Origin of the sequence: Inquilinus sp. YAF38, from assembly GCF_052113205.1 — a bacterium.
Lineage (GTDB): Bacteria > Pseudomonadota > Alphaproteobacteria > DSM-16000 > Inquilinaceae > Inquilinus.
The window spans coordinates 1-43,595 of the sequence record NZ_JBFRCU010000063.1; the positions used below are offsets into that span (position 1 = coordinate 1).

The following is a 43,595-nucleotide window of genomic DNA, read 5'->3' on the forward strand; positions in this document are numbered from 1 at the left end:
GCCAGCTACTACGACGGCGCGGTCGGGGTCACGGTCAGCCTGGTCACCGGCACCGGCCTCGGCGGCGACGCCCAGGGCGACACCCTGACCGAAATCGAGAACCTCTCCGGCAGCCAGGGCAATGACAGCCTCACCGGGGATGCCGGGGCCAACACGCTGCAGGGCTGGAACGGCAACGACGTGCTCCGCGGCGGGGCGGGGGCCGACGTGATGGACGGCGGCGCCGGCACCGACACGGCCAGCTACTACGACGGCGCGGTCGGGGTCACGGTCAGCCTCRCCGCCGGCACCGGYGKCGGCGGCGACGCCCAGGGTGACACCCTGATCGGGATCGAGAACGTCAACGGCAGCCAGGGCGGCGACAGCCTGGTTGGAAATGCCGGCGCCAATGCGCTGCAGGGCTGGAACGGCGACGACGTGCTCCGCGGCGGGGCAGGGGCCGACGCGCTGGACGGCGGCGCCGGCATCGACACCGCCAGCTACTACGACAGCGCAGCCGGCGTCACGGTCAGCCTCGCCGCCGGGACCGGCATCGGCGGCGAGGCACAGGGCGATACCCTGACCGGGATCGAGACCCTCTCCGGCAGCAATCTGGGCAGCGACACCCTCACCGGCAGTGCCGGCGCGAATACGCTGCAGGGCTGGGGCGGCAACGATGTCCTCACCGGGGCCGGCGGCAAGGATACGCTCGCCGGCGGCGCCGGAGCGGATCGCTTCGTCTACACCGCCCTCGGCGACAGCGCGGTCGGGGCCAATGCCGACGTCATCGGCGACTTCAGCCACGCCCAGGGCGATCGCATCGACCTGTCGGGCATCGACGCCAGCAGCGGTGTCGCGGGCGACCAGGCCTTCGGCTTCATCGGCACGGCCGCCTTCACCGGCGTGGCGGGGCAGTTGCACTACTCCGTCGCCGGCGGCGTCACCACCATCACCGGCGATGTCAACGGCGACAAGGTCGCCGATTTCCAGATCAACCTGACCGGTGCGATCGGCCTCGTCGCCGCCGATTTCGTGCTGTAGGTCGCGGGAGCATCAGGCTGCGGGGACGGGCTTCGCCATGTGCACGATGGTGTACTCGCCCCGCTGCTCCTGATGCGTCTCGCTGTAGCCGCGGGCGGCATAGAGGGCGCGGTTCTCCGACATCCGGATGTTGGTGTAGAGCCGCAGCTCGGTGATGCTGCGGCGCCGCGCCTCGCGTTCGGCGAAGTCCAGCAGCCGGCCGCCGAGGCCGCGGCCCTGATGGCCGGGATCGACCGCGACATTGACGATCAGCAGGTGGTCGGGCTCGGGCTTCAGCTCGATCAGGGCGATGCAGCCATGGATGCCGTCGATCGCCCAGATCTCATGCTCGGCCAAAGCGCGGACATAGTCGGCCCGCATCGGCTTCGGCTCGATGCCGACGCTGATGATCCATTTCGCATAGGCGCGCCGGACCAGGGTCCGGATCGCCTCCGCCTCGTCGGGCCGGGCCCGGCGGATCTCGCCCCATGTCGTGTGGAACATGGGCGCTCTCCCGTCTTTCCATGCACTGGCCGCATGCTATCGTCGGCGGCGCCGATCTCTCACTGAAATTCCCGAAGGCCAGCCCCGCCATGGATCTCGTCCTGCGCAACGCCAACCTGCCGGACGGCCGCACCGGCATCGACATCGGCGTCAAGGACGGCCGCATCGTCGCGGTCGAGCCGCGCCTGGCGGCGCAGGCGGACGACGAGATCGACGCCGGCGGCCGGCTGGTGACGCCGCCCTTCGTTGACTCCCATTTCCATCTCGACGCCACGCTGTCGCTCGGCCTGCCGCGGCTGAACCGCTCCGGCACGCTGCTCGAGGGCATCGCGCTGTGGGGCGAGCTGAAGCCGCAGCTGACGCAGGACGCGGTGATCGCCCGGGCGCTGGCCTATTGCGACCTGGCGGTGGCGCAGGGGTTGCTGGCGATCCGCAGCCATGTCGATGTCTGCGACGACCGGCTGCTGGCGGTCGAGGCTCTGTTGGAGGTCAAGCGCCGGGTCGCACCCTATCTCGACCTGCAGCTGGTCGCCTTCCCGCAGGACGGGCTGTTCCGCTCCGCCACTGCGGAGAAGAACCTGCTGCGCGCGCTCGACCTCGGCGTCGACGTGGTCGGTGGCATCCCGCATTTCGAACGGACCATGGCCGACGGCGCCGCCTCGGTGCGGCGGCTGTGCGAGATCGCGGCGGAGCGGGGGCTGCCGGTCGACCTGCATTGCGACGAGAGCGACGATCCGCAGTCCCGCCATATCGAGACGCTGGCGGCGGAGACCCATCGCCTCGGCCTCGGCGGCCGGGTAACGGGATCGCACCTGACCTCGATGCATTCGATGGACAATTACTACGTCTCGAAGCTGATCCCGCTGATGCGCGAGGCCGGGGTGGCGGCGATCGCCAACCCGCTGATCAACATCACCCTGCAGGGCCGGCACGACAGCTACCCCAAGCGCCGCGGCATGACCCGGGTGCCAGAGCTGATGGCCGCCGGCATCACCGTCGCCCTCGGCCAGGACTGCGTCATGGATCCCTGGTACTCGATGGGCTCGGCCGATATGCTGGAGGTGGCGCATATGGCGGTGCATGTCGGGCAGATGACGTCGCTCGACGCCATCAACCGCTGCTTCGCCGCGGTGACCACCGAGGCGGCGAAGATCCTGGAGCTCGATGGCTACGGCCTGGCGCCCGGCTGCCGGGCCGATCTGGTGCTGCTGCAGGCCGCCGACCCGTTCGAGGCCGTGCGGCTGAAGGCGACCCGCCTGCTGGTGCTGCGCGCAGGCCGGCTGATCGCCCGGACGCCGGAGCGGGTCACCGCCCTGGACCTGCCGGGCCGCCCGGTCACGGTGGTCCCGACCTTCGCGCCGGGGTCGATCGCCTGACGCCTGCCGTTGTCTAGATGGATATCTAAGATTATCTATCTGGATAGCAGGAGGTCTGTGATGCCCTTTCATATTCGTGACGTGGAAGCCGACGAATTGGTGCGCGAACTCGCGCGGCGCCGGCAGATCGGCCTGACCGAGGCGGTGAAGCTGGCGGTCCGCAATGAGTTGCGCCGGGAGGATGAGGCGGTTCCGTTGCAGGAACGCATCGCCAAACTGCGCGATGAGGTTTTGTCCCGTCCGGCGACTGGTCTGGTTGCAGACAAGCGCTTCTTTGATGAGCTCAGTGGCGACGTCTGATGTTCGTCGACGCCTCGGCGATGATAGCCATGCTGGTCGGCGAGGCCGGAGCTGTCCAGCTTGCCGACGATCTTGCTGCCGCCGGCAACCGGATGACTTCGGCAATCGCTGTCTATGAAACGGTCACGGCCCTGTGCCGCATCCGCTCCTACAGCGTGCCCGAAGCTCGGGATGTCATCGCACGCTTCCTGTCGGCGGGCGATATCCGGATCGTGCCGATCGGTGAAGCTGAAATGGACATTGCCCTGACCGCATTCGATCGTCTCGGGAAAGGGCGCCACCCAGCCGCGCTCAATATGGGCGACTGCTTTGCCTATGCGGCGGCGAAGTCCCATGGCGTGCCGTTGCTGTACAAGGGAGACGATTTTTCGAAGACCGATCTGGCCCGCCAGCGATAGCGGGTCGATCCCTCAGATCGGGATTGTGCCGATCGTCGCGGAAGTGTCATGCTGATCCTCCAAAAGGGCCCGCGTGATCGGGCATCGTCCCGGTCGGCATGGCGGTCCCGTGCACAAGGGAGGATGCGCATGCCGCAGGAACGCCCTGCCCCCAGATTCCGTAGCGCGGCCCTGGTCGGGCCGTATTCGAGCGGCAAGACCACGCTGATGGAGGCGCTGCTGCACAGCGCCGGCGCGATCCCGCGCAAGGGCAGCGTGGCCCAGGGCAACACCGTGGGCGATGCCTCGCCCGAATCCCGCGCCCGGCAGATGACGATCGAGCCGAACCTGGCCTCCTGCCGCTATCTCGACGAGGACTGGACCCTGATCGACTGCTCCGGCTCGGTCGAGCTGGCGCAGGACGCGATGGCCGCGCTGATGGTCACTGACATCGCCGTGGTGGTGGCCGAGGCCGACCCGGACCGCGCCGTGATCCTGGCGCCGCTGCTGCGCTTCCTGGACGAGCACGAGATCCCGCACATCCTGTTCATCAACAAGATGGACCGGTCCGGCATCCGCATGCGCGACCTGCTGGCCGCCTTGCAGCAGGTCTCGGCCCGTCCTCTGTTGCTGCGCGAAGTTCCGATCCGTGACGGCGACAGCGTCTCCGGCTATGTCGACCTGGTCAGCGGCCGTGCCTATAAATGGCGCGAGAACCAGTCCTCCGACCTGATCGAGGCGCCGGGCGACATCAAGCCGCGCCAGGACGAGGCGCGCCAGACCATGCTTGAATCCCTGGCCGATTTCGACGATGCGCTGCTGGAGCAGCTGCTCGAGGACAAGATCCCGGCGCCGAAGGAGATCTACAGCCAGCTCACCCGCGACCTGCAGCAGGACCTGATCGTGCCGGTGTTCTTCGGCTCGGCCGAGCACGGCAACGGCGTCACCCGGCTGTGGAAGGCGCTGCGCCACGAGGCCCCGTCGCATGAGGTGGCGGCCAACCGGCTCGGCTACGACGCCCATGGCGGCTTCGCCGCCACCGTGTTCAAGACCCTGCACCAGCCGCACACCGGCAAGCTCAGCCTGGCGCGGCTGTGGAGCGGCCGGCTGTCCGACAACAGCAATCTCGGCAGCCGCCGCATCTCCGGCGTGTACCGGCTGAAGGGCGGCGAGAACCAGAAGCTGGCCGAGGCCTGGGCGGGCGAGATCGTCGGCATCGCCCGGCTCGACGACCTCACCACCGGCCAGACGCTGCGCGCCGACGGCACCGCCGAGGCGACCTGGAACTGGCCGAAGCCGGCGGAGCCGGTGCACGCCGTGGCGCTGTCGCTGTCGGACCGCAAGGACGATGTCAAGCTGACCACCTCGCTGGCCAAGCTGTGCGAGGAGGACACGGCGCTGTCGGTGCATCACATCGACGCGACCGGCGAGCTGACGCTGGCCGGGCAGGGCGATATCCAGCTGCAGATCGCAGTCGAGCGGTTGAAGAGCCGGTTCAACGTTTCGGTGACCACGGTGCCGACCCGCACCGCCTATCGCGAGACGATCCGGCGGCCGACCAGGCAGCATTCCCGTTTCAAGCGCCAGACCGGCGGCCACGGCCAGTTCGCCGACATCCAGGTCGAGATCCGGCCGATGCCGCGCGGCACCGGCTTCGTGTTCGAGAACAAGGTGGTCGGCGGCGCGGTGCCGAAGAACTATATCCCGGCGGTGGAGGCGGGGTCACGCGAGGCGATGAACCGCGGCCCGCTGGGCTTCCCCGTGGTCGACGTCGCCGTGGCCCTGACCGATGGCCAGCACCATGCGGTCGACAGCTCCGACCAGGCCTTCCGCACCGTGGCGCAGATGGCGATGGCCGAGGGCCTGGCGAATTGCGACCCGGTGCTGCTGGAGCCGATCCAGGCGGTGACGATCGCGGTGCCGGCGGAATACACCGCCAAGGTGCATGCCATCGTCTCCAGCCGGCGCGGCCAGATCCTCGGCATGACCGCGCGCGAGGGCTGGACCGGCTGGGACCTGATCGACTGCCAGCTGCCGGAGTCGGAGATGCACGGGCTGGCGGTCGAGCTGCGCTCGGTCACCCTCGGCGTCGGCAGTTTCACCGCCCGCTTCGACCATCTGCAGGAGTTGATGGGCCGCATCGCCGAGCAGGTGGTGGAGGAGCGCCGGCGGGCTTTGGCGGCCTGAGCGACTGCTCGTATGCCGAACTTTCCTCCATCTCGCCATTGCGAGAAGGCGAAGCCGACGAAGCAATCCAGGGGCCGGTGCGAGCCGCCCCTGGATTGCTTCGCTGCGCTCGCAATGACGGTGTGGGAGAGCCGGTGTGGAGACAAGGCAGGGCCGGTGCTTGGCACCCATGGCTGGCCCAGCCTATCACAGCACGGAAAACGACGATCGGGGGACCACGGAGATGCTGAGCCTGAGGCGGGTGGAGCCTGGGGATTCCGACCGGCTGTTCACCTGGCGGAACCTGCCGCATGTCGCGGTTCACCAGTACAGCGACCATGAGATCACGCGGCCGGAGCATGATGCCTGGTTCGCCCGCATCCTGGCCGATCCGCGCCGGGTCTACTGGATCATCCAGGACGACAACGAGCCGATCGGCTTGGCCAACCTGGTCGACATCGATCCGCAGAACAGCAAGTGTTCCTGGGCCTTCTACCTCGGTGCCAGCGACCTGCGCGGCAAGGGCATCGGCAGCTGGGTCGAGCTCAAGGTGCTGGATCACGTCTTCCTCGAGCTGAAGCTGAACAAGCTGTGCTGCGAGGTGCTGACCAGCAATCCGGGCGTGGTGCGGATGCACAGGCGCTTCGGCTTCCGGGAGGAAGGGCTGCTGCGCCAGCATGTGCGCAAGGGCGGTCAGTTCCTCGACGCCCATCTGCTGGGGCTGCTGCGCGACGACTACCTGCCGCAGCGCGACGCCCTGGTGACGATGCTGCGCGAGCGCGGGATACAGACGGAGTAGGCCGCTACCGGGCCTGCGTCATCGCGCCGGAGCCGGTGGCGGAATCCAGGATCACCAGCATGTTGCCGGCCAGCGGCGTCGGGGTGCGGTCGGTGCGCAGCACGGCGTCGTAACGGGGATCGGACTTCGCCGCCGCCTCGTAATCGACGTCGAGGATGCCGTTGCGGTCCAGGAAGACGTTCATCGGGCCCGGGACGCGGATGCAGCCCTTCGAGGCCGGCCGGCCGAGGCGCTGCTCGAGCACGTCCGGGTCGGTGGCATGCACCAGCAGCCGGATGGTCGATTCCCGCCCCTCAGCCTCCCAGCCCCGCTCGGCGGTCTGCCAGCCGAAATCCCACACCCGCATGCCCTGGACGCCGAGGCCGCGGATGCCGTTGGCGTTGAAGGTGCCTTCGGCGCGCCAGTCTAGGATCTCGTCGGTGTGCAGGAACACGCCGGTCGGGGTGATGAAATAGCCGTTCCGGCCTTCCTGCCCGGTCGAGACCTTGACGCCGCCGATGCTCTGCCAGCCGCCGGAGGGCTGTGCCAGCAGGATCCGCATCTGCTGGACGGCGGGGTTGCGGTCCACCACCACGACCAGCTGCGGGCGGCGGATGGCGTGGCCACGGGCCTTGATCTCGGCCTGCGCCAGAGCTGCCCAGCGCCGTTCGTCCTCGGGTGTGTCCATGATCCGGCCGGGCACGTCGCGCGTCAGCGCCGCCTGCAGCCGGGCGACCTCGCTAGCCGTTCCGCTGGACGCCGCTTCGGGCATCGTGGAGCTTGGGGAGGGCGCCCGATCGCATCCCGAGATCAGGAGCAGGGCGGCGGCAAGCAGGAGACGCGCGGACATCGGATCTGCACAATCGCAATGGCAGAGAACAAGAAACGCCCAATTATTTTATTCCGCTCATGTATTTATAACAGGGATCGCGTGGAATTTCATCGGGATATTGAGGATGGTAAGGTCGGATGAATGTCTAGCCGGACGGGGGATCATGCTGCGCCGGATTTCGTTCCGATCGTTCCTCGCCGGGCTGGTCGTCCTGCTGCTAGTCGCGCCGACCGCGGCACAGCAGCCCGGCGATCCCGGCAGGGCCGCCCCGTCCGGCGGACCTCTCGCGCTGCTGCCGGCCGATGCTGTCACCCACCACATGCTCACGCTCGGCGGCCAGACACTGGCCTACACGGCCACCGCCGGAACCATGCCCCTGTTCGATCGCGACGGAGACCAGTCGGCCGCGATCTTCTATACCGCCTATGTCCTCGACGATCCCGCGGCGGAGACCCGGCCGCTCACCTTCGCGTTCAATGGCGGGCCCGGCGCGGCCTCGGCCTATCTGCAACTCGGCCTGGCAGGGCCGCGGGCGGTCTCGTCCGACTTCATGCGGGACCCATCCCGGGCGCGGTTGCAGGACAATCCCGACACTTGGCTGGCCTTCACCGATCTGATCTTCATCGATCCAGTCGGCGCCGGCTGGAGCCGGGCCGCCAAGCCCGACAAGGCGGATGATTTCTGGGGCGAGGGCGCCGACGCCCAGAGCCTGGCGAAGGTCGTCGCGCTCTATCTGGCGCAGAATCGCCGCAGCGGTTCGCCGAAATTCCTCCTGGGGGAAAGCTATGGCGGCTACCGCAGCGCGAAGGTGGCGCGAGCCCTGCAGCGCGAGCAGGGCGTCCTGGTCAACGGCATCGTCATGGTCTCGCCGTTCACGGACGGCCGTCTGATGTTCGGGACCGATCGTCTCGCGCTAGCGGCCGCGTTGGAACTGCCCTCGCTCGCCGCCGCTGAGCTCGACCGCCGCAGCGCCTTCACCCTGGACGCTCTCGCCGCGGCCGAGCGCTTCGCCCTGACCGACTACCTGACGACCTTGGCCGGCCGTCCGCCCCAGGGAGAGGCGGCCGCCGCCTTTTACGCCCGCGTGGCCGGCCTCACCGGGCTGCCACGCGATGTGGTGGCCCGCCAGCATGGCTTCATCGGCGACGCCTATCTCAGCCATGGCGGCGGGGATGGGGAGACAACCAGCCCCTACGATGCCGCCTTTCTTGCGCCCAACCCTTCTCCGGCGAACCTGTCGAGCAACAGGCCGGACCCGGTACTCGACGGATTCACCCAGGCTCTTGGTGGCCTGTTTGTCGGCTTCGCCGCGGACGAGCTCGGCTTCCGGACCACGCTGACCTTCACCCTGCTCAACCGCGACATCGCGCCGAAATGGCGGTGGGACGCCCGCAGCATCGGCCAGGCCAGCATCGAGCGCGACCTGCGGGAGGTGCTGGCGCTCAACCGCGATCTCGACGTGCTGGTGGCCCACGGCCGCAGCGACTTGGTCACGCCCTATTCCGTGACCCGGTATCTGATCGACCATCTGCCGTGGCTCGGGCCGGAGCCGCGTGTTGCGCTGAACCTCTACAAGGGTGGGCACATGTTCTATTTCGATGCTTCCGCGCGCACGGCCTTCACCGCCGACGCGGCCGTCTTCTACCGCCGGCAGGCAGCGCCCTAAGGCTGTGCCACCGCCGGCAGGACAAAGCGGTCCAGCACGGTCCGACCGAGCTGATCCTGCAGGTCGGGTTGGTCGTAGAGCCCGGCGGTGACCACCACCAGCAGGTCCCGGTCCGGCACCAGGAACAGCCGTTGCCCGCCCCAGCCGACGCCCGCGCTCCAGCGGATCTCCCGGCCGTCGATCTGAGAATGGCCGAGCCACCATTGGAAGCCGTAGTCGATCTCGTCCTCGGCGGCGATCTGCTTCGTCGTGGATTGCTCGATCCACCCGGCCGAGACGATCTGCTTGCCCTGCCAGGCGCCGTGGTCGAGCACCAGCCGCCCAAGCTTGGCAATGTCGCGCGGCCGCAGCCGCAGGCCGGAGGCGGCGATCGGGTCGCCATTCGGGTAGTGCACCCATTCGACATCGGTGATGCCGAGCGGCGCGAACAGCACCTCCTGCGCCAGCACGTCGAGCGGCCGGCCCGACACCTGCTTCAGTACGGCCGATAACAGCGCCGTCGCCCCGCCGCTGTAATTCCAGCGCTCGCCCGGCGCCGTAGCGAAGGGCTGCTCCAGCACGTAGCGGTACGGGTCCGGCGCGTCCGACATCAGCCGCTCGCTGTTGCGCGGGTCGCTGTAGGGCAGGTCTTCGCTCCAGGCTAAGCCGCTCGACATGGTCAGCAGGTGGCGCAGGGTGATGCGGTCGGTCTCGGGCGAGCGCAGATCGGCGTATTGCGGCAGCAGCGACAGCACCGGCGCATCGATGTCCTTGATCCAGCCATAGTCGACGGCGATGCCGACCAGCAGCGAGGTCACGCTCTTGGTGATCGAGCGCAGGTCATGCTTGGTCTCGGCATCGTGCGGGATGGTGCCCAGCGGCTGGCCCCAGCGCTGGTCCTCGCCGGCGAAGTAGCGTTCATAGACCAGCCGGCCGTGCCGCACGACCAGCACGGCATGGGCGTTCGCCTCGGGCCGGTCGAGCGCCGGGCCGACGGCGCAGAGCGTCGCCGGGTCGAAGCCTTCATCGGCCGGGGCGGCGACGGCCCAGCCGTCGTTCATCGCGGCCGGCGTGCCGCAATCGGGCGGCACGTCCGCGGCCATGGCGGCGGGGGAGGCGAGGAGGGCGAGGAGGGGCAGGGCGCGGCGAAGCGGCATGGTCGTCTCCGGCTGAGGGGCGAAAGCCTGTCGCCGATCCGTAGCAGGGAGGCCGGCCCGCCATTGTACCGGGATTGCTCGGCCTCCGATTCACCTCCGCCCGGCCACGGCTTCGCCGCAGAGCGGGACCGATGATGCGGCGCTGGGCGTCTCGGGGGAGAGATCATGCGCATTCTGTCGAAGATCCTGCTGGCGGGGCTGATGCTGGCCCTGGCCGCCTGCGTGTCGTCGCGGCCGCCGGTGCAGGAGATGGTGGTGAGCCAGGCGGCGGAGCCGGGCTACGGCGTAAATCGCTTGATGTCACAACAGAGCGAGCCCGTGGCGCCGCGGCCGCAGATCGCGGAGCAGGAGCAACTCGGCACGCGCTGGGGCGAGGATATCCGGTCGTCGGTCCGCTTCGTCAGTCTCGCCCGCTTCTGGCCGGACCGGCCGGAGACACAGGTGACGATCCGCTATGACGGCCGCCGCAGCGCCGCGATGGGGCCGGTCAGCGCGATCCGCAGCCTGCCAGTTGCGGACGGCACCGTTGAATTCTCGGTGCTCGGCGCCAGGGGCACGCCGTTGCGGCTGACGCCGACCAGCGGCGGCGACCTGCGCCTCCAGGGCCGGTCTGGCGACCTCTACCGGCTGGCCTTCGGCAACCGGAGCCGCCGGACGGTTGAGGTGGTGGCCACGGTCGACGGCCTTGACGTCCTGAACGGCCGCCCGGGCACCATCGCCAACCGCGGCTATGTGGTGCGCCCGGGCGAGATGCTGGTGATCGAGGGCTTCCGCAAGAGCGAGGACGAGGTCGCGGCCTTCCGCTTCGCCGCGCCGGACGACGCCTACGCCGCGAACACGCCGCAGGGCGACCCGCGCAACATCGGCGTCATCGGCGTGGCGCTGTTCACGCTGGACGACCCGGCGAACGAGGTCGTCGCCGGCTCGCCCCGGCCGTTCCCGGGCGACGCGCCGCGCGACCCGCGCTTCGCACCGCCGCCAGCGCCCTAACGGCGCTTGCTGATTTCTCATGATCGGGATAGTTTCCCGATCATGAGAAATGATCTCGCCAACGAACTGGAGCCGGTGGACGCCCGGCTGGCCGCGCGCCTGGCGGCGCTGCGGGCGGAGCAGGGGTGGTCGCTGGACGCCCTGGCCGAGCGCAGTGGCGTCAGCCGGGCGACGCTGTCGCGGCTGGAGCGCGGCGAGACCAGTCCGACCGCCTCGCTGCTTGGTCGGCTCTGCACCGCCTACGGCCGCACCATGTCCGGCCTGATCGCCGAGGTCGAGACCGACCCGCCGCAGCTGCTGCGCCGGGAAGAGCAGCCTGGCTGGACCGATCCCGAAACCGGCTTCCGCCGCCGCAGCGTCTCGCCGCCCGCCACCGGCTTCCGCGGCGAGCTGGTCGAGGGCACGCTGCCGGTAGGCGCCGTGGTCAGCTACGACACGCCGCCGATTCACGGCCTCGAGCAACATGTCTGGATGCTGGACGGGGTGCTGGACCTGATGGTCGACGACGTCGTCCACCGGCTAGGCCCGGGCGACTGCCTGCGCTACCGCCTGTTCGGGCCGACCCGCTTCCACTGCCCCGGCCCGCAGCCGGCCCACTATGTCATCGCCCTGTGCAAGCCATGAGAGACCGCTTGGAAACGCTACTGGCGCGGCCGTCTGACGGCGGTTTCTCCGCTTCCGGTGCTCACGGACCCAAACGTCCGCTGCGCGCCGGTTCTCGACACCACCGCCAGCCGACTCCCGCCAGCGCATTTCCAAATGATCTCTGAGCGCCGCCATGCCCGACACCGCCGCCCTGTCTTCCGTCTCTCTGTCGGAGGTCGCGCCCGACGGCCTCGCCGGGCATCTCGACGACCTCGCCGAGGTGTTGCAGGGCTGCGTGCTGGACGGCGCCAGCGTCGGCTTCGTGCTGCCCTTCACGGTTGCGGCAGCGCGGGAGTTCTGGCTGGGGCTGGAGCCTGCCTTCCGCAGCGGCGCCCGGCGGCTGATCGTGGCGCGGCTGGACGGGCGTACGGTCGGCACGGTGCAACTGGTGCTCGGCATGCCGGCCAACGGCATTCACCGGGCCGAGATCGCCAAGCTGCTGGTGCATCCGGCCGCGCGGCGCCGCGGCATCGCCCGGGCGCTGATGCTGGCGGCGGAGGATCTGGCGCGCCGGCACGGCCGGACCCTGCTGCTGCTCGACACCCGCCGCGGCGATGGCGGCGAAGCGCTGTATCAGAGCCTCGGCTTCCGCCTGTTCGGTATCGTCCCCGGCCATGCCTGCTCGCCGACGGGCGTGCTGGAGGACACCAGCTACATGCTGAAAGAGTTGCGGGCGTAAGCCGGGTTCGCGCCGGCGCCTCAACGCGCGCGCTGCTTTGGCGCTCCGGCTCGGTTAGACTGGCAGGATGGCGCGCTTTCTTCCCCGTCGCCGCTGGACGATCGGCCTCTCCGCCCTGCTCGTGACCCTCGTCGGGCTCGCGATCGCAGCGCGTGGCGTGCTGCCCGGCTGGGTCGAGGCGGAGGCGATCTCCCGGCTGCGGGCCAAAGGCGTGCCGGTGGAGCGGCTGACCGTGTCCAGCGTCGACCTCGGTTCGGCCGAGATCGGCGGCATCGCCGTGGCGGACGGGCGGATCACGATCGACCGCATCTCCCTCGGCTTCAACCCCTGGACCCTGATCCGCGAGGGCCACTTGTCCTCGATCGCGCTGTCCGGCGTCTCGATCCGCCTCGGCATCGACCGCTCCGGCGCGCTGGACCTGCCGCGGATGGAGGCGCTGGAGGGCGCAGGCGGCGGTGGCGGGCTGGGCGCCATCCCGTTCCGGACCATCTCGATCAGCGACAGCACGATCGTGCTCGACACCCCCTGGGGCCGGATCCGCAGCCCGGTCGAGGCCGAAGGCGCGGTGAACGAGGAGGGCCGGCTGGTGTGGAAGGGCCAGCTGCGTGCGGCCGGCGCCGGCGGCGCGGCCCAGGCAAAGTTCGACCTGACCAACACGCCCGAGGGCCAGATCTTCGGCGGCGTGCAGCTGGAGCGGGCCAGCTTCCGGTCGGACCAGCTGTCGTTGGACGGAGTCAGCGGCTGGATCGCCTATGGCGGCGAACGCAATGCCAGCGGCGAGATTCAGGGCGCGCTGACGGTCGCCGAGGTCGTGCGGGGCACGGCGCGGTTCCGCGACTTCGGCGTGCAGGGCAACGGCACGCTGCAGCGGCTGCAGCAACTGATCATCGGCGCCAAGATCGGCACCGGCGAGGGCACCTTCGGCCTGCAGCTGCAGGGGACGAAGCAGGGCGAGGGCACCGATGTGGCGGTGCAAGTCGCCGCCAACAACCTGGCGGCGGTGGTGCCGGCCCTGGGCTTCGAGGGCGGCGTGACCGGCAAGGCCAATCTCAACGCCTGGCTGACCCTGCGGACCCCCGGCCTGCCGAGCCTCGACGAGCTGCCGCAGCTGTTGGCCGATGGCTTCATCCGGGTCTCGACCGACGGTGTCCAGGCCGGCAGCGGCGTGGCGCTGCAGACCGGGCAGCTCAGTGCCGCCATCGACCTGTCCGGCGGCACGCTGACCCTGGCCGGCAGCCAGCCGTGGAAGGTGGCGGGCCGCTTCGCCTCCGGCAAGCTGGCGGTCGACCTCGACTGGCTGCCCGGCGACGGTGGGCCGCAGCGCCTGGAGTTCAGCCGCGAGGCCGACACCTGGTGGACCCGGCTGGCGGGTGCCACCAAGGGCAATGTCGCCGGTTACGACGTCGCCGGCTCGGTCGACGCCGAGCTCGGGCTGAACGATGCCGGCCAGGCCAAGGTGCGGGTGCCGAAGGCGGTGCTGGACCTCGAGCCGTTCGAGGCGATCGGCCTGACCATCGACCCCGGTCCGATGACGGCGTCGGGCGAGACCACCGATGGCGGCTGGACGGTGACGCTGTCGGGCAGCTCGGCGATCGGCCTGCCGGGCAAGGCGGGCGGCAACGCCACCGCCCAGGGCACGGTCCGGGTCGATACTGTCGGCCAGCATCTGACGGTGCGGCCGGTGCATGGCGCATGCCTGTCGCTGACCGTGCCGGCGCAGGATTTCACGCCGCGGCTGCGCCTGGCCGAGCCAGCAGCGGCGCAGCTGTGCCCGGATGCCGAGGGCCGGCCGCTGCTGGAGACCGATCTCGACAGCGACCGGCCGCCGCTGGTGCGGGCCTCCGTGCCGGCCCTGGCGCTGGACCTGTCGATCGGCGCCGGCGCCGGCGCGACCCGGCTGCTCGCGACCACCCCGGTCCTCGCCATCGCGCCGGCGACGCAGCCCGAGGGCAGCTACCGCCTGACCGCGGCCGACGGCAAGCTGGCGTTGCCGGGGCTGTCGGTCGAGGATGTCGACGCCGAGGCCATGGTCGTCCCCGGCGCCGCCGTTCCGTTCGATGCCAGCCTGACCGCCGCCCGGCTGGCRATCGCAGGCGACCCGGTGGTGCCGATGAGGGCGGCGCTGCGCAGCCGGCTCGACGCCGCCACCGACATCCTGTCGCTGGAGGCCGAGCTGACCGACCCGGAGGGCCGGGCCCGCGCCGCCGGCACCGGCCAGCACGACCTGACGACCGGCGATGGCGGCCTCGACCTGGTGCTGGACCCGGTGCGGTTCCGCCGCCGCGGGCTGCAGCCGAAGGATGTGGTGCCGGTGCTGGCCGGGTTGCCGCTGGCCTGCGTCGACGGCCGGCTGGAGGGCAGCGGGCGAATCGCCTGGGGCAGCGCGGCGGAGACGGCGCTGGATCTGCGGCTGCGCGACGCCGCCTTCCGCACGCCCTGGGGCCGGGCCGAGGACGCGACGGCTCAGTTGCGGCTGGACCAGTTTGCGCCGCTGCGGCTGCCGGCCGGGCAGCGGGTCCGGATTGGCCGGTTCGTCCTGGACGGCGATATGCCGCCCCTGACCGATGTCGACGCCCGCTTCGGCTGGAGCCAGGCCGGCGGCGTCGACCTGCGACGGGTGGCGCTGGACTGGACCGGGGCGAAGGTCAGGGTCGAGGGCGGCTCCGGCCGGCGCCGGCCTTCAGTGCTGAAGATCGAGGGGCTGGACCTGGCCCGTGCGGTGGCCGCGGCCGGACTGGACGACGTGCGGGCCACCGGCATCGTCGACGGCACCATCCCGTTCCGCCTCGACCGCGACACGATCGTGGTCGAGAACGGCGTGCTGACGACGCGCGGCCCGGGCGAGATCCGCTACGGCGGCGCGACGGCGCCGGACGAGATCAAGGCGGCGGCCGCCGCCGAACCGGGTATGGACACGCTGATGGCGGCGCTGCGCAACTTCCAGTACCAGTCGCTGCGGGCGACGCTGGACGGCCGCAGCGACGGCGAGGCCAATGTGAAGCTGGCGGTGCGCGGCTCCAACCCCGACCTCTATGGCGGCTTCCCGATCGCGCTCAACGTCAACCTGTCGGGTGAGCTCTACGTCATCGCCCGGCGCAGCTTGGCGCTGGCGCGGATCGGCGACCGCATCCGGGACTATTATGCGGATCGGCTCAAGCGCCGCACCGAGCCGCCATGCTGAAGGGAAGGGGCCCGATGACCGACCGATGCCGCGCCGCCGGCTTGTGCCTTGCCGCGCTGCTCGGCGCCTGCTCGCCGGTGATCCGGGTCGAGGCGCCGGACAAGCCGATCGAGATCAACCTCAACGTCCGGGTCGAGCAGGACGTCAAGGTCCGGGTCGACCGCGAGCTGCAGAAGGTCGTCGGCAAGAACCCGGCGGCGCCTTAGCTACCCCGCAACCCCGCCACCAGCCCGGCCAGGTCGTCCATGTGCGGACAGATCAGCCGGGCGCCGGCGGCGCGCAGCCGGTCGGCATGGCCGTCACGGATGTGGCGGCCGCCCAGGAAGCCGATCACCATCATGCCGGCGGCGACGCCGGCGGTGGTGCCGGGGACGCTGTCCTCGATCACCAGGCAGCGGCCGGGCTCGACGCCCAGCTGCGCCGCCGCGTGCAGATACAGGTCCGGCGCCGGCTTCGGCCGGGCCACGGCTTCGGGCGTGTAGACATGCCCGCCGAACAGCTGCGTCAGGCCGGCGATCTCGAGCGAGCGGCGGACCCGGCCCAGATGGCTGTTCGAGGCCACCGCCATCGGCAAACCTAACCCGGCCAGCGCCGGCTGTACGCCGGGGATGGCGTCGAGGCTGAGCGCCAGCGCGTCGTCGATCACCTGCGCCATGCGGGGGCCGATATCCTCCGGGAACACCSTGCCGAAGCGCGCCGCCACCTGGCGGATGATGTGCAGGTCGGGCGTGCCGACCAACTGCTCCACCAGCTCCTCGACCGGCGCCTGCGGCTCGTAGTGCGCGATCAGCTGCGCCACCGCCCGGCAGGCGATGAACTCGCTGTCGACCAGCACCCCGTCGCAATCGAAGATCACCGCCGAGATGCCGCCGGCCGTAGGGGCGGGCGCGGCAGTCCGCACGGGGTCGACGGCGTCCATCACATCCTTCTCCATTCCGTTCCGCCGGTTGCGCCGGCGGGGCGAGTCACCATAACGTACGACAAGTCAACGAAGCGGCGCGACAATCAGCGCCGGCAAGGGGGGAACTTGCGGGAGCCGATCAAGCACGCCTTCATCTGGCCGGCTTTCCTGGTCGTGCTGCTGGTCGGCATCTTCCCCCTCATCTACTCGCTGACGATCAGCTTCCAGAGCATGCGGCTGGTGCCGCCGCTGCCGCCGCGCTTCGTCGGGCTCGACAACTACGCCTCGCTGCTCGCCAATCCGCGCTTCTGGGCCACCGTGCGGACGACCGCGACCGTGGTCTTCATCTCGGTCTCGGTCCAGTACGTGCTCGGCTTCGCCATCGCGCTGGCGCTGCATAGCAAAATTCCGGGCGAGCGTCTGTTCCGCGTCGGCTTCCTGCTGCCGATGCTGATGGCGCCGATCGCGGTGTCGCTGGTCGGCCGCATGCTGTTCCATTCCACCGTCGGCCCGATCAACGACCTGTTCACCCAGTTCGGCCTGCCGAACCTGCCGTTCCTGACCAATGCCACCTGGGCGCTGGGCACCATCATCGCGGTCGAGGTCTGGCAGTGGACGCCCTTCGTCATCCTGATGATGCTGGCCGGGCTGCAGAGCCTGCCGCAGGACGTCTACGAGGCGGCGCAGCTGGAGAATGCCAGCGCCTGGCAGCAGTTCTGGGGCATCACCTTCCCGATGCTGCTGCCGATCTCGGCCGCGGTCGTGTTCATCCGCATCATCGAGGGCTTCAAGATCATCGACACGGTCTTCGTGCTGACCGGCGGCGGCCCCGGCGTGTCGACCGAGACCCTGACCCTGTTCGCCTACCAGGAAGGGTTCAAGAAGTTCAACCTGGGTTACACCTCGGCGCTGAGCTTCCTGTTTCTGATCGTCATCACCGTCTTCGGCGCGATCTATCTCGCGATCCTGAAGCCGCATCTGGAGAAGCAGCGATGAGCGATCTCCAGCGCGGCGGCACGAAGCGCGGCCTGGTCTTCCTGCTCTGCCTGGGCTGGTTCGTGGTGACGATGTTCCCGATCTACTGGACGCTGATCACCTCGTTCAAGTCGCCGACCGCGGTCAGCGGCGGCCCGACCTACCTGCCCTGGATCGACTTCGAGCCGACCCTGCAGGCCTGGATCGACGCCCTGTCGGGCGTGCGCGGCAACTTCATCACGCCCTTCGTCAACTCCACCCTGATCGGGCTGGCGGCGACGGCGCTGTCGGTGGCCCTGGGGTCGATGGCCGCCTATGCGCTGGTGCGCTTCCCGTTCCAGGTCCGGCTGCTGGCCGGCGTCGCCTTCGCCGTGGTCGCGATCGGTGGCTTCCTGCTGCTGCAGAACGTGCTGGGGCTGAAGCGGGTGCCGGCGCTGGGTGGCGCGCTGGTGGCGGCGCTGGCGGTGTCGATCGCGCTCAACGCGCTGCGCCTGCCGGGCCCGGTGCTGGGCAATGACGACGTCGTGTTCTGGTTCGTCAGCCAGCGCATGTTCCCGCCGATCGTCACCGCCTTCGCCCTCTACCTGCTCTATTCCGAAATCGGCAAGGCCGGTTTTCCCCTGCTCGACAGCTTCTGGGGCATGACGCTGTGCTACACGGCGTTCTCGCTGCCGATCGTGGTCTGGCTGATGCGCGACTTCTTCCAGGCGCTGCCGGTCGACATCGAGGAGGCGGCGCTGGTCGACGACGTACCGCGCTTCCGCATCTTCCTCGAGATCGTGCTGCCGATGGCGCGGCCCGGGCTGATCGCGACCTCGATGATCACGCTCAGCTTCGTCTGGAACGAGTTCCTGTTCTCGCTGCTGCTGACCGCCGGCAGCTGGCAGACCCTGCCGATCATGCTGTCGGGGCAGAACTCCTACCGCGGCGACGAATGGTGGGCGATCTCGGTCGCCGCCATGATCTCGATCGGCCCGATGATGGTGATGGCGATTCTCCTGGCCAGGCTGATGCGATCAGGCCTGCTGCTGGGCAGCATCCGATGATCGCGATACAGGGAGGAACAACAATGAAGAGCATGCTTTTCACCGCCGCCGGCGCCCTGGCGCTGACCGCGGCGCTCCACGGCCCCGCCGCCGCGGCCTGCGACCCGGACTATTCCGGCGTGACCTTGACCGCGGGGTCGCAGACCGGGCCGTTCATCGCCCTTGCGCTGCAGATGGCGGCCAAGACCTGGGAGCAGAAGACCTGCGGCAAGGTCAATGTCGTCGAGTTCCCGTTCGGCGAGCTGTATCCGAAATACCTGACGGCGATGACCGCTGGTGAATCGACCTTCGACGTCATCACCTTCGCCCCGGCCTGGATGCCGGACTTCTCGCCCTACCTGTCGGAGATGCCGGAATCGGTGCGCCAGGGCAAGGACTGGACGGACATCGCCCCGGTCTATCGCGACCGGCTGATGGTGTGGGACGGCAAGCACCTGTCGCAGACCATCGACGGCGACCTCCACACCCTGTCCTACCGTAAGGACCTGTTCGACAACCCGAAGGAGAAGGAGGCGTTCAAGGCCAAGTACGGCTACGACCTGGCTGTGCCGAAGACCTGGAAGGAATATTACGACATCGCCGAGTTCTTCACCCGGCCCGACCAGAAGCTGTGGGGCACGGCGGAGGCGTTCCGGCGCGGCGGCCAGCAGTTCTGGTTCTTCTTCACCCACGCTGCCAGCTACACCAACGACCCGCAGAATCCGGGCAGCATGTTCTTCGACCCGGAGACCATGGACGCGGCGGTCAACAACCCCGGCTGGGCCAGGGCGCTGGATGACTACATCAAGTCGGTGAAGTTCTCGCCGCCGGGCGCGCTGAACTTCTCCTCCGGCGACATCCGCACCGCCTTCTCCGGCGGCCAGGTGGCGATGAACTTCGACTGGGGCGACACCGGGGTGATCGCCGCCGACAAGGACCAGAGCAAGGTGGCCGGCCATGTCGGCTCGGCGCTGACGCCTGGGTCGACCGAGATCTGGAACCACAAGACCAAGGCCTGGGACAAGTCCGACCAGCCGGTGTTCTCGCCCTTCATGGCCTTCGGCGGCTGGCAGGCGGCCGTGCCCACGTCGGGCAAGAACGTCGAGGCGGCGTGGAACTACGTCGAATGGGTTTCGAACCCGGAGAACAGCGGCATCGCCACGGTGACCGGCGGCTCCGGCGTCAACCCGTACCGCCTGAGCCACTTCGCGCCCGACCGCTGGCTGGCCAAGATGACCAAGGAGGAGGCGGACGAGTACCTGGCGGCGCAGCGCGGCAGCCTCGAGGCCAAGAATGTGGCCCTCGACATGCGCATCCCCGGCTACTTCTCCTACACCGAGGTGCTGGAGATCGAGCTGTCCAAGGCGCTGGCGGGTGAGGTGACGGCGCAGCAGGCACTCGATACCATCGCCCAGGAGTGGAACAAGCTGACCGACGAGTTCGGCCGCGATACCCAGCTTGCCGCCTATCGCGCCTCGATGGGCCTGCCGCCGCTCAAGAAGTAGACCGGGCCCGCCCCGCCGCGCATTGCGGCGGGGCGGCCCGCCGAAGCTCGAGACCCAAGGACATCATGGCCCGCGTCAGACTCGAAGCCGTCACCAAGGCCTTTGGCGACGTGCCCGTCATCCCGTCGCTCGACCTCGAGGTTGCGGACCGCGAATTCGTCGTCCTGGTCGGCCCCTCCGGCTGCGGCAAGACCACGACGCTGCGCATGATCGCCGGGCTGGAGGCGGCGAGCGGCGGCACCATCCGGATCGGGGACCGCGACGTCACCCAGCTTCGGCCCGGGCTCCGCAACTGCGCCATGGTGTTCCAGAACTACGCCCTCTACCCGCACATGACCGTGCGCGAGAACATCGGCTACGGCATGAAGGTGCGCGGCGAGCCGAAGGCCGAGATCGAGGCCAAGATCGCCAACGCCGCGCGCATCCTCGGCCTCGATCCCTATCTCGACCGCCGGCCGAAGCAGCTGTCCGGCGGCCAGCGCCAGCGCGTCGCCATCGGCCGCGCCATCGTCCGCGACCCCGACGTGTTCCTGTTCGACGAGCCGCTGTCCAACCTCGACGCCAAGCTGCGGATCGAGATGCGGGCCGAGATCAAGGCGCTGCACCGGCGGCTGAAGACCACCATCGTCTACGTCACCCATGACCAGGTCGAGGCCATGACCATGGCCGACCGGGTGGTGGTGATGAACCAGGGCCGGATCGAGCAGGCGGCCGAGCCGCTGACCCTCTATGAGCACCCGGCCAACCTGTTCGTCGCCGCCTTCATCGGGGCGCCGAGCATGAATTTTTTGCCCGCGACGCTTATCGCCCACGGCGGCTTGCGGCTGGCGGATGGCACGGTGCTGCCGGTGCCGACCGCCAAGCGCGCGGCGCTGGCCGGGCGCGACGGCCTGGCCGTCACCATCGGCCTGCGGCCGGAGCATGTCGCAGGCGGCGCCGCCGGGCCGGTGACGCTGCCGATCATCCCGCGGGTGATCGAGCCGCTCGGCGCCCACACCCTGGTCCTGGGCGAGGTGGCAGGGGTCAGGTTCACTGCCCAGGTCGACGCCCATTACCCGGCCCGGCCGGACGAGCCGACGACGATCAGCCTCGATCCCGAGCGGCTGCACCTGTTCGAGACGGAGGGCGGGAAGGCGGTGTGATGGCGATTGACCGGACGGAGAAGGCCATCAGCGAACGGTTGAAGGAGAAGGTCGAGGAGGCTTTCGCCGATCCGGGCGCCAGCGTTCCGGCTCGCGAGGTCTTCCGTCGATTGCGAGCCTGTCACGCCGCGCAGGCTGCGGCGGAAGCCAAGTGACGACGCATCAACGTCACGCCTTCGGCTTGCCGTAGACCCCGCGCAGGAAGAAGTCCCAGATCGCGTAGACCAGCGCGGCGCCCCACAGGAACAGCCAAAGCCGGTCGCCCAGCCACAGGAATTCCGCCGCCAGGGCGGCGATCAGGAAGACGACGATCAGCAGCCGGACCCAGAGGGGTTCGAGCCAGGGATGGGCTTGCGGGGTCGGCATCGTCTCCAGCGGGTCCGGCAGGGCAGGGGCGGCGAGAGTGGCATGGACTGAGCCCGGCATCCAGCCCGTCGCGGCGCTCTGCGCCCCGCGCTATGGTCGAGGGATTCGCGACCGATAAGGACCCAGCCGATGCCGAAGATCATCCTCGACTGCGACGTCGGCATCGACGATGCGCTGGCCATCCTGTGGCTGGCAGACCGGCCGGGGGTGGAAATCGCGGCGCTGGGCAGCGTGCACGGCAACGCCCATGCCGAGATCGCCGCCGCCAACGCGCAGCACGTCTTCGATCTGGTCGGGCTGAGCCATGTCCCGGTTGCCGTCGGGGCGGCGGCGCCGCTGGCCCAACCGGTCAGCATCAGCGGCCATGTCCATGGCGATGACGGGCTCGGCGGCCACGGGCCGAAGGCGCCGCTGCGGCCCTTCGTGGCCGAGACCGCGGCCGAGCAGTTGGTCCGCCTGGCGCGGGCCGAGCCCGGCGCCTGCACCATCCTGGCCACCGGGCCGCTGACCAACCTGGCGCTGGCGCTGCATCTCGAGCCCGATCTGCCGCGGCTGGTCGACCGTGTGGTGGTGATGGGCGGCGCGGTGACGGTGCCGGGCAACATCACCGCCGCGGCCGAAGCCAACATCTTCCACGACCCGGAGGCGGCGGAGGCGGTGTTCGCCGCCGCCTGGCCGGTCACTTTGGTCGGGCTCGACGTCACCATGACTGCCTGGCTGGGCGCGGCCGAGCTGGCGCGGATCGAGGCCGATTCCCGGCCGCGCGGGCGCTTCGCCTGGTCGATCCTGCAGCATTATGTCGGCTTCTATCATAGCCGCTACGGCATCCGCGGCTGCGCCCTGCACGATCCGGCGGCGGCGATGCTGCTGCTCGATCCCGGCCTCGCCGACTACACCGACTGGCCGGTCCGGGTCGAGCTCAGCGGCGACCTGACCCGCGGCATGACCCTGGCCGACCGCCGGGGTGTTCCCGAGGAGCGGGGCGCGGCCGGGCGGCCCGCCGTGCGGGTGGCGACCCGGATCGACCGCGACCGCGTGGTCGGCGGTTTCCTCGATGGGCTGCTGCGCTGACTGCGGGAAGTCGACCCGCCGGCTATTCTTGCCGATTGTCACGATACATCCGGTCGCGGCCCGTCGGTGATCCGGCCGTGGGGCAAGGTCGCGCGCCTGATGGCGAAAGAACGATCAATCCGCTGCGCGTGGATTGGTCGGATGATTATTCGGAAAGCACGCAGTGCGGACGGCGTTTGATTGAAATACCATATCCCAGTGGTTCGCCGGCAGCGGCAAACCAAAAAACCCGTGCATTTATCCATGATGTTCCATTAAATGACCCTCCCCCGGCAGCGTGCTGCCGGGACGATCTTGCGGTTTCGCTCCGGCGAAGGCCGGAGCAAAAAGGGGAGGTTTCATGAAGGTTCGTACTCTGCTCGCGGCGGGGGCTGCGGTCGTCGCCGTGGCGGGCTTCACCGCTTCGGCCCAGGCCGGCGCGACGTTTGATGCCGTCAAGCAGCGCGGTTTCATCCAATGCGGCGTCAACACCAGCCTGGCCGGTTTCGCCCTGGCGGACAGCCAGGGCAAGTGGGCCGGCATCGACGTCGACACCTGCCGTGCCCTGGCCGCGGCGGTGTTCGGCGATCCCGAGAAGGTCAAGTTCACCCCGCTGAACGCCCAGGTGCGATTCACCGCGCTGCAGTCGGGCGAAATCGACGTGCTGGCCCGCAACACCACCTACTCGCTGTCGCGTGACACCTCGCTCGGCCTGACCTTCACCGCCACCAATTTCTATGATGGCCAGGGCTTCATGGTGAACAAGTCGCTCGGCGTGTCGAGCGCGAAGGAGCTGAACGGCGCCACCATCTGCGTCCAGCCTGGCACCACCACCGAGCTGAACCTGACCGACTGGTTCCGCGCCAACAAGCTGGACTTCAAGCCGGTCGTGATCGAGAAGCTGGAGGATGTCGAGGCCGCCTTCTTCTCCGGCCGCTGCGACGCCTACACCACCGACGCCTCGGGCCTTGCCGGCACCCGCGCCGCCAAGGCGCCGAAGCCGGACGACTACCTCATCCTGCCGGAGATCATCTCCAAGGAGCCGCTGGCGATCGCCGTGCGGCAGGGCGACGACCAGTGGGCCGACATCACCCGCTGGGTGTTCTTCGCCCAGGTCCAGGCCGAGGAGAGCGGCGTCACCAGCGCGAACATCGACAGCTTCGCCGATTCCCCGGACCCGACGATCCAGCGCCTGCTGGGCAAGACCCCGGGCATGGGCGAGGCGCTCGGCCTGCCGGAGACCTGGGCCTACAACGCCATCAAGCTGGTCGGCAATTACGGCGAGATGTTCGAGCGCAATGTCGGCGAGAAGACTCCGCTGGGCCTCAAGCGCGGCCTGAACGCGCTGTGGACCCAGGGCGGCCTGCAATACGCGCCCCCGATCCGGTAACCAGCGATGATGCCGCCGACCCCGCAACGGGTCGGCGGTATTGTTTTCGGGGCCTGGGATCCTTCGGGCCAAGAAGAAGCGACAGGGCGGTTTGAGCGAGGTGTGACGCAATGACCATGGACGTTGCCGCGGCAGGAACTGCCGTGCGCCGTGGATCCGCTATCAACGACCCCAGACTCCGGGCGATTTTCTACCAGGTTGTGCTGTTGCTGGTGGTCGTCGGAATCGGCTGGTTCCTGGTCTCCAACCTGATCCACAACCGCGAGGTGCGCGGCATCCAGACGGGCTACGGCTTCCTGACGCGCGAAGCCGGCTTCGCCATCTCCGAGACGCCGATCTCCTATTCGCCCAGCGACCCCTATGCCCGCGCCTTCCTGGTCGGGCTGGTGAACACGCTGCAGGTCTCGGTCCTCGGCATCATCCTCGCGACCCTGCTGGGGCTCGTGGTCGGCGTCAGCAAGCTGTCCTCGAACTGGCTGCTGGCCAAGCTGGCCGCCGGCTATGTCGACCTCGTCCGCAACATCCCGCTGACCGTGCAACTGCTGCTCTGGGCCGGTCTGATCCGGGTCAGCGCCCCGCCGCCGCGCCAGGCGGCGAATCCGGTGCCCGGCGTCTTCATCAGCAATCGCGGCATCCAGGTTCCTTCGCTCGAGAGCAACCCGATCTTCCTGTGGATGCTGATCGCGGCGCTGGTGGCGCTGGCCATCGGCTGGGGCATCGCCCGCTGGGCCCGACGGCGTCAGGCCGCGACCGGCCAGCCGTTCCACAGCTTCTGGGTGGGGCTCGGCCTGTTCATCGGCCTGCCGCTGGTGGTCTGGCTGGTTGGCGGCGCGCCCGCGGCCTTCGAGATCCCGGAGTTGAAGGGCTTCAACTTCCAGGGCGGCTGGACGCTGACGCCGGAATTCGCGGCGATGGTGATCGGCCTGACCGTCTACACCGCCGGCTTCATCGCCGAGATCGTGCGCGGCGGCATCCTGGCCGTGTCGCACGGCCAGACCGAGGCGGCCCGCGCCCTCGGCCTGCATTCCGGCGTCACGCTGCGCCGCATCGTGCTGCCGCAGGCGCTGCGCACCATCATCCCGCCGCTGACCAGCCAGTATCTCAACATCACCAAGAACAGCTCGCTGGCGGTGGTGATCGGCTATCCGGACCTGGTGTCGATCGGCAACACCATCGGCAACCAGACCGGCCAGGTGGTCGAGGCGATCTCGATCTTCATGGCGGTGTATCTGTTCATCAGCCTGTCCATTTCGATCGGTATGAACATCTACAACCGCCAGATGGCGCTGCGGGAGCGTTGATCATGGCCAGCATCACCCGAGCCTTGACCGAGCCTTTCGTCGCCACCCAGGAGATCCCGGCGGCACCGCCGCCGGGCTCGACCACCGGTCCGATCGCCTGGGTCCGGCAGAACCTGTTCAACTCCTGGTTCAACTCCATCCTGACGCTGCTGATCGCCTATCTGGCGATCCGGCTGATCCCGCCCTTCGTCCAATGGGCCCTGATCGACCCGGTCTGGGGCCCGGCGACGCCGGACCAGACGCCGGCCGACGTGGTGGCGGCCTGCCGCGCCGCAACCGGCGCCTGCTGGGCCTTCGTCGAGGAGAAGTACCGGCTGATCTTCTTCGGCCTCTACCCCTATGGCGAGGAATGGCGGCCGATCGTCGCCATGGCGCTGCTGATCGGTCTCGCCGTTGCCAGCACCATGCGCCGTTTCTGGGGCAAGCGCCTGATCGTCGCCTGGGTGGTGGTCGTCATCGCCGCCATCAGCCTGATGTACGGCGCCGTGCCGCTCGGCTTCTTCGACGTCCCGATTCCCGGGCTGTCGCTGGTCGAGACCGGAAAGTGGGGCGGCCTGCCGCTGACGCTGGGCCTGTCGATGATCGGCATGGCGCTGGCCTTCCCGCTCTCCGTCCTGCTGGCGCTGGGCCGCCGGTCGCACATGCCGGCGATCCGGACCCTGTGCGTATCCTATATCGAGCTGGTGCGCGGTGTGCCGCTGATCACCGTGCTGTTCATGGCGTCGGTGATGTTCCCGCTGTTCCTGCCGGAGGGCTGGAACTTCAACTACCTGCTGCGGGCCCAGGTCGCGATCATCCTGTTCACCGCCGCCTATCTCGCCGAGGTGATCCGCGGCGGCCTGCAGGCAATTCCAAAGGGCCAGTTCGAGGCGGCTGACAGCCTCGGCCTCAGCTACGGGCAGAAGCAGCGGATGATCATCCTGCCGCAGGCGCTCCGGATCTCGATCCCGGCGCTGGTCAACACCTTCATCGGCGCCTTCATGGACACCACGCTGGTGATCATGGTCGGCCTGTTCGACCTGCTGGGCGCCGCCCGCCTCGGTCTGTCCGATCCGATCTGGGGACCGTTCTACAAGGAAGCCTATCTGTTCGTGGCGCTGCTGTTCTTCGTCTTCTGCTTCGCGATGTCGCGATACTCGCAGCGTCTGGAAACCTATCTGAGCCGGGGCACGCGCCGCCGCTGACGGAGAGATGAAAATGGCTGTGAATCCACAAGCGACCGCCGCCGCGCCGGAAATCCTGATCCAGATGTCCGGGGTCAACAAATGGTATGGCGAGTTCCATGTCCTCAGGGACATCAACTTCGCCGTCGAGAAGGGCGAGAAGGTGGTGATCTGCGGGCCCTCGGGCTCCGGCAAGTCGACCCTGATCCGCTGCCTGAACCGGCTTGAGGAGCACCAGAAGGGCTCGATCGTCGTCGACGGCATCGAGCTGACCAACGACGTCAAGAACATCGACGCCATCCGCCGCGAGGTCGGCATGGTGTTCCAGCAGTTCAACCTGTTCCCGCATCTGACGGTGCTGGAGAACCTGACCCTCGCCCCGATCTGGGTCCGCAAGACCCCGAAGAAGGAGGCCGAGGAGACGGCGATGTACTTCCTCAAGCGGGTCAAGATCCCCGAGCAGGCGCAGAAGTACCCGGGCCAGCTCTCCGGCGGCCAGCAGCAGCGTGTGGCGATCGCCCGCTCGCTGTGCATGAAGCCGAAGATCCTGCTGTTCGACGAGCCGACCTCGGCGCTCGACCCCGAGATGATCAAGGAAGTGCTCGACGTCATGATCGAGCTGGCCCGCGAAGGCATCACCATGATCTGCGTCACCCATGAGATGGGCTTCGCCCGCACCGTGGCGAACCGGGTGATCTTCATGGACCGCGGCCAGATCGTGGAGCAGAACGAGCCCGAGGAGTTCTTCAAGAACCCGAAGTCGGAGCGGACCAAGCTGTTCCTGAGCCAGATCCTGGCGCATTGACGGGGAGGGCGCCGCCGTCGGGCGGCGCCCCGTTTCATAACAAGGCCGGTGAGGCGCTGCCCGCCGGCCGTTTTCATGCCCAATAGCCGCCGATCGCCGTCTTTGAGCAGCCTGGGCTCGATCGCGATCCGCTGAGCGGCGGTACCGTCAATCCTATCCCGGAGCGGATGCCGACAGCCGAGTGTGGCTGTTCGGCCACAGCTCGTTGCGATTTCGTCTTACATACATTCTAGGATGTATAATGCGATTGCCGCGTCTGCGAGGCCGGGACTATGGTCGCCGAAGTCTCAGGGCACCGATCCGGCCGGCCGCCAAAGCCGATCGGACTGTGCCTTCGAAGACACAGATCGGCGCCGTTTCGGGGGACTCGCTTTCGACACGGCCGCCATCGCCCGACCGGCAGCGTCGGGTTCTGCCTGCAAGCCCCGATGGGCAGCCAAGACGGGGCAGGCAAGCAGGTGGGCCGAGATGCGTCTTGAGCGAATCGCCCTGCATCGGTGTGGGGCATAGGAGGGAAGAATGAAGAAGGTACTGCTGGGTGGCACGGCGCTGGTCGCCGCCGCCCTGATCGGCGCGATGCCGGCATCGGCGGAAGACGCCAATGTGACGTCCGGTCTTCAGCTGAAGATCAGCGGCTTCGTCGGGTCCCAGGCGACCCTGTCGCTGGGCGACACCCAGAACGATGAGTTCGACCGCGACTACGACTTCCAGACCAACGCCCGGATGATCTTCGACGTCAAGAACGTCACCGATTCCGGCCTGGAGTACGGCGGCCGCATCCGCTTCAGCTCGGTCAACCGCCGCGACGACGTCGACGTCGACCGCACCTACGTCTATGTGAAGGGCGCCTTCGGTCAGGTGACCTTCGGTAACGCGCCGACGACGGCCGACGACTTCGGCTATGTCTATGCGCATGACCAGCTGAACGGCGACATGGGCCTGGGCGCCGGCTTCGGCGACCTGCTCGACGGCAACTTCTTCCTCGGCGGCGGCGACTTCTTCTCGATCGATGCGACTTATCTCGCCGGCGTGAGCAACGCCGACACCCGCATCAAGTACACCTCGCCGACCTTCGACGGCTTCAGCTTCGGCGTCGACTTCACCCCGGTGATCGGTGGTCCGGACCATGCCGGTAACGGCGGCCGCAACGACCTGTTCAACGACGACGAGACCGTCTACGAGAACGTCGTCAGTGCCGGCGTCAACTACGAGCAGACCTTCGACTCCGTGTCGGTCCGCGTCGCCGCATCGGCCATCACCGGCAATGGCACTCGGACTTCGTTCTCCGGAGCCAACCCGGACGGCCACGACCTCGAGGTCTACACCCTCGGCGGCCAGGTCGGTTCCGGCGGCATCACCGCCAGCGTGAACTGGACGCATAACGAGCAGACCGCGAAGGCCGACAAGCCGGTCGACACCATCATCGGCGACCTCAGCTACCAGTTCGGTCCGTTCCTGGCGTCGGCGTCCTACGCCTACACCTGGGCCGACAAGGGCAACGGCCTGAACTCGTCCTATGGCAGCGGCGAGGACCTCAAGGACAACCACATGGCCGGTGTCAACCTGACCTACACTCTGGCCCCGGGCCTCAACACCTATGCTGAGGTGCTCTACGAGAAGCAGAACTTCCGTGCGGGTTCCGAGTGGGAGTCCGCCAGCCTCGGCACCGGTATCGTCCTCGGGTTCTAACAACCCCGGACGAGCCCGGACCGAAAGGTTGGCTCGAGAAGACCGGGCGTGACGGACCACTCCTAACGGTCTCTGTCTCGTCCCCTCGAAGGCTGAAACGTCACGTCCGGTCGAAGGAGGATGCGCGGCTCTGCAGGCCGCGCATCCTTTTTTGTTTGTTGGCAGTGTTCGATCGGGATTGCCCTTCTCATGCATTATTTACATACATTCACGAATGTATATAGATGTTGCCCGAAGCTTACGGCAAGATTACCGTCCGGATGTCTCTCGAACCGGTTGAGTTTCCACGCCCGAGCTTGCGTGACGGAGCGGAACTCGCCGTAGGAGACTCCGTTTCTATGTTCCTTGGTGCAGTCTCTCACGGCCCCCGGCGGGCCTGGCTCCGGCAATGAGGGCGATCCGGATGCGGGCGGTCGCGACGGTGGGGCGGGAGGAGGGGAAGTGAAGCAGGTTCTTCTCGGTGGGGCGGCGCTGGCCGCCATGGGGCTGGTCGGCGCGACGCCGGCTGCGGCGGCCGACACGAATGTCACCTCCGGTCTTCAGTTGAAGATCAGCGGCTTCATCGGCTTCCAGTCGACCCTGGTGCTCAGCGACAGCCAGCACGGCAGCCTCGACCGCGACTACGACTTCCAGTCCAACGCGCGGGTGATCTTCGACGTCAAGAACGTCACCGATTCCGGCCTGGAATACGGCGGCCGCATCCGCTTCGATTCGGTCAACCGCCGCGACGACGTCAACGTCACGCGCATCTACACCTATTTGAAGGGCGCCTTCGGCACCCTGACCCTCGGTGACGCGCCGACGGTCGCCGACGACATCGGCTATGTCTATGTCCATGACGACCTGGTCGGCGACATGGGCGCCGGCGCCATGGATTTCGGCGAGTTGCTGGACGGTGACTTTCCCCTGGGCGGCGGCAACTTCTATTCGATCAACGCCACCTATCTCGCCGGGCTGACCAATCAGGACACCCGGATCAAATACACCTCGCCGATGTTCGGCGGTTTCAGCTTCGCCGTCGACTTCACGCCGGTGGTCGGCGGCGCCGACCATGCCGGCAATGGCGGCCGCAACGACCTGTTCGACGATGACGAGACCTATTACGAGAACGTCGTCACCGGCGGCGTCAACTACAAGCAGACATTCGGCGACTGGTCGGTGCGGGCGGCGGGCACGGCGGCCTATGGCCACGGCACCCAGACCTCGGCCTCCGGTGCCAACCCGCACGGCAACGACCTCGAGGTCTACACGCTGGGCGGCCAAGTCGGGTACCAGGACTTTCATGCCAGCGTGAACTGGGTTCACAATGAGAGCATCGCCGTCGCCGACAAGCCGGTCGACACCGTCATCGGCGACATCAGCTATCAGATGGGGCCGTTCCTGGCGTCGCTGTCCTACGCCTATACCTGGTCCGACAAGGGCAACGGCCTGGACTCGCAATACACCAGCGGCACCGACCTCCAGGACAACCATATCGCCGGCGCCAACGTCACCTACACGCTGGCTCCCGGCCTCAACACCTATGCCGAGGTGATCTACGAGAAGCAGAACTTCCGCGCGGGCCAGGATTTCGAGAACGCCAATCTGATCACCGGCGTCATTCTTGGCTTCTGAGCCGACCGGATAGTTTGAGAGCCTTACCTTCCATCAAAATTGTCATGCCCGGGCTTGACCCGGGCATCCAGAGACTGTCGACATCTTCTGGATTGCCGGGTCAAGCCCGGCAATGACAGTAAAGGGTTGGCTCAAACCTTAGGTCGCCAAGGGGATGTGCGGCGCGGCCGTCCGCGGCAGCAGACCGGTGAGGCGCGGGTCGGGCTTGTGCACCGTCCGCTGCGCAAAGGGCACGAAGCCGGCGCGCTGGTAGTGGGCCAGGGCCTTCGGATGGTCGAGGGTGCAGGTGTCGACCGTCATCCGCCGGATCGGCCGCGCCCAGGCGAGGTCGATCAGCGACCACAGCAGGAACGGTCCCAGCCGACGGCCGATGAATTCCGGGATCAGCCCGAAATAGGCCAGGTCGGTGGCGTCGCCTTCGGCCTGGAACAGCTCGCCGAAGCCGGCCGGCGTGCCGTCGAGATACAGCACATAGACGCCGGTGCGCTCGTCGTTCAGCCGCTCGGCCAGCCGGTCATCATCCCATTCCCGCCGGTCGGTCCACAGCCAGTTGGCGCCGACCGTGTCGTAGAGATAGCGATAGAAGGACACGGTCGCCGGCTCGGCCCGCATCAAGAGGTGCCGGGCCAGGGGCGGAGGCGGCGGATTGCGCAGCGGCTTGGCCGTCATCTCCAGCTGGGTGACGGTGACCGTCAGCTCCGGCACGGCGCTCATGGCCGCGTCCGCGCCGGGCCGGTCTCGACCGGCGTGTCCCCCGGCATGCCCCATTCGGCCCAGGATCCGTCATAGACCGCCGCATCCTCGCGCCCGATTCGGTGCAGGCCGAGCGCCAGGACGCAGGCGGTGATGCCGCTGCCGCAGCTCGCCGTCACCGGACCGCTCTCCGGCAGGCCGGCGGCGGCGAAGCGCGCGGCGATGTCTTCCGGCGGCAGCAGGGTCTTGGTCGCCGGGTCCAAGATCTCGCCGAAGGGCAGGTTCAGCGCGCCCGGGATATGGCCGCCGCGCAGGCCGGGCCGCGGCTCCGGTGCCGAGCCCTCGAAGCGCTCGCGCGCCCGGGCGTCGATCACCGTGCCGACCCGGCCGGCCAGCACCTCGGCCTTGCCGCGCACCAGCGCCGGCCGCGGATGCGGGGTGAAGCGCGCCGGGGCGGGAGCCTTCGGCATGCCGGTCTCCAGCCGCCGGCCCTCGGCCTTCCAGGCCGGCAGCCCGCCATCCAGCACCGCCACGCCATCATGGCCGAAGGCGCGCAACATCCACCAGGCGCGGGCCGCGCTCATCAACCCATGCACGTCGTAGCAGACGACGAAGCTGTCATTGCCGATGCCCAGAGCCGCCATCCGCTCGGCGAACAGCCCGGGCGGCGGCAGCATGTGCGGCAGCCCGCCCGGCGCCTTGCTCTCCGGCGCCGCGATGTCGTCGACATCGAAGAAGACGGCGCCGGGGATGCGCTCCTCGGCGAACTCCGCCGCGGCGTCGCGGTTGGTGCCTGGCAGGTGATAGGTGGCGTCGACGATGCGGACATCCGGATCGTCGAGATGGTCGGCCAGCCAGGTGGTCGAGACGATGGTGTTCATGCTTCGCCTGCGAAGGTGAGGACGACCCGGCGGTTCTGCTTGCCCTTGTTCTCGATCTTGGCGATCGCCAGCGGGCCGATCTCCGCGGTGTTGCGGACATGGGTGCCGCCGCAGGGCTGCAGGTCGATCGGCGCGGCGGCGTCGCCGATCCGCACCAGCCGGACGCGGCCGAAGCCGCTCGGCGGCTTGACCGACATGGTCCGCACCAGCTCCGGCCGCGCCGCCATCTCCTCATCGGTGATCCACTCGGTCCCGATCGGCAGGGCGGCCGCGACCAGCTCGTTCAGCCGGGCGGTGATCGCCGCGGCGTCCAGCGCGTCGCCCGGCAGGTTGAAGTCCAGCCGGCTGCGCTCGGCGCCGATCTGGCCGCCGGTGACGTCGCCGGGCACGGCGACGCACAGCAGGTGCAGCGCGGTGTGCATCCGCATGTGGCGATAACGCCGCTCCCAGTCCAGCGCCAACTCGACCGGCATGCCGGGGGCGGGCAGGGCGGCACCCTCGGCCGCGACGTGACGGACCTCGTCCGGAGTCGCGCCCTTGCGGGCTTCGGCCACCATCGCCTCGCCGCCGGCCCAGCGGATCGTGCCGCTGTCGCCCGGCTGGCCGCCGGCGGTGGCGTAGAACACGGTCCGGTCCAGGACGATGCCGTCCGGCGCCGCGGCAACCACGGTGGCCGTCGTCTCGCGGGCATAGGCGTCGTCGCGGAACAGCAATTCGGTCATGCGCTGGTCTCCAGCCAGTCGGGTTCCGGCAATCCCTTCTCGCGCAGGAAGTCCGGATTGTAGAGCTTGGACTGATAGCGGCTGCCGTGATCGGCCAGGATGGTGACGATGGTGTGGCCCGGCCCCATCCGCCGCGCCATCTTCACCGCGCCGGCCAGGTTGATGCCGGTCGACCCGCCCAGCAGTAGGCCTTCATCCCGGGCCAGGCCGAACAGGATCTTCAACGCCTCCTCGTCGGTCGCCTGCTGCGCCCAGTCGAGCGGCATGCCTTCCAGGTTCTTCGTCACCCGGCCCTGGCCGATGCCCTCGGTGATCGAGCTGCCCTCGGCCTTCAGCTCGCCATGCTCATACCAGTTGTACAGCGCCGCCCCCAGCGGGTCGGTCAGGGCGATCTGCACCTTCGGATCGCGCTCCTTCAGCGCCAGGGCGACGCCGGCCAGCGTGCCGCCGGTGCCGACGGCGCAGGTAAAGCCGTCGACCTTGCCGCCGGTCTGCTGCCAGATCTCCGGCCCGGTGGTCTGGTAATGGCCGTCGCGGTTGGCGACGTTGTCGAACTGGTTGGCCCAGATCGCGCCGTTCGGCTCGGTCTGCGCCAGCTCGGCGGCCAAGCGCCCGGAGTAGTGGACGTAGTTGTTCGGGTCCTTGTAGGGGACGGCGTCGACCTCGACCAACCGGGCGCCGGCCAGGCGGATCGCGTCCTTCTTCTCCTGGCTCTGGGTCCGCGGCAGCACGATGACGCTGCGATAGCCCAGCGCCCGGCCGACCAACGCCAGCCCGATGCCGGTGTTGCCGGCCGTGCCCTCGACGATGGTGCCRCCCGGCTTCAGCGTGCCGCGTGCCTCGGCATCGCGGATGATCGCCAGCGCCGCCCGGTCCTTGACCGAGCCGCCGGGGTTCAGGAACTCCGCCTTGCCCAGGATCTCGCAGCCCGTCTCCTCCGACAGGCGGGCGAGGCGGATCAGCGGCGTGTTGCCGATGGCGCCGACGAAGCCGTCGACGATCTGGCGGGAAGGCGTGTCGCTCATGCTCAGTCCCAATTCTCGGCTCGGGGCATCCTCGGAGACCTTAGAGGGCGCTATCCGCGGCTTCAAGCGGCGCCCAGCGCCGCCGCAGCGCGTCCCGGTTGAGCGCGAACCATTGCAGCGCGATCAGGGTGATGGCGTTCTGGATCCGGCCCTCGGCCAGCAGCGCCAGGGCATCATCCGCCGCCATCGGCAGGATGCGGATGTCCTCCTGCTCGGTCGCCAGCCCGTGCAGGCTGCCTTCGGCCGGGGCCACGACCCGGCCGCAGAACAGGCTGACCCATTCGTTGAAGCCGCCGGGGCTGGTGGCGAACTCGCCGACCGGCAGCAGCTCGGTCACCGCCAGGCCGGTTTCCTCCTGCGTCTCGCGGGCGGCGGAATGCTCCGGCGACTCGCCGGCATCGATCAGCCCGGCCGGGATCTCGACCATCCAGCCCGGCCGGTCGGCGATCCAGGCGCCCAGCCGGAACTGCTCCAGCAGCACCACCCGGTCGGCGACCGGGTCGTAGGGCAGGAGGGCGACGGCGGGGCGGCGCAACACCAGCTCGCGCGCCAGCGGCTCGGTCCAGCCGCCATCGAAGCGGCGGTGGCGCAGCTGCAGCCGGTCCAGCCGGAAGAAGCCGGCATACTCCGTCCGCCGCTCGATCAACTCGACATCGGCGTCATTGTCGAAGGCCACTCTCATACACTCCATGCGGGCTCGGCCGACGATAGCGGCGCCGTCGCGCCGACGCCACGACGCTCCGCGCCGCAGGAGCGGGATAAAGGTTTGACGCCGCGGCGGAACGGTCGCGATACTTCCGGTCGGGCCCGGTTGGCTGCGATGTCGCGGACGAACGCTTCGCCGTCGCCAGGGGAAACAACGGGATCGCCCATGGGCCGTCTAATGGCCTTTGCGGGCCGAGGCTTCAGAAACGCAAGAAAGCGTCGCCCCACAGGGTGGTTCCAAGCGTCTCGACAGGGAGAGCCTGATGGATATCAAGGATCTGGGTAAGGTTCACGTCGCGATTCCGAAGCTGGCGGAGGATCTGCGCGACGGGCGGCTCGACCGGCGCGAATTCCTGCGCACCTCGGTGCTGCTCGGCCTGGCGATCCCGACCGCCTATTCCGTGGCTTCGGTGCTGACCGGCGAGCCGATCATGCCGCAGGCTCTGGCGCAGGAGACGCCGCGCAAGGGCGGCACGCTGCGGGTCGGCATCTTCGTCATGGATGCCAGCGACCCGGCGATCTACGACTGGTCGGAGAAGGGCAATTCCGCGCGGCAGCTGATCGAGCCGCTGGTGCGGGTCGGCACCGACAACCTGTCGCATCCCCATCTCGCCGAGAAGTGGACGGCGAATGACGATGTCACGGTCTGGACGCTGTCGCTCCGCCAGGGCGTCAAGTGGAGCAACGGCGACGCGTTCAACGCCGACGACGTGATCAAGACCTTCGAGCGCTGGCTCGACAGCAAGACCGGTTCCTCCAACCAGGGCCGCTTCAGCGGCCTGACGGTGAAGGAGGGCGACGTCGTGAAGATGGCGCCGAACGCGCTGGAGCGGGTGGACGACCACACGGTGCGCTTCCACTTCGCCAGCGCCATGCTCTCCTTCCCGGAGAGCCTGGGCGACTATCCGGCGCTGATCACCCATCGCGACTTCGCCACCAAGCACGAAGCCAACCTGATCAAGAACCCGATCGGCACCGGCCCCTTCAACCTGAAGGAATACACGGTCGGCCAGCGCGCGATATACACCAAGAAGGCCGATTACTGGGGCGGCGAGCCCTATGTCGACGAGCTGCAGTTCATCGATCTCGGCGCCGATCCGGCGGCGGAGCTGGCGGCCCTGTCCTCCGGCCAGGTCGATCTCCTGTACAAGCTCGACCCCAACCTGCTGCCCGGCTACCAGGCCAACCCGCAGTTCAAGATCTACGACAAGGAGACGGCGATCGTCGGCGTCGCCCGCATGCGGGTGACCGAGAAGCCGTTCGACGACAAGCGGGTGCGCCAGGCGATCCAGGCCTGCGTCGACCACGACAAGCTGACGCAGCTGGCCTATCAGGGGCTGGGCACGCCGGGCGAGGACTTCCACGTCGCGCCGATCCATCCCGAATACACCAAGCTCGGCGCGCTGCCGCAGGACTACGACAAGGCCAAGAAGCTGCTGGCCGACGCCGGCCATCCGAACGGCCTCGACATCGAGATCAACTGCGTCGACGACCCGAAATGGGAAGGCCAGATCGGCGTGGTGCTGTCCGAGATGGTGAAGCCGGCCGGCATCAACCTGAAGGTCAACATCCTGCCCGGCGGCACCTATTGGGACCGCTGGACCTCCTGGCCGTTCAGCGTGACGCAGTGGACCACCCGCCCGCTCGGCGTCCAGGTCCTCAGCCTGGCCTACCGTACCGGCGTGTCCTGGAACGAGACCGGCTACGCCAACGCCGAATTCGACAAGCTGCTCGACCAGGCCCAGGCCACGGTCGACGTGGCGAAGCGCAAGGAGCTGGTGAAGAAGCTCGAGCAGATCGTCCAGGAGGACGCCATCACCATCATCCCGTTCTGGTCGAAGATCTACACCGCCAGCACCGACAAGGTGCAGGGCTTCGCCTACCACTTCGCCCGCGAGATGTATTTCGAGAAGGTGTGGCTGTCGGCGTGACGGGCCTCATCCAAGGCATGCGCATGAGCCGAAGCCCCATGGCTTCTCCGTTGCCTCTCCCGCCTGGCGGGAGAGGCAACCCGTGAATGCTGCGCTGTTCGCCAAGCATAGGGAGATCCGACCATGCTGATCTTCCTCGCCAAACGCGCCCTTTTCATGATCCTGACCATGCTGGCGGTGTCGCTGCTGGTCTTCCTCCTGCTGGAGGTCAACGGGTCGGCCGTGGCGGTGAAGGTCCTCGGCCCCTACAGCTCGCAGGAGCAGCGGCAGCTGTGGCTCGAGGCGCATGGCTATTTCGCGCCCTGGTACGAACGCTATCTCGGCTGGCTCGGCCGCATGGCCAGCGGCGACTTCGGCACCTCGCTGCGCTTCAAGACCCCGGTCGCCGACGTGCTCTGGCCGCGGCTGGAGAACACCGCGATCCTGGCCGGCTGCGTCTTCCTGATCATGGTGCCGGTCTCGGTCGTGCTCGGCGTCCTCGCCGGCATGCGCGAAGGCTCGGCCACCGACCGCTCGATCTCGGTGCTGTCGATCGTCACCACCTCGATCCCGGAATTCGCCTCGGCGACCTTCCTGTCCTTCCTGTTCGTGCTGGTGCTGAAATGGCTGCCGGGGACCAGCGGCATGAGCCAGGGCTTCGACGTGCTGCAACTGGTCATGCCGGTCGCGGTGCTGGTGCTGTATGATTTCGGCTATGTCACCCGGATGATGCGCGCCTCGATGGCCGAGGTGATGCAGAGCCCCTACATCCGCACCGCGGTGCTGAAGGGCATCCCGTACCGTCGGGTGATCATGCGCCACGCCCTGCGCAACGCCCTGATCGCGCCCTTCACCGTGATCGTGCTGCAGATCAACTGGCTGCTGTCCGGCGTGATCGTGGTCGAGGCCTTCTTCGGCTACAAGGGCTTCGGCGCCCTGCTGCTGGAAGCCTCGCTGAACCAGGACATCTACCTGATCCAGGCCTGCGCCATGGTCTCGGTCTTCGTCGCCGTGGCGACCCAGACCGTCGCCGATGTCGGCTACACCTACCTCAACCCGCGCATCCGCTTCACCTGAGGGGTCGGAATGGCCGAGATTTCGCTGCCGCCACCATCCTCGCTGGGCCGCAACCCGATCTTCCGCGCGCTGCGCTCGGTGCTGCTGCTGCGCGAAAGCTGGGTCGGCGTGATCGGCGTGCTGATCGTGCTGTTCTGGATCGCCGTGGCGCTGCTGGCGCCGGTGATCGCGCCGTTCCCGCCGAACCAGAACCTGCTGCCGTTCAAGCCGCCCGGCTTCACGGCGCCGGATGGCGGGGTGTTCTGGCTCGGCACCGACCAGCTCGGCCGCGACATCCTCAGCCGGGTGATCTGGGGCGCGCGCCGGGTGCTGATCTACGCGCCCCTGGCCACCGCCTGCGCCTATGCGCTCGGCGTCACCATGGGCCTCCTGGCCGGCTACAAGCGCGGCCTGTGGGACGATGTGCTCAGCCGGATCGGCGACATCATCCTGTCCTTCCCGATCCTGGTGCTCTACGTCGTCATCATCACCACCTTCGGCCCGTCCGGCATCAACATCGTGCTGGCGGTGACCTGCGCCAGCGCCCCCGGCATCATGCGCATCGTCCGCGGCCTGACCCTGGACCTGCGCAACCGCGACTATGTCGCCGCGGCCCAGACCCGGGGCGAATCCTCGCTCTACATCATGTTCGTCGAGATCCTGCCGAACGCCCGCGGGCCGCTGATCGTCGATGCCTGCCTGCGGCTCGGCTACACCATCATCACCATCGGCGTGCTCGGCTTCCTCGGCCTCGGCCTGCCGCCGCCGGACCCGGACTGGGGCGGCATGGTCAACGAGACCCGCGCCATGGCCGCCTTCGCCCCCTGGATGACGGTCTTTCCCTGCATCGCCATCTCCTCGCTCGTCCTCGGCCTGAACCTGCTGGCCGACGGGTTGCGCGAGATTTCCCTGAAGGATTGAGGCGATGACGGTCGAGCTGATCCCGCCGCGCGACACCACGACCCCGATCCTGGAGATCGACAAGCTGTCGATCTCCTACCTGACCCGCGCCGCCGAGATCCCGGCCGTGGTCGACTTCTCGCTCACCGTCCGCCCCGGCGAATGCGTCGGCCTGGTCGGCGAGAGCGGCTGCGGCAAGTCGACCGTGGCGATGGCGATCATGCGCTATCTCGGCCGCAACGGCCGCATCGCCGGCGGCACCATGAAGTTCCGCGGCCGCGACCTGATGGCGATGTCGGAGGAGGAGCTGCGGCGGGTCCGCGGCGCCGAGATCGCCATGGTCTATCAGGAGCCCATGGCGGCGTTGAACCCGGCGCTGCGGATCGGCGACCAGCTGGCCGAGGTGCCGCTGTGCCACGAGCCCGGCTGCACCCGCGAACAGGCGCTGACCCGGGCGCGCGACATGCTGGCCCGGGTCCGGCTCGGCGACCCCGACCGGGTGCTGCAGGCCTATCCGCACCAGATCTCGGGCGGCCAGCAGCAGCGCGTGGTGATCGCCATGGCGCTCCTGTCCAACCCGTCGCTGCTGCTGCTGGACGAGCCGACCACGGCGCTGGACGTCACGGTCGAGGCCGGCATCGTCGACCTGATCGCCGAGCTCGGCCGGACGCTCGGCACCGCCATGCTCTATATCAGCCACAATCTCGGGCTGATCCGCGAGACCTGCGACCGGGTCTGCGTCATGTATGCCGGCCAGGCGGTGGAGGAGGGGACGATCAGCCAGATCTTCGCCGCCCCGCGCCACCCCTACACCCAGGGCCTGTTCGGCTGCATCCCGACCCCGGGGCGGGACAAGACCAGCCGGCCGCTGGTGCCGATCCGCGGCCAGCTGCCACTGCCGCAGAACCGGCCGAAAGGCTGCTGGTTCGGGCCGCGCTGCGACCATTTCGAGGCCGGGCGCTGCGACGCCGGGCCGGTGCCGATGCTGCCGGCCAGCGAGACCCGGGGAGTGCGCTGCCTGCGCTGGGAGGAGATCGAGGCGAAGCCGCCGGTCCCGGCGCCGGTCGAGGTCCTGCCCGTCGTCGTCGCCGCCGCGAACGACCTGCCGGTGCTGCAGGTCACGGCGATGCGCAAGCACTACCCGATCTACGACAGCTCGATCGCCGCCCTGTTCGGCAGCGATCGCACCCGCTACGTCCGCGCCAATGAGGAGATCAGCTTCGAGGCCAAGGGCGGCCAGACCGTCGCCATCGTTGGCGAAAGCGGCTGCGGCAAGTCGACCTTCGCCCGGGTGCTGATGGGGCTGGAGACGGCGACCGACGGCAGCGTTTCCTTCCGCGGCACCGATATCGGCCGCAAGCCGGTGCAGCAGCGCGACGCCAAGCTATTGTCCTCGCTGCAAATGGTGTTCCAGAACCCGAACGACACGCTGAACCCCAGCATGAGCGTGGGCCAGCAGATCGGCCGGGTGATCCGCAAGTTCGGCGTCAAGAAGGGCCGGCGCAATGTCGAGGAGGAGGTGCTGCGCCTGCTCGACCTGGTCAAGCTGCCGCGCGCCTTCATCGACCGCAAGCCGCGCCAGCTCTCCGGCGGGCAGAAGCAGCGCGTCGGCATCGCCCGCGCCTTCGCCGGCGGGCCGGCCATGGTGGTGGCGGACGAGCCGGTCTCGGCCCTCGACGTCTCGGTCCAGGCCGCGGTCACCGGCCTGCTGGTCGACATCCAGCGCCGCTCCGGCACCACGCTCCTGTTCATCAGCCACGACCTCGGCGTGGTCCGCTACCTGGCCGACCGGGTGGTGGTGATGTATCTCGGCCAGATCATGGAGCAGGGGACGACCGACGCCGTCTTCCAGCCGCCCTATCACCCTTACACCGAGGCGCTGCTGGCCGCCGTGCCGGTCGCCGACCCGACGATCGAGAAGAAGCGCATCATCCTCGAAGGGCCGCTGCCCAGCCCGCTCGACCCGCCGCTGGGCTGCCCGTTCCACACCCGCTGCCCGCGCAAGCTGGGCGGCATCTGCGAGACCGAGGCGCCGCCGGAACGCGCCGGCATCGACGGCCATCTCATCCGCTGCCACATCCCGCTGGCGGACCTTGAGGCGGTGGAACCCGTGCTGGGGCGTGCGGGTTAAAGAAGCCTGGTGCAAATCGCCTTATGCGGGTATTGCGGCCGAGTTCTTCGCGGCATACTATAGTATGAGGCGGGCCGGGTTCGACACTGCGGCACATAGGGGGACCGCACCAGATCGGTCGTTCGCGATCGCATCGGTGCCGGGCCGTGCCCGCAGGAGGAACTATGAGTATGGCGACCCGCGGCTTGGACCGACAGCGCCGACGCAAGACCATCACCGAAGATGGCCCGGACCCGGTGGACATCCATGTCGGTACCCGACTGCGCCAGCGCCGCACCCTTCTGGGGATGAGCCAGGAGAAGCTGGCCGCGGCCTTCGGCGTGTCCTTTCAGCAGATTCAGAAATATGAGCGCGGCGCCAACCGCGTCAGCGCCAGCCGGCTGCACCAGCTGACGCGCATCCTCAACGTGCCGGTCGGCTATTTCTTCGAAGGCATGACCGAGGTTCCGCAGAACGGCTCCGCCCACCATCCGGCGCATGACAACGAGATGGTGGCGAGCCGCGAAACGCTGGAGCTGGTGCGCGCCTATTACCGGATCGAGGATGCGACGGTCCGCCGCCGCTTGGTCGACCTGCTGCGCTCGCTCGGGCCGGAGGCCGCCACCGAGCACTGAGGCAGGCCGACCGGACGGCGTTTCAGGCTGGCGTCTGGGCCGGGGCGGGGCTACATCAGCCCTGTTCCGATACAGCCGAGGCTTGCCCGTGTCGCTTCCCTTCGTCGACCTCAAGCAGCAATACGCCCGCCTGAAGCCCCTGATCGATGCCCGCATCCATGCGGTGCTCGACCATGGCCAGTACATCCTGGGGCCGGAGGTGGCGGAGCTGGAAGGCGAGCTGGCGCAGCGGGCCGGCGCCCGCCATTGCCTGACGGTGGCCAGCGGCACCGACGCGCTGATCATGCCGCTGATGGCCCGCGGCATCGGTCCCGGCGACGCCGTCTTCGTCCCGGCCCTCACCTTCACCGCGACGGCCGAGGCGATCCTGCTGCTCGGCGCCGCACCGGTCTTCGTCGATGTCGATCCCGCGACCTATCTGGTCGACCTGGCCGATCTCGAGCGCCGCATCGCCGCCACCAAGGCGGCGGGAAAGCTGGCGCCGAAGGCGGTGATCGCGGTCGATCTGTTCGGCCTGCCGGTCGATTATCCAAAGCTGCAGGCGCTGGCCGACGCGCACGGCCTGTTCGTGATCGACGACGCGGCGCAGAGCTTCGGCGGCGCCTTCCATGGCCGCCCGGTCGGGTCGTTGGCGCCGGTCACCGCCACCAGCTTCTACCCGGCCAAGCCGCTCGGCTGCTATGGCGACGGCGGCGCCATCTTCACCGATGACGACGAGCTGGCGGCGATCCTCAAATCGATCCGCGTCCATGGCGAGGGCACCAGCCGCTACGACACCGTCCGGGTCGGCCTCAACGCCCGTTTTGACACCATCCAGGCGGCCATCCTGCTGGCCAAGCTGCCGAGTTTTTCGGACGAGCTGGAAGCGCGCGACCGGCTGGCCCGGCACTACTCGGCCAGGCTGTCGAACCGGGTCCAGACGCCGGTGATGCCGGACGGGCTGACCTGCGCCTGGGCGCAGTACACCATCCGCGTGGCCGATCGCGACGCGGTGCGGGCCAAGCTGGGCGAGGCCGGGGTGCCGACCGCGATCTACTACCCGACGCCGATGCACCTGGCCGAGGCCTACCGCACCCATGGCGAGGGCGAGGGCTCGCTGCCGGTCAGCGAGGCGCTGAGCCGCGAGGTGCTGAGCCTGCCGATGCACCCCTTCCTGTCCGACACCGACGCCGACCGCGTCTGCGACGCGGTGATCGCGGCGGTCGGGTAGAACCTGAAAGCGCTGGTCCTCTCACTCGATACAGCTCCTGGAAAAGAACCGTCATGGCGAGCCCCGAAGGGGCGTGGCCATCCAGATTGTCGCCATGACGCGCGGCGGCTGAAAGACTGGATGGCCGCGCTTCGCTCGCCATGACGGTGAAGGGCCTGCTTTGCTCACACCAGGCCGACGCACGGACCTGACCCGTCCGGATTCGCCCGCCATCTCGAACTCGTCATGGCGAGCCCCGCAGGGGCGTGGCCATCCAGACTGTCGCCGTCACGCGCAGCGGCTGAAAGACTGGATGGCCACGCTTCGCTCGCCATGACGGTGTTGGAGGCGGATGACTGCCCTCCGGGAACGGATCGGGCTGCGGCCCCGCCGGTCCGGATTTGCCGTCCCGATCAAAATTCGTCATGGCGAGCCCCGCAGGGGCGTGGCCATCCAGCAGGCACGGCCCGACATTGCGATGACCATTCAACCAAGTGCGATTCTGCTGGCTTAATTGTTCCTATTTTGTTCTAATTGAGGAATGGTCGATGCCTCCTCACCCGAGACCCCCTCCGCTGCCTCGCCGTCCACGGACGAGCGGGAGGCCGAGCTGCTGTCCGGGCTGACGCAGCTCGCTCTGGAGATGGCCCGGACCTTCCAGGCTCGAGCACTCGCCGCCCTCGCGGCCGGCGATCTCGACCGCGCCGGCAAGGCCGAGGCCCGCTTCAGCACCCTCTTCCTCGCCATCCGCCGCGCCGTCGCGCTCACGCTGCGCCGGCGGCGGGAGGACGCCACCGCGTCACCGGGCGCGATCGAGGCTGACGCCGCGATGCTGTCCGAGCTGATGGCGCTCGCGGAGGCGCTGGCCCGCGGCTTTCACGCCCTGGCCCTCGCCGCCCTCGCGGCCGGCGATCTCGATCGCGCCGGGGAGGCCGAGACCCGCTTCAGCAGCCTGTTCCTCGGCATCCGCCGCGTCATCGCGCTCAAGGCCAGGCTGCGGCAGCAGCGGGAGCAGGCACGGCGCGAGGCCGAGATCCGGCGGAAGACCCGGCAGGACGAGAAGGACGATCGGCGCCAGGCCGCCGCCCAGGGCGTCGCCGCCGCCATCGCCGCGGTTTCCGACGCCGACGCCCAGGAGCGGCTGACCGCCGAGCTCCGGGAAAAGCTGACTGAGGATGAGCGCATCGACACCGACCTGGCCGACACCGCCTTGC

The 43,595-nt window shown here is 68.6% G+C and carries 41 protein-coding genes; 31 read left to right on the forward strand and 10 right to left on the reverse strand.

Annotated elements, in window-relative coordinates:
- Nucleotides 1–1,020: calcium-binding protein (locus tag AB4Z01_RS24305; protein ID WP_441698376.1), on the forward strand; the 1,020-nt coding region annotated here is incomplete at its 5' end.
- 12 nt (nt 1,021–1,032) lie between these two features.
- Here the strand turns inward: AB4Z01_RS24305 and AB4Z01_RS24310 are convergent.
- Nucleotides 1,033–1,503: a GNAT family N-acetyltransferase gene (locus AB4Z01_RS24310; RefSeq protein WP_441698378.1), complete on the reverse strand. Its 471-nt coding sequence runs from the start codon at nt 1,501–1,503 to the stop codon at nt 1,033–1,035.
- An 89-nt stretch (nt 1,504–1,592) separates the two neighbouring features.
- Here AB4Z01_RS24310 and AB4Z01_RS24315 point away from each other — a divergent pair, with 89 nt between their 5' ends.
- The 5 genes from AB4Z01_RS24315 to pseH all read left to right on the forward strand — a co-directional run bounded on the left by AB4Z01_RS24315 (nt 1,593) and on the right by pseH (nt 6,521).
- The gene (locus AB4Z01_RS24315; protein WP_441698380.1) at nt 1,593–2,879 is read left to right on the forward strand and encodes an amidohydrolase family protein; all 1,287 of its coding nucleotides are present in this window, start codon (nt 1,593–1,595) and stop codon (nt 2,877–2,879) included.
- 60 nt (nt 2,880–2,939) lie between these two features.
- Nucleotides 2,940–3,179 carry a type II toxin-antitoxin system VapB family antitoxin gene (locus AB4Z01_RS24320; RefSeq protein ID WP_441698382.1) on the forward strand — a complete coding sequence of 80 codons (240 nt, stop codon included), beginning with the start codon at nt 2,940–2,942 and terminating at the stop codon, nt 3,177–3,179.
- Nucleotides 3,179–3,577: a type II toxin-antitoxin system VapC family toxin gene (locus AB4Z01_RS24325; RefSeq protein WP_441698384.1), complete on the forward strand. Its 399-nt coding sequence runs from the start codon at nt 3,179–3,181 to the stop codon at nt 3,575–3,577. The genes AB4Z01_RS24320 and AB4Z01_RS24325 overlap by 1 nt, the downstream gene beginning before the upstream one ends.
- A 129-nt stretch (nt 3,578–3,706) precedes the next feature.
- Nucleotides 3,707–5,743, forward strand: a complete 2,037-nt coding sequence (locus AB4Z01_RS24330) for an elongation factor G (protein WP_441698386.1) — start codon at nt 3,707–3,709, stop codon at nt 5,741–5,743.
- Nucleotides 5,744–5,966: 223 nt separating this feature from the next.
- Nucleotides 5,967–6,521 carry a UDP-4-amino-4,6-dideoxy-N-acetyl-beta-L-altrosamine N-acetyltransferase gene (pseH, locus tag AB4Z01_RS24335; RefSeq protein WP_441698388.1) on the forward strand — a complete coding sequence of 185 codons (555 nt, stop codon included), beginning with the start codon at nt 5,967–5,969 and terminating at the stop codon, nt 6,519–6,521.
- Between the two features lie 4 nt (nt 6,522–6,525).
- Here pseH and AB4Z01_RS24340 read toward each other — a convergent pair whose 3' ends face one another.
- On the reverse strand, nt 6,526–7,272 hold the full coding sequence (locus tag AB4Z01_RS24340; RefSeq protein ID WP_441698390.1) for a hypothetical protein: 747 nt from the start codon (nt 7,270–7,272) through the stop codon (nt 6,526–6,528).
- 184 nt (nt 7,273–7,456) lie between these two features.
- On the opposite strand from AB4Z01_RS24340, the gene AB4Z01_RS24345 reads away from it, so the two are divergent.
- Entirely contained in the window at nt 7,457–8,998 is a 1,542-nt protein-coding gene (locus AB4Z01_RS24345) for a S10 family peptidase (RefSeq protein WP_441698392.1), read from the forward strand.
- Here AB4Z01_RS24345 and AB4Z01_RS24350 read toward each other — a convergent pair.
- The gene (locus tag AB4Z01_RS24350) at nt 8,995–10,134 is read right to left on the reverse strand and encodes a serine hydrolase domain-containing protein (protein WP_441698394.1); all 1,140 of its coding nucleotides are present in this window, start codon (nt 10,132–10,134) and stop codon (nt 8,995–8,997) included. The two genes, AB4Z01_RS24345 and AB4Z01_RS24350, sit on opposite strands and share 4 nt — an antisense overlap.
- Before the next feature lie 165 nt (nt 10,135–10,299).
- On the opposite strand from AB4Z01_RS24350, the gene AB4Z01_RS24355 reads away from it, so the two are divergent.
- The 5 genes from AB4Z01_RS24355 (at nt 10,300) to AB4Z01_RS24375 (ending at nt 15,835) form a co-directional block, all read left to right on the forward strand.
- On the forward strand, nt 10,300–11,124 hold the full coding sequence (locus AB4Z01_RS24355) for a hypothetical protein (RefSeq protein WP_441698396.1): 825 nt from the start codon (nt 10,300–10,302) through the stop codon (nt 11,122–11,124).
- Nucleotides 11,125–11,166: 42 nt separating this feature from the next.
- Nucleotides 11,167–11,748 (forward strand): helix-turn-helix domain-containing protein, encoded by a 582-nt coding sequence (locus AB4Z01_RS24360; RefSeq protein ID WP_441698398.1) that lies wholly within the window; start codon nt 11,167–11,169, stop codon nt 11,746–11,748.
- Nucleotides 11,749–11,902: 154 nt separating this feature from the next.
- Nucleotides 11,903–12,448 carry a GNAT family N-acetyltransferase gene (locus AB4Z01_RS24365; RefSeq protein ID WP_441698400.1) on the forward strand — a complete coding sequence of 182 codons (546 nt, stop codon included), beginning with the start codon at nt 11,903–11,905 and terminating at the stop codon, nt 12,446–12,448.
- A 67-nt stretch (nt 12,449–12,515) separates the two neighbouring features.
- Complete coding sequence (locus AB4Z01_RS24370; RefSeq protein ID WP_441698402.1) at nt 12,516–15,629, forward strand: intermembrane phospholipid transport protein YdbH family protein; 3,114 nt, start codon at nt 12,516–12,518, stop codon at nt 15,627–15,629.
- Nucleotides 15,630–15,643: 14 nt separating this feature from the next.
- Entirely contained in the window at nt 15,644–15,835 is a 192-nt protein-coding gene (locus tag AB4Z01_RS24375) for a YnbE family lipoprotein (protein ID WP_441698404.1), read from the forward strand.
- On the opposite strand, the gene AB4Z01_RS24380 is transcribed toward AB4Z01_RS24375, so the two are convergent.
- Complete coding sequence (locus AB4Z01_RS24380; protein ID WP_441698406.1) at nt 15,832–16,548, reverse strand: HAD family hydrolase; 717 nt, start codon at nt 16,546–16,548, stop codon at nt 15,832–15,834. The two genes, AB4Z01_RS24375 and AB4Z01_RS24380, sit on opposite strands and share 4 nt — an antisense overlap.
- Before the next feature lie 108 nt (nt 16,549–16,656).
- On the opposite strand from AB4Z01_RS24380, the gene AB4Z01_RS24385 reads away from it, so the two are divergent.
- The 5 genes from AB4Z01_RS24385 to AB4Z01_RS24405 all read left to right on the forward strand — a co-directional run bounded on the left by AB4Z01_RS24385 (nt 16,657) and on the right by AB4Z01_RS24405 (nt 21,332).
- On the forward strand, nt 16,657–17,526 hold the full coding sequence (locus AB4Z01_RS24385; RefSeq protein ID WP_441698408.1) for a carbohydrate ABC transporter permease: 870 nt from the start codon (nt 16,657–16,659) through the stop codon (nt 17,524–17,526).
- Complete coding sequence (locus AB4Z01_RS24390) at nt 17,523–18,551, forward strand: carbohydrate ABC transporter permease (protein WP_441698410.1); 1,029 nt, start codon at nt 17,523–17,525, stop codon at nt 18,549–18,551. Before AB4Z01_RS24385 ends, AB4Z01_RS24390 begins: the two co-directional genes overlap by 4 nt.
- 23 nt (nt 18,552–18,574) lie before the next feature.
- A complete protein-coding gene (locus AB4Z01_RS24395) occupies nt 18,575–20,035 on the forward strand; it encodes an extracellular solute-binding protein (protein ID WP_441698412.1) in 1,461 nt (486 codons plus the stop codon).
- Between the two features lie 65 nt (nt 20,036–20,100).
- Nucleotides 20,101–21,177, forward strand: a complete 1,077-nt coding sequence (locus AB4Z01_RS24400; RefSeq protein ID WP_441698414.1) for an ABC transporter ATP-binding protein — start codon at nt 20,101–20,103, stop codon at nt 21,175–21,177.
- Complete coding sequence (locus AB4Z01_RS24405; protein WP_441698416.1) at nt 21,177–21,332, forward strand: hypothetical protein; 156 nt, start codon at nt 21,177–21,179, stop codon at nt 21,330–21,332. Before AB4Z01_RS24400 ends, AB4Z01_RS24405 begins: the two co-directional genes overlap by 1 nt.
- A 13-nt stretch (nt 21,333–21,345) precedes the next feature.
- Here AB4Z01_RS24405 and AB4Z01_RS24410 read toward each other — a convergent pair whose 3' ends face one another.
- A complete protein-coding gene (locus AB4Z01_RS24410; RefSeq protein WP_441698418.1) occupies nt 21,346–21,603 on the reverse strand; it encodes a hypothetical protein in 258 nt (85 codons plus the stop codon).
- A 69-nt stretch (nt 21,604–21,672) separates the two neighbouring features.
- Here AB4Z01_RS24410 and AB4Z01_RS24415 point away from each other — a divergent pair, with 69 nt between their 5' ends.
- The 7 genes from AB4Z01_RS24415 (at nt 21,673) to AB4Z01_RS24445 (ending at nt 30,555) form a co-directional block, all read left to right on the forward strand.
- Nucleotides 21,673–22,614, forward strand: coding sequence for a nucleoside hydrolase (locus tag AB4Z01_RS24415; protein ID WP_441698420.1), 942 nt, complete (start codon nt 21,673–21,675; stop codon nt 22,612–22,614).
- A 340-nt stretch (nt 22,615–22,954) separates the two neighbouring features.
- A complete protein-coding gene (locus tag AB4Z01_RS24420; RefSeq protein WP_429230065.1) occupies nt 22,955–23,983 on the forward strand; it encodes an amino acid ABC transporter substrate-binding protein in 1,029 nt (342 codons plus the stop codon).
- A 143-nt stretch (nt 23,984–24,126) separates the two neighbouring features.
- The gene (locus AB4Z01_RS24425) at nt 24,127–25,284 is read left to right on the forward strand and encodes an amino acid ABC transporter permease (RefSeq protein ID WP_441698422.1); all 1,158 of its coding nucleotides are present in this window, start codon (nt 24,127–24,129) and stop codon (nt 25,282–25,284) included.
- 2 nt (nt 25,285–25,286) lie between these two features.
- Entirely contained in the window at nt 25,287–26,468 is a 1,182-nt protein-coding gene (locus AB4Z01_RS24430) for an amino acid ABC transporter permease (protein WP_441698424.1), read from the forward strand.
- Between the two features lie 13 nt (nt 26,469–26,481).
- Nucleotides 26,482–27,252, forward strand: a complete 771-nt coding sequence (locus AB4Z01_RS24435; protein ID WP_429230062.1) for an amino acid ABC transporter ATP-binding protein — start codon at nt 26,482–26,484, stop codon at nt 27,250–27,252.
- A 519-nt stretch (nt 27,253–27,771) separates the two neighbouring features.
- Entirely contained in the window at nt 27,772–28,941 is a 1,170-nt protein-coding gene (locus AB4Z01_RS24440) for a porin (protein WP_441698426.1), read from the forward strand.
- Between the two features lie 441 nt (nt 28,942–29,382).
- A complete protein-coding gene (locus AB4Z01_RS24445; protein WP_441698428.1) occupies nt 29,383–30,555 on the forward strand; it encodes a porin in 1,173 nt (390 codons plus the stop codon).
- A 138-nt stretch (nt 30,556–30,693) separates the two neighbouring features.
- Here the strand turns inward: AB4Z01_RS24445 and AB4Z01_RS24450 are convergent, their stop codons facing one another.
- The 5 genes from AB4Z01_RS24450 to AB4Z01_RS24470 are packed head-to-tail and all read right to left on the reverse strand — an operon-like array spanning nt 30,694 to nt 34,552.
- A complete protein-coding gene (locus tag AB4Z01_RS24450; RefSeq protein WP_441698429.1) occupies nt 30,694–31,269 on the reverse strand; it encodes a GNAT family N-acetyltransferase in 576 nt (191 codons plus the stop codon).
- Entirely contained in the window at nt 31,266–32,129 is an 864-nt protein-coding gene (locus tag AB4Z01_RS24455) for a sulfurtransferase (protein WP_441698431.1), read from the reverse strand. The genes AB4Z01_RS24450 and AB4Z01_RS24455 overlap by 4 nt, the downstream gene beginning before the upstream one ends.
- Nucleotides 32,126–32,851 (reverse strand): alanyl-tRNA editing protein, encoded by a 726-nt coding sequence (locus AB4Z01_RS24460; protein WP_441698433.1) that lies wholly within the window; start codon nt 32,849–32,851, stop codon nt 32,126–32,128. The genes AB4Z01_RS24455 and AB4Z01_RS24460 overlap by 4 nt, the downstream gene beginning before the upstream one ends.
- Complete coding sequence (locus tag AB4Z01_RS24465; RefSeq protein WP_441698435.1) at nt 32,848–33,876, reverse strand: cysteine synthase A; 1,029 nt, start codon at nt 33,874–33,876, stop codon at nt 32,848–32,850. The genes AB4Z01_RS24460 and AB4Z01_RS24465 overlap by 4 nt, the downstream gene beginning before the upstream one ends.
- A 40-nt stretch (nt 33,877–33,916) precedes the next feature.
- Nucleotides 33,917–34,552, reverse strand: a complete 636-nt coding sequence (locus AB4Z01_RS24470) for an NUDIX domain-containing protein (protein ID WP_441698437.1) — start codon at nt 34,550–34,552, stop codon at nt 33,917–33,919.
- A 292-nt stretch (nt 34,553–34,844) separates the two neighbouring features.
- Here AB4Z01_RS24470 and AB4Z01_RS24475 point away from each other — a divergent pair, with 292 nt between their 5' ends.
- The 7 genes from AB4Z01_RS24475 to AB4Z01_RS24505 all read left to right on the forward strand — a co-directional run.
- A complete protein-coding gene (locus AB4Z01_RS24475; RefSeq protein WP_441698439.1) occupies nt 34,845–36,512 on the forward strand; it encodes an ABC transporter substrate-binding protein in 1,668 nt (555 codons plus the stop codon).
- 123 nt (nt 36,513–36,635) lie between these two features.
- The gene (locus tag AB4Z01_RS24480; RefSeq protein ID WP_441698441.1) at nt 36,636–37,568 is read left to right on the forward strand and encodes an ABC transporter permease; all 933 of its coding nucleotides are present in this window, start codon (nt 36,636–36,638) and stop codon (nt 37,566–37,568) included.
- Nucleotides 37,569–37,577: 9 nt separating this feature from the next.
- Nucleotides 37,578–38,468: an ABC transporter permease gene (locus AB4Z01_RS24485; protein WP_441698443.1), complete on the forward strand. Its 891-nt coding sequence runs from the start codon at nt 37,578–37,580 to the stop codon at nt 38,466–38,468.
- 4 nt (nt 38,469–38,472) lie between these two features.
- Nucleotides 38,473–40,578 carry a dipeptide ABC transporter ATP-binding protein gene (locus AB4Z01_RS24490; protein WP_441698445.1) on the forward strand — a complete coding sequence of 702 codons (2,106 nt, stop codon included), beginning with the start codon at nt 38,473–38,475 and terminating at the stop codon, nt 40,576–40,578.
- A 170-nt stretch (nt 40,579–40,748) separates the two neighbouring features.
- Nucleotides 40,749–41,192 (forward strand): helix-turn-helix domain-containing protein, encoded by a 444-nt coding sequence (locus AB4Z01_RS24495; protein WP_441698450.1) that lies wholly within the window; start codon nt 40,749–40,751, stop codon nt 41,190–41,192.
- 88 nt (nt 41,193–41,280) lie between these two features.
- Nucleotides 41,281–42,402 (forward strand): DegT/DnrJ/EryC1/StrS family aminotransferase, encoded by a 1,122-nt coding sequence (locus tag AB4Z01_RS24500; protein WP_441698447.1) that lies wholly within the window; start codon nt 41,281–41,283, stop codon nt 42,400–42,402.
- A gap of 520 nt (nt 42,403–42,922) precedes the next feature.
- Nucleotides 42,923–43,595: hypothetical protein (locus AB4Z01_RS24505; RefSeq protein WP_441698448.1), on the forward strand; the 673-nt coding region annotated here is incomplete at its 3' end.

Bases quoted from the DNA above. Each gene is read 5' to 3' on its own strand.
- AB4Z01_RS24310 (WP_441698378.1), bottom strand. From the start codon at position 1,503: ATGTTCCACACGACATGGGGCGAGATCCGCCGGGCCCGGCCCGACGAG.
- AB4Z01_RS24315 (WP_441698380.1), top strand. From the start codon at position 1,593: ATGGATCTCGTCCTGCGCAACGCCAACCTGCCGGACGGCCGCACCGGC.
- AB4Z01_RS24320 (WP_441698382.1), top strand. From the start codon at position 2,940: ATGCCCTTTCATATTCGTGACGTGGAAGCCGACGAATTGGTGCGCGAA.
- AB4Z01_RS24325 (WP_441698384.1), top strand. From the start codon at position 3,179: ATGTTCGTCGACGCCTCGGCGATGATAGCCATGCTGGTCGGCGAGGCC.
- AB4Z01_RS24330 (WP_441698386.1), top strand. From the start codon at position 3,707: ATGCCGCAGGAACGCCCTGCCCCCAGATTCCGTAGCGCGGCCCTGGTC.
- pseH (WP_441698388.1), top strand. From the start codon at position 5,967: ATGCTGAGCCTGAGGCGGGTGGAGCCTGGGGATTCCGACCGGCTGTTC.
- AB4Z01_RS24340 (WP_441698390.1), bottom strand. From the start codon at position 7,272: ATGCCCGAAGCGGCGTCCAGCGGAACGGCTAGCGAGGTCGCCCGGCTG.
- AB4Z01_RS24345 (WP_441698392.1), top strand. From the start codon at position 7,457: ATGGTAAGGTCGGATGAATGTCTAGCCGGACGGGGGATCATGCTGCGC.
- AB4Z01_RS24350 (WP_441698394.1), bottom strand. From the start codon at position 10,134: ATGCCGCTTCGCCGCGCCCTGCCCCTCCTCGCCCTCCTCGCCTCCCCC.
- AB4Z01_RS24355 (WP_441698396.1), top strand. From the start codon at position 10,300: ATGCGCATTCTGTCGAAGATCCTGCTGGCGGGGCTGATGCTGGCCCTG.
- AB4Z01_RS24360 (WP_441698398.1), top strand. From the start codon at position 11,167: ATGAGAAATGATCTCGCCAACGAACTGGAGCCGGTGGACGCCCGGCTG.
- AB4Z01_RS24365 (WP_441698400.1), top strand. From the start codon at position 11,903: ATGCCCGACACCGCCGCCCTGTCTTCCGTCTCTCTGTCGGAGGTCGCG.
- AB4Z01_RS24375 (WP_441698404.1), top strand. From the start codon at position 15,644: ATGACCGACCGATGCCGCGCCGCCGGCTTGTGCCTTGCCGCGCTGCTC.
- AB4Z01_RS24390 (WP_441698410.1), top strand. From the start codon at position 17,523: ATGAGCGATCTCCAGCGCGGCGGCACGAAGCGCGGCCTGGTCTTCCTG.
- AB4Z01_RS24395 (WP_441698412.1), top strand. From the start codon at position 18,575: ATGAAGAGCATGCTTTTCACCGCCGCCGGCGCCCTGGCGCTGACCGCG.
- AB4Z01_RS24400 (WP_441698414.1), top strand. From the start codon at position 20,101: ATGGCCCGCGTCAGACTCGAAGCCGTCACCAAGGCCTTTGGCGACGTG.
- AB4Z01_RS24405 (WP_441698416.1), top strand. From the start codon at position 21,177: ATGGCGATTGACCGGACGGAGAAGGCCATCAGCGAACGGTTGAAGGAG.
- AB4Z01_RS24410 (WP_441698418.1), bottom strand. From the start codon at position 21,603: ATGCCGGGCTCAGTCCATGCCACTCTCGCCGCCCCTGCCCTGCCGGAC.
- AB4Z01_RS24415 (WP_441698420.1), top strand. From the start codon at position 21,673: ATGCCGAAGATCATCCTCGACTGCGACGTCGGCATCGACGATGCGCTG.
- AB4Z01_RS24420 (WP_429230065.1), top strand. From the start codon at position 22,955: ATGAAGGTTCGTACTCTGCTCGCGGCGGGGGCTGCGGTCGTCGCCGTG.
- AB4Z01_RS24430 (WP_441698424.1), top strand. From the start codon at position 25,287: ATGGCCAGCATCACCCGAGCCTTGACCGAGCCTTTCGTCGCCACCCAG.
- AB4Z01_RS24435 (WP_429230062.1), top strand. From the start codon at position 26,482: ATGGCTGTGAATCCACAAGCGACCGCCGCCGCGCCGGAAATCCTGATC.
- AB4Z01_RS24440 (WP_441698426.1), top strand. From the start codon at position 27,772: ATGAAGAAGGTACTGCTGGGTGGCACGGCGCTGGTCGCCGCCGCCCTG.
- AB4Z01_RS24450 (WP_441698429.1), bottom strand. From the start codon at position 31,269: ATGAGCGCCGTGCCGGAGCTGACGGTCACCGTCACCCAGCTGGAGATG.
- AB4Z01_RS24455 (WP_441698431.1), bottom strand. From the start codon at position 32,129: ATGAACACCATCGTCTCGACCACCTGGCTGGCCGACCATCTCGACGAT.
- AB4Z01_RS24460 (WP_441698433.1), bottom strand. From the start codon at position 32,851: ATGACCGAATTGCTGTTCCGCGACGACGCCTATGCCCGCGAGACGACG.
- AB4Z01_RS24475 (WP_441698439.1), top strand. From the start codon at position 34,845: ATGGATATCAAGGATCTGGGTAAGGTTCACGTCGCGATTCCGAAGCTG.
- AB4Z01_RS24480 (WP_441698441.1), top strand. From the start codon at position 36,636: ATGCTGATCTTCCTCGCCAAACGCGCCCTTTTCATGATCCTGACCATG.
- AB4Z01_RS24485 (WP_441698443.1), top strand. From the start codon at position 37,578: ATGGCCGAGATTTCGCTGCCGCCACCATCCTCGCTGGGCCGCAACCCG.
- AB4Z01_RS24490 (WP_441698445.1), top strand. From the start codon at position 38,473: ATGACGGTCGAGCTGATCCCGCCGCGCGACACCACGACCCCGATCCTG.
- AB4Z01_RS24495 (WP_441698450.1), top strand. From the start codon at position 40,749: ATGGCGACCCGCGGCTTGGACCGACAGCGCCGACGCAAGACCATCACC.